Source organism: Pseudomonas putida (genome assembly GCF_001976065.1).
Lineage (GTDB): Bacteria > Pseudomonadota > Gammaproteobacteria > Pseudomonadales > Pseudomonadaceae > Aquipseudomonas > Aquipseudomonas serbica.
Genome location: NZ_MNAH01000004.1, coordinates 627,875 through 682,637, shown reverse-complemented (window position 1 = coordinate 682,637; position 54,763 = coordinate 627,875). Strand labels below are relative to the sequence as shown.

Sequence of the window (54,763 nt, the reverse complement as noted above, 5' to 3'; positions counted from 1 at the left end):
ACCTGCGCCTGCACCTGTCCGCTGGCGAAGGCGACCTGGATCCCCGTCGCCCGGGCCTGGACGCCCTGTTGGTGTTTGCCGAACCGCCTTGGCCCGCGGATATGCAAGTATTCGAATTGGCCAGCGAACGGATCGGCCCGGTCATGAGCCCACGGTTCGTCGGTTATGAGCGTCTGCAAACGGCTCCGGCCACCGCACTGCTCAATGAGTCGTTGCTACACACCACTTCGCGTCCGCAAGCCTGGCCCAGTTGGGCGCAGCAAAGCGGCCTCGACGCCAAGGCGTTGAAATACGGTCAGGGTTTCGAGCATTTGTATTACTTGCTGGAAGCCGCCGTGGCCGGGCTGGGCGTGGCGATTGCCCCCGAGCCGTTGGTGGCGGAGGACTTGAAGGCGGGTCGGCTGGTCGCCCCTTGGGGATTTTGCGAAACCCCCGCTCACCTGGCCCTGTGGTTACCCAAGCGCGCCGCGGATGGGCGCGCCAGGCAACTGGCGCAATGGCTCAAGAATGAGCTGCGCCAGACCGATCATTCCCCGCGTTTAAACAGCAGGTAGGCCGCCAGCAGACCCAGAGCACCGACGGCAACCCCGGCTGTCGTCCAGGGGTGCTCCTGCGCGTAGTCCCGAGTGGCAATACCGGTTTCACGGGTTTTCACCTTGACCTCTTCATAGGCATCGGTGAGCAGATGACGCGAATGCCTCAAGGCGTTCTCGGCATTGCCTTTAAGCACCTTGAGGGTTTTACGCGACTCGTCCGAGGCGTCGTCCTTCAGGCTTTCCAAGGATTTGAGCAGACTCTCGATCTCCGCTTCCATGCTTTGCAATGAGGCTTTACGTAACGAGCTGTTGGCCATGGTGGCTCTCCTGCATTGTTGATGAGTGGCGTGTGTTGGTTGGGACTTCAGGGACTCGAGAAAGTGCAGTAAATGTGAAGGTCCATGTCGCACCGACCGAAGGAAGTAAGACAGAAAATCACTGCTAGGCTGTAATTCACACCCTAAGGAGAACGCCATGACTGACCATCACACCTATAAGAAAGTCGAACTCGTCGGCTCATCCACCAGCAGTATCGAAGACGCGATCAACAACGCCCTGGCCGAAGCCAACAAGAGTCTCAAGTACATGGAATGGTTTGAAGTGACCGAAACCCGCGGCCATATCAAGGACGGCAAGGCTGCGCACTTCCAGGTGACGCTCAAGGTCGGCTTCCGGATTGCCAGTAGCTGAGGTTGGTCTAGTCTTCTGAACTTGCGCGCTGGCCGAGTGCCATAGGGAATGGCAATGCGCTAGATGCGTTTCCGGCCAATGGCTGGATGCCTTTTTTTGATCCGACCAGAGAATGCGACCGATGAAGAAGTTTATTTTGGCGGTAGGCTTGTTGAGCCTGGCGGGTACTGCCTTTGCTGATAACGGCAAAAATTGCGAGGAATTGAAAGCCGAGATCGCAGCAAAGCTCGATGCCAAGGGCGTTTCCGGTTATTCGCTGGAGATTGTCGATAAAGGCAATGCGTCTGGCGGAAAAATCGTCGGTACCTGCGAGAAGGGCAGCAAGGAAATAGTCTACAAACGTTAGCCCCAACCGATTGCAAACAAAAAGCCGATGCCATCGCATCGGCTTTTTGCGGTTAGCCTGATCAGCCCTTCATGACCTGCGCCAGCAGCTCATAGGAATGCAGACGATCCGCGTGTTCGTACAGGTCGCAGGTGAAAATCAGCTCGTCGGCCTGGGTTTGCTCGATCAGCACTTCCAGCCGGGCGCGGATTTTTTGCGGGCTGCCGATCATCGCCAGCCCGAGGAAATCACTGACGGCTTCTTTCTCATGAGGCAGCCACAACCCCTCCATGGTTTTCACTGGCGGACGTTGTACCAGGCTCTGGCCACGCATCAGGGCGAGAATGCGCTGGAAGACCGAGGTCGCCAGATAGTCCGCCTGTTCGTCCGTGTCGGCGGCTACCAGCGGCACGCCGAGCATCACGTAAGGCTTGTCCAGCACGGCCGACGGCTTGAAATGATTGCGGTAGACACGAATCGCCTCATGCATGAAGCGCGGAGCGAAGTGCGACGCGAAGGCGTAGGGCAAACCGCGTTCGCCTGCCAACTGCGCGCTGAACAGGCTTGAGCCCAGCAGCCAGATCGGGACATTGGTACCGGTGCCCGGCATCGCGATGATTCGCTGGTCCGGCGTGCGCGGGCCGAGATAACGCATCAGTTCGGCCACATCTTCGGGGAAATCATCGGCGCTGCCGGAGCGCTCGCGGCGCAGTGCACGGGCCGTCATCTGGTCGGAACCGGGCGCTCGGCCAAGCCCCAGGTCGATGCGCCCCGGATACAGGCTTTCAAGCGTGCCAAATTGTTCGGCGATCACCAGCGGCGCATGGTTGGGCAGCATGATCCCGCCGGAACCGACTCGAATGGTCGATGTACCGCCGGCCAGATAGCCGAGCAGCACGGAGGTCGCGGAACTGGCGATGCCATCCATGTTGTGGTGTTCGGCCACCCAAAAGCGGTTATAGCCGAATTTCTCGACGTGTTGCGCCAGGTCCAGCGAGTTGCGCAACGACTGGGCCGCGCTGCCGTTTTCCCGCACGGGCACCAGGTCGAGGGTCGAAAACTTGATATCGGACAGTCGTTTCATAAACCTGCTTCTCCAATTGAGGGCGCAGGTTTCTTGTTGCAAACGAAAACCTGCCGAATCCATAAGCGTGTTTCATGCAATGAGGGCATATACCCGAGTTTCAATAGCACGGTGAAATTTACTGACAAAATGGCGCAGCGATCAGATGCGCTGAACTTTGCTGCCCGGTCTATCCTCAGAACCCTAGCGAGCGAAACCACAACGGCGTGACGCTTCGCGCCGGATCTTGAGGAGACAGGCATGGCTATCACAAAGAAAGCATCGGCCCACTGGGAAGGTGATCTGAAAACCGGCATCGGCTCGATTTCCACCGAAACCGGTGTACTCAGGGAGGCGCCGTACGGCTTCAAGGCCCGCTTTGAAGGCGGCAAGGGCACCAACCCGGAAGAGCTGATCGGCGCAGCCCACGCGGGCTGTTTCTCGATGGCGTTTTCCATGATTCTCGGCGAGGCGGGCCTAAAGGCCGACAGCATCGATACCAACGCCGAAGTGACCCTGGATCAGGTAGAGGGTGGTTTTGCGATCACGGCGGTGAAGTTGATTCTCAAGGCAAAAATCCCCGGCGCCAGCCAGGCACAGTTTGATGAGCTGAGCAACAAGGCCAAAGAGGGCTGCCCGGTCTCCAAAGTGCTGAATGCGAAAATCAGCCTGGATGCGACTTTGGTCAATTGAATCCGGAGTAGAGCAATAAAAGATCGTCCGAAGTTGGCGATCTTTTTTTGCGTTATGGCCGATTTGCCCGGTAAAACTGCTGTCGAATAAATGACAGCAGCAAAAACGCATGACCTGTGCGCGCTGCCTCAAGGAGCTTCAACCATGAAACGTTTTGCCTTGGCGGTTATCTGTTGCGGCCTCGCCACTTCGGTCCTGGCGGCACCAAAGCCCTGTGAAGAACTCAAGGCCGAAATCGAAGCAAAGATCCAGGCCCGAGGGGTAACGTCCTACACTCTGGAAATCGTTACGAATGATGAAGTGCACGATCAGAACATGGTCGTCGGCTCGTGCGATGGCGGCACAAAGAAAATCATCTATCAGAAAAATGACCGCTGACCGGTCTTAAGGTACACAGTTGATCTGACTCTCTTCGGCGACGATCTCGCGTTTTGCGTTATATAGGCGTGCTTCAGGGGTGAACGCCATGGAGCGGGCTTGTAGCAAATAACGCTGACCGGCTTCGAAATGATCGTATTTGATGATCATGTAGCAAAGCCGCTCCGTGGAACCGTTTAACATGTCCGAGCCTCCACCTGGCACTTCAAAATCGAAGCGCACGGTCAGCTCGTGGCGACCAGGGGTGACTTGGAAAAAACGCCCGTCACGCAAGCGTTGGTTATCCAATCGCTCGGCCATCAGCAATTTATCGTTGGGGAATGGCGTAGAGAAGTCGACCCACGCCATGTGCGGATTGGCCGCCGGCATCGGCGTCGAACAGCCGGCGACTGCACTTGCAGTGAGAAACAGCATCAACCTGCGCATGATGAATATCCCAATGTCAGGATATTCAGAATAGCGTCGATCAGGTCCGTTGGCAGCCGGCCGGTGTTCCCTGGCCAATCACTTTTCGCTGTTGATCGTAAAGCTTGGCCCATGGCCGGAAGCCGATATTCCCCGCTTGCAGTTGATAGCGCTCGCCCGCGTTGAAATCGTTGAATTTCACGTTCATCTGGCAATCACGCCAAAGTGGTTGGGCATCGGGACCGATATTGGTGGGCTGCACCGGGAACTGGTAGCGCACAGTCAGCTCATGGCTGCCGGGCTGAACTTCGAAATAGCGCTTGTCGGCGGCCGCCTTATTGTCCACCTCCAGCGCCAGCAGGGCCGTGTCCTCCTGATGCGATTCCAGATCGATCCATGCTTGCGTCGGATCATGGTGAGGTAATCCGAATCCAGCACACCCGGCCAGCGTCAGCAGGCCTCCCGTCAGCATCAACTTGCGCATAGCGGAGCTCCAGTCAAGCGGGATAGTCTTGCGAGCAGACTCTCCAGGGATTTTTTATTTTGATCAGGCCGCGTCGAAGCCATCGGTTACTTGATCGCGTTTTGCGCATTTTGTTTCCGGGTATGTTGTTTTTGTTACTCAACGGTTGTTCCAGCATCAGCTACTACAGTCAGCTGGCCAGCGGTCAGCTGCAGTTGCTGCGGGCTCGGGAGCCTGTGGTCCGGGTGATTGCCGATCCACAGCGCGATGAGAAACTGCGTGCGCACCTGACCCAATCACAAAGGGCCCGGACCTTCGCCAGCGAGCAACTGCACCTGCCGGATAACCAGAGTTACCGTCTGTATGCTGACATTGGCCGTCCGTATGTAGTCTGGAACGTGTTTGTCACACCGGAATTTTCCCTGGAGCCACAAAACCATTGCTTCCCCATTGCGGGTTGCGTGGCCTATCGCGGCTATTACAGTCAGGGTGCGGCCCGCGGTGAAGCGGCGCTGCAACGCTTGCAAGGCATGGACGTGTCCATCGGTGGCGTAGAGGCCTATTCGACCTTGGGCTGGTTCAACGATCCGATCATGAATTCCATGATGGGCTGGGGCGATGAACGCCTGGCCACGCTGATCTTTCATGAGCTCGCTCATCAGCGCGTTTACGTGAAGGACGACACCGAGTTCAACGAGTCATTCGCCACCTTCGTCGAGCAGGAAGGCACCCGCCAATGGCGGGCGTTTCGCAGCCTGCCGCCGGACAGCACCTTGCTGTCGCAACAACGGGATCAGTTCATCCAGCTGGTCCTGGATACGCGCACCCGGCTGGAAGAACTGTACAGCCTGCCGCTGCCCCCTGAGCAAATGCGCCAGCGTAAAGCGGCGGAATTCGAGCGCCTGCGCGGCGAATACCGCCAGCTGCGTGATAGTCGATGGGCCGGGGACAAACGTTACGACGCGTGGATCAACGCGCCGATGAACAATGCCCGGTTACTGCCGTTTGGCCTGTACGACCAGTGGGTGCCGGCATTTGCGGCGCTGTTCAAGCAGGAGGGTGGGGATTGGCTGAGGTTTTATACGCAGGTCGAGAAGTTGGGGGCGTTGCCGGTTGATGAGCGCAAGGCGGCGCTGAAGAATTTGGCTGGATCATGAATCTTCGGCGGTGGTGAGGCCCTCTTCACGAGCAGGCTCGCTCCCACAGCGGATGTGAATTTCACACATCTACTGTGTGAGCGAGCTCGCGAAGGCGTTCTGATCAACGCTGCAAAAACGCCTGATGCATCTCATCCAGCGTTTCAAAGTGATAGGTCGGTGCTTCGGCACTCAACTCTTCCCGACTGCCAAACCCGTAACCCACAGCTGCCGCATCCAGGCCATTGCTGCGCGCGCCAATCAGGTCGTGCTTGCGGTCGCCGATCATCAGGGTATGGGCCGGATCCAGGCCCTCCTCAGCCACCAGGTGGGCGATCAGCTCTATTTTGTTGGTCCGGGTGCCGTCCAGCTCGCTGCCGTAAATCACTTTGAAATGCTTGGCGAAGTCGAAATGCCGGGCGATTTCCCGGGCGAAAACCCAGGGTTTGGAGGTTGCAATGTACAACTGTCGCCCTTGTCCGCCGAGCATTTCCAACAATGGTGTGACACCGTCGAATACGCGGTTTTCGTACAGTCCGGTGACCTTGAAGCGTTCTCGGTAGAAGTTCACCGCCGCCCAGGCCTTGGCCTCGTCGAAGTCATAGAACTGCATGAAGGCCTGCAACAAGGGCGGGCCGATGAAGTGCTCGAGTTTGGTCAGGTCGGGCTCATCGATCCCCAGCTTGCCCAGGGCAAACTGAATCGAACGGGTAATGCCTTCGCGCGGGTCGGTCAGGGTGCCATCAAGGTCGAACAGAACGGTTTGGTAATGCATGAATATTCCTGGGCAAGAGCGAGGTGATTCAGAGTCGGTCGTAGCCTTCGGCCAGATGCAGGTCCTTGAGCTTCACGTAGTTCGCCGCGCTGTAGGTGAAAAAGGCCCGCTCCTTATCGGTCAGCGGTCGGATCTGTTTCACCGGGCTGCCCACATACAGGAAACCGCTTTCCAGGCGCTTACCCGGAGGTACCAGGCTACCGGCACCAATAATGACGTCGTCGGCGACCACTGCACCGTCCATGACGATACTGCCCATGCCGATCAATACCCGGTTGCCCACGGTGCAGCCATGCAGCATGACTTTGTGGGCGATCGTAACGTCGTCGCCAATCAGCAACGGGAAACCGTCGGGGTTGAACGGCCCGGCATGGGTGATGTGCAGCACGCAGCCATCCTGCACGCTGGTGCGCGCACCGATGCGGATGCGGTGCATGTCACCGCGAATCACCGTCAACGGCCAGACCGAGCTGTCTTCGCCGATCTCGACATCGCCGATCACTACCGCCGAGCCATCGACAAAAGCGCCCTTGCCGAGCATTGGCGTGTGATTCTGATACTTGCGAAGGTTCACGATAGGGTTTCTCTCTGTTGCTGATAGCTGCGGTGAGCGTCGATTGTAATTAAGATGGCTGCATGTTTCTTCCCAGCCAAGGTGCCAACCGTGAGCGTGAACAACCCTCTTTTGCAGTCCTACGACCTGCCGCCGTTCTCCGCGATCCGTGCCGAGCACGTGCAACCGGCCATTGAACAGATCCTGGCTGACAACCGCGCCGCCATTATCGAGATCCTCAAGACCCAGGGCAAACAACCTACGTGGGCCGGCCTGGTTCTGGCAATGGACGAGCTAAATGACCGCCTGGGTGCAGCCTGGAGCCCGGTCAGCCATTTAAATGCCGTGTGCAACAGCGCCGAACTGCGCGAGGCCTATGAGGCTTGCCTGCCGGCCTTGAGCGCCTACTCCACCGAAATGGGCCAGAATCGTGAATTGTTCCAGGCCTATGAAGCCTTGGCCAACAGCCCGGAAGCCGCCGGTTTCGACGTAGCGCAGAAAACTATCCTGGAACATGCCCTGCGCGATTTCCGTCTGTCGGGTATCGACCTGCCGGAAGCCGAGCAGAAGCGTTACGCCCAGGTACAGAGCAAATTGTCGGAGCTGGGCAGTCGCTTCTCCAACCAGCTGCTGGATGCGACCCAAGCCTGGACCAAGCACATCACCGACGAGGCCGCGCTCGCCGGCTTGACCGACTCGGCCAAGGCGCAAATGGCCGCTGCCGCGCAAGCCAAGGACCTCGATGGCTGGCTGATCACCCTGGAATTCCCGAGCTACTACGCGGTGATGACCTACGCCCACGACCGTGCCCTGCGCGAAGAAGTCTACGCTGCCTACTGCACCCGCGCGTCGGACCAGGGCCCGAATGCCGGCCAGAACGACAACGGTCCGGTCATGGAGGAAATCCTCGATCTGCGTCAGGAACTGGCAAAACTGCTGGGCTTCGCCAGCTTCTCGCAGCTGAGCCTGGCCACCAAAATGGCTGAATCGAGCGATCAGGTGCTGAGTTTCCTGCGCGACCTTGCCAAGCGCAGCAAACCGTTCGCCGCCCAGGATCTGGAACAGCTCAAGGCTTACGCCGCCGAACAAGGCTGCCCGGATTTGCAAAGCTGGGACAGCGGTTTCTACGGCGAAAAACTTCGCGAGCAACGTTACAGCGTTGCCCAGGAAGCCCTGCGCGCGTACTTCCCGATCGACAAGGTGCTCAGTGGCCTGTTCGCCATCGTTCAGCGTCTGTATGGCATCGAGATCGCCGAACAGAAAGGCTTCGACACCTGGCACCCGGATGTACGCCTGTTCGAGATCAAGGAAAACGGCCAGCACATCGGCCGCTTCTTCTTCGACCTGTACGCCCGTGCCAATAAACGCGGCGGTGCCTGGATGGACGGTGCCCGTGATCGTCGTCGCACCGCCGAGGGCGTGCTGCAGAGCCCGGTGGCCAACCTGGTGTGCAACTTCACTCCGGCCGACAGCGGCAAGCCTGCGCTGCTGACCCACGATGAAGTCACTACCCTGTTCCACGAGTTCGGTCATGGCCTGCATCACCTGCTGACCCGCGTCGAACACGCCGGCGTGTCCGGCATCAACGGCGTGGCCTGGGACGCGGTCGAGTTGCCCAGCCAATTCATGGAAAACTGGTGCTGGGAGCCCGAGGGGCTGGCGCTGATCTCCGGTCACTATGAAACCGGCGAACCATTGCCACAGGACCTGCTGCAGAAGATGCTTGCGGCGAAAAACTTCCAGTCCGGCCTGATGATGGTCCGCCAACTGGAGTTCTCGCTGTTCGACTTCGAACTGCATGCCACCCACGGCGACGGTCGCAGCGTGTTGCAAGTGCTTGAAGGTGTACGCGACGAGGTATCGGTGATGCGCCCTCCGGCCTACAACCGTTTCCCTAACAGCTTCGCGCACATTTTCGCTGGCGGTTATGCAGCGGGTTACTACAGCTACAAATGGGCTGAAGTACTCTCGGCCGATGCCTTCTCCAGGTTCGAGGAAGAAGGCGTGCTCAATGCCGAGACTGGCCGTGCGTTCCGTGAAGCGATCCTGGCGCGCGGCGGTTCTCAGGAGCCGATGGTGCTGTTCGTCGACTTCCGTGGCCGTGAGCCTTCGATTGACGCACTCTTGCGCCACAGCGGCCTGAGTGAGGGCGCGGCAGCATGAGTGAGGGTCCTGTGATTACCAAACGACGCTTTATCGCCGGCGCGGTTTGCCCGGCCTGCAGCGAGCCGGACAAATTGATGATGTGGAGTGAAGACGATGTACCGCATCGCGAGTGCGTTGCCTGCGGTTATTCCGATACGCTCAACGAACAAGGTCTGTCCGTACCCAAGGAACTCGGCACCCGGGTCAACACTTCCGCACTCAAGCCTGCGGACACCAAGGTTCAGGCCGTGCAGTTTTTTCCGAATCCGAAACTGAAGAAAAAACCTGACGAGCAGCACTGAGCAGTAAGCGGCACCTCTCATGGCGCAACGCTGTGAGAGGTGTTACTGATCAAGTTTCAGTCAAGGCGCGGCAATGCTGACATAGGCCTTGGCCAGCGCCAGCAGCTTCACCATGTCTTCGGCGTCAATATCGCCGTCACCATCGATATCTTTATTGAAATTACGGATCTTGAATGATCGCCCTCCATCATTTGAAGATGCGATGAGGGTGGTGGAGTCCAGCAAAGCCGTGGTTTCCACGGAATTTCCAGCATCCCAACCCTCTTCTTTCAATGCGAACTGCATCGAAACAAGCACTTCATTGGGATTGACGACAGTAGGACCCAGTTTCTGCAAAAAAATACCGCGACGATTAAGAATCGACATAATTAAATCCTTTTAATTAATACTCAGGTCAATGCGTGGAGCGACCGCAACAATACCGGCCTGGGGAGCGAATCGACCAGACGCGAAATGTATCGTTCAGTGACTATGAGTACAGGTCGAAGAGCTGCCAAACGGCACTGGTCACTCGAACCTCTGCCGTGTACTGTATATAAATACAGTACTCGAGCTATCCCATGAACACGCCATTGCCCCCTCGCGGTCGCGGCACCGCGACCAATCCGCACAATCGCTTCGCCCCCCATCGCTCGGTGGCCGAGGACGACGGCTGGTTTCAGGAAGCGCCGATGACCCAAGGCACCGAGGTGTCCATCGAGACCGCGAAAACCATCATCACGCGCAATACCTCCCCCGACCTGCCCTTCGATCGGTCGATCAATCCTTATCGCGGCTGCGAGCACGGTTGCATCTATTGCTATGCGCGGCCCAGCCACGCCTACTGGGACATGTCGCCAGGCCTGGATTTCGAGACAAAGCTGATCGCCAAGACCAATGCGGCGGACATACTGGAGGAACAACTCTCCAGGCGTGGCTATCAATGTGCACCCATCAACCTGGGGTCCAATACCGATCCTTACCAGCCCATTGAGCGTGAATACAAGATCACCCGCCAAACCCTCGAAGTGCTGCTGCGCTACCGTCATCCGGTGACGATCGTGACCAAAGGTTCATTGATCCTGCGCGATCTGGACCTGCTGGCCGAACTGGCCCGACAAAGGCTGGTGGCAGTGATGATCAGCCTCACCACGCTGGACGACGAGCTCAAGCGTATTCTTGAACCCCGCGCTGCAGCCCCCAAGGCCCGGCTGCGGGCGATCAAGGTGTTGCGAGAAGCGGGGGTCCCGGTGGGCGTGCTTTGTTCTCCCATGATTCCGATGATCAACGACAGCGAAATCGAAAACCTGCTCACGCAAGCCCATGCTGCCGGGGCACAAAGCGCCGCCTACATGATGTTGCGCCTGCCCCTGGAAGTCGCGCCCCTGTTCGAGGAATGGCTGGCGGCCCACTACCCGCAACGTGCGGCGCATGTCCTTAGCCTTATTCGCCAGACCCGTGGCGGAGAGTTGTACGACAGTCGTTTCGGCGCGCGCATGCGCGGTGAAGGTCCATTTGCTGATTTGCTGGCACAACGTTTTGCCAAAGCCATCAAGCGCCTGGGGCTCAACCACCGGGAGGGATTCAACCTGGACTGCGACGCCTTTTGTCCGCCGGGTCGCCAAATGTCGTTAATTTGAGGACAATTGGCCTATGGTTGAGTACTGGGCAAAGCGCTAAAGCGCCAGGCCAGTCACGTTTTTTGTGACCTGGAACACAGGTTCTAGAGCGGTTTATTCAGTTTGAGTTAAGATTCGAAGGATACCTTGTTCATCGAGTGACTGACGGGTCGAGTTTCACGACCTGGATGTTTTTTAAACAGCCACTGGCTTCATACCGGACAAAACGGGATTATCCCTGACTCCGCCAAAGAGGATGAATCATGAGTGACAAGGATAAACAGCCGTTGGCTGCGTCGGCTTCTGCCCAACCCGAGGCGGAAACCGCCGATGCAGCGCTGCAGCATATCGTTGACGGCTTTTTGCATTTTCATCATGAGATCTTTCCGCAACAGGAAGAACTCTTCAAGAAACTCGCTACGGCCCAGCGCCCGCGAGCCATGTTCATCGCCTGCGCCGACTCGCGCATCGTTCCCGAACTGATCACCCACAGCGCCCCCGGCGATCTCTTCGTGACCCGCAACGTCGGTAACGTTGTGCCACCTTACGGGCAAATGAACGGCGGCGTTTCCACGGCCATCGAGTACGCCGTGCTGGCCCTGGGCGTGCATCACATCATCATTTGCGGGCACTCCGATTGCGGGGCGATGCGCGCGGTACTCAACCCGCAGAGCCTGGAAAAAATGCCTACGGTCAAAGCCTGGCTGCGGCATGCTGAAGTGGCCAAGACCATGGTCCAGGAAAACTGCAATTGCGCTGATGAAAACGAAAGCATGCACATCCTCACCGAGGAAAATGTGATCGCCCAATTGCAGCATTTGCGCACTCACCCCTCGGTGGCCTCGCGCATGGCCAATGGTCAGTTGTTTATCCACGGTTGGGTCTACAACATCGAAACCAGCGAAATAAAAGCCTACGACGCCGACAAGGGTTGTTTCCTGCCGCTTAATGGCAGCCTGCCTATTCCGGTCGCGACGCCCAAAGCGCGCTTCTAAATCCTCCTAAATACCCGTGTGGTTCAGTCGAGGCTGCCAATCAGGCAGCCTGGCTTCGCCATGCCTGAAGAAAACTTCGGGAGAATCATCATGCGTGCTGCGCAACTCAAAACTGTGCTGCCACGGGAGCTGTTGGCTTCGGTGGTCGTGTTTCTGGTCGCCCTGCCCCTGTGCATGGGCATCGCCATCGCTTCGGGACTGCCACCCGCCAAAGGCCTGATTACCGGGATCATCGGCGGACTGGTGGTCGGTTGGCTGGCCGGGTCGCCGCTGCAAGTCAGCGGACCGGCAGCAGGCCTGGCGGTGTTGGTGTTCGAACTGGTACGCCAACATGGCGTGGCCATGCTCGGGCCGATCTTGCTGTTGGCAGGTTTTCTACAACTGGTCGCCGGTCGGTTGAAACTGGGCTGCTGGTTTCGCGTGACCGCACCCGCCGTTGTCTACGGCATGCTCGCCGGGATCGGGGTATTGATCGTTTTGTCACAAATACACGTGATGCTGGACGCCACGCCCAAACCCTCGGGGCTGGATAACCTGGCAGCTTTCCCGGCCGCAGTGGCTCAGGCGTTGCCATCCTTTGGCTGGCAGGCCGGTTTGCTCGGGCTGGGAACGATCGCAGTTATGTGGCTGTGGGAAAAGCTGCGCCCTCATTCCCTGCGCTTCGTGCCCGGCGCGCTGCTCGGCGTAGGGATGGCCACCGTCATCAGCCTGGCCTTGGCGCTGCAAGTCAAACGAGTGGAAGTGCCGGCCAACCTGGCCGAGGCCATCGACTGGCTGAAACCTGCGGACTTGCTGAACCTGGCTGACCCCACGCTGCTGATCGCTGCCTTCGCGGTAGCCTTCATCGCCAGCGCCGAAACCTTGCTGTCCGCCGCCGCAGTCGACCGCATGCACAGCGGTCAACGATCGGACTTCGATCGCGAACTGTCTGCCCAAGGCGTCGGCAACATGCTTTGTGGATTGCTCGGTGCGCTGCCGATGACCGGGGTGATAGTCCGTAGCTCGGCCAACGTCCAGGCCGGTGCCACCACCCGCTACTCGACGATTTTCCACGGATTGTGGCTGTTGGCCTTCGTGATGTTGCTATCGAGCGTGCTGCAGAGCATTCCGGTAGCGAGCCTGGCCGGTGTGTTGGTCTACACGGGTTTCAAACTGGTCGATCTCAAGGCTTTTCGCGGTTTGGGTCGCTATGGGCGGATGCCGATGTTCACGTACGCCGCGACGGCTCTGGCGATCATTTTCACTGACCTGCTGACTGGTGTGCTGATCGGCTTTGGCCTGACCTTGGCCAAACTGGCGTGGAAAGCCTCGCGCTTGAAGATCAGCCTGATCGATCTGCCGCAGGATGGGGAAATGGAATTGCGTCTGGTGGGTGCGGCGACCTTTCTCAAGGTGCCGGCGTTGACGCAGGTACTGGGCAGCATTCCAGCGGGTGTGACGGTGCATGTGCCGCTAAATAACTTGAGCTACATCGATCACGCTTGCCTGGAGTTGCTGGAAGAATGGGGTCGGGCGAATGCGGCCAAAGGGTCAAGACTGCTGATTGAGGCACGGGGGTTGAAACGCAGGTTGGAGGGCCGGGTGTGGACCAACACCGGCGTAGGCTCCACCACCTAGACCTTGTAGGAGCCGGCTTGCTGGCGATCCAGGCGACGCGGTGTGTGAGGCAGACCGCGTCGTCTGGATCGCCAGCAAGCCGGCTCCTCCAGGGATGGAGTCAGGCGACGGTTTGATCCAGCTCCAGGCCCACGCCCAGGCGTCGGGACATGCAAGGCCAGCGCTTCCATGCAGCACCGGTATCCGGGCTGCTGAGTTTCTCACGGTAGGCTTCTACCGATTCCAGCGCAAAACTTTCGTCGTTGAGCATCTCGTCGATGGTGTGATGCACCGCTTCATCGAGCTGATTGGCAAATTCCTCACCGATCAATTGATGAGCAATCAGGTTGGCAACAGTCATGTCCAAGGGGATCAGTGGCTGGCCAAGATGCTTGATGTACAGGTCGTTGACCTCTTCGACAAACCGGTGCGCCAGATAGGCTTCGTCCAGCAAGCTGTCGAGCCCGACATGCCCGGCCATGATCGCTGGCGGCTGGAGGAAGTACTGTTCGGCAATCTTCAGTACCGGTTTGACCTGCGATTCGATACCCGCTTCCCTGGCGACTTCATTGGCTGCATCCAGCAGGTCCGGCACTTCTTCAATGTAGGCGGCGACAAAACGCGTCAGCACGCCATTGGCGTCCGCTTCCGGCAATTGGATCGCCGGGTGTAAATGAGGCAGCTTGGTTGCCAGCTGACGCGTCAGCAAGCCAGTCTCGGCTTCGTGTTGTTGGGCTTTTTGGATCTGCTCGCGCAATGCGGCGGTGTTCATGAAAACTCCAGGAAACAAGGCAATGAAATAGGGAAGACATAACTTAGCTGGCATACGAAAAATGCTAAGACGCATTTGTCATAATTATTTCATCCTTGAGACGGCATGGTTATATCCATTGGCCACCACTCGTCTGCATCCTTCTCCATTCGTGCCCTGCAACGCAAGTTAATGCTGTTTCAGTTCATTTACGCCAGCACATTGCGAGGTGGGAGTCGCTGTCTATACTCGGGTTGGAATGGAGTTAGCTGATGACGCCCGACTGCAACTGCAGCAAGGCCCGGCGATTCAAGTTCGTAGTCTGATGCAGCCGCTCCCTTGCCGCAGGTGAAAGCCGGCGGGATAACAAGAACGATAAGGGGAACCCGCAATGATGCGACATCCACATGTCTGGATGGGCCTCCTGTTGTGGTCGATTTTCAGTCAGGCACAAGCTGCCTGGACTGTGAATATGGCGCCTGGAGCGACTGAAATCAGTCACGCTGTGTTTGACCTGCACATGACCATTTTCTGGATCTGTGTAGTGATCGGCCTCATCGTCTTTGGCGCCATGTTCTGGTCGATGATCCTGCACCGGCGTTCTACCGGGCAGGTAGCGGCAAAATTTCATGAAAGCACCACCGTCGAGATCCTCTGGACGATCGTGCCCTTCCTGATTCTGGTGGCCATGGCGATTCCGGCGACCGCCACCCTGATCAAGATGTACGACGCCAGTGAGCCGGAAATCGATATCCAGGTCACCGGCTATCAGTGGAAATGGCACTACAAGTACCTGGGCCAGGACGTCGAGTTCTTCAGCAACCTGGCCACTCCCGCCGATCAGATCCACAACAAGGAAGCCAAGAGCGAGCACTACCTGCTTGAGGTCGACAAGCCCCTGGTGCTTCCAATCGGCGCCAAAGTGCGCTTCCTGGTGACTTCCGCCGACGTGATCCACTCCTGGTGGGTGCCGGCCTTCGCGGTCAAGCGCGATGCGATCCCGGGGTTCGTCAACGAAGCCTGGACCCGCATCGACAAGCCCGGCATTTACCGTGGCCAATGCGCCGAGCTGTGCGGCAAGGACCACGGCTTCATGCCGATCGTGGTTGAGGTCAAGGAAAAGGCCGACTACGAAAAATGGCTAGGCGAACGCAAGGCCGAAGCCGCGCAACTCAAGGAGCTGACCAGCAAGGAATGGACCCTCGACGAGCTCATAGAGCGCGGCGACAAGATTTATCACACCTCGTGCGTAGCCTGTCACCAGGCCGAAGGCCAAGGTTTGCCGCCGATGTTCCCGGCGCTCAAAGGCTCGAAAATCGCTACCGGACCGAAAGAAGGCCACCTGAGCATTGTCTTCCATGGCAAGCCTGGCACCGCCATGGCGGCGTTCGGCAAGCAACTGTCGGAAGTCGATATCGCAGCGGTCGTGACCTTTGAACGTAACGCCTGGGGCAACAACAAGGGCGACATGGTCACCCCCAAAGAAGTGCTGGAACTGAAACAGGCGGAAAGCAAATGACCCGGTCTATTGCTCATCCAAGGAACCGGTCGGGGCATCGCGCCCCGGCCTGCCCAGCCCATCTGTTTGCAGGAGACAGGCCATGAGCGCCGTTATCGATGACCACGGTCACGCCACCGACCATGCCCACGGCCCCGCCAAAGGCCTCATGCGTTGGGTGCTGACCACCAACCACAAGGACATCGGTACGCTGTACCTGTGGTTTGCGTTTTCCATGTTCCTGCTCGGCGGCTCGTTCGCGATGGTGATTCGCGCCGAACTGTTCCAGCCAGGGTTGCAGATCGTCCAGCCGGAATTCTTCAACCAGATGACCACCATGCACGGCCTGGTGATGGTCTTCGGTGCGGTGATGCCGGCCTTTGTCGGCCTTGCCAACTGGATGGTGCCGCTGATGATCGGCGCACCCGACATGGCGCTGCCGCGGATGAACAACTTCAGCTTCTGGCTATTGCCGGCCGCGTTCATCCTGTTGGTTTCGACCCTGTTCACCCCGGGAGGCGGACCCAACTTTGGCTGGACGTTCTACGCGCCCCTGTCGACGACCTACGCGCCGGAAAGCGTGACGTTCTTCATCTTCGCCATCCACTTGATGGGGATCAGTTCGATCATGGGTGCGATCAACGTGATTGCCACCATTCTCAATCTGCGCGCCCCCGGCATGACGCTGATGAAAATGCCATTGTTCGTCTGGACCTGGTTGATCACCGCGTTCCTGCTGATCGCGGTGATGCCGGTACTGGCCGGTTGCGTGACGATGATGCTGATGGACATCCACTTCGGCACCAGCTTCTTCAGTGCCGCCGGTGGCGGTGACCCAGTGCTGTTCCAGCATGTGTTCTGGTTCTTCGGCCACCCCGAGGTGTACATCATGATCCTGCCGGCCTTCGGGGCCGTCAGCTCGATCATCCCGACCTTCTCGCGCAAGCCGCTGTTCGGCTACACCTCGATGGTCTACGCCACGGCGAGCATCGCGTTCCTGTCGTTCATCGTCTGGGCGCACCACATGTTCGTGGTCGGCATTCCACTGGTGGGCGAGCTGTTCTTCATGTACGCCACGTTGCTCATCGCGGTGCCCACCGGGGTCAAGGTGTTCAACTGGGCCAGTACCATGTGGCAAGGCTCGCTGACCTTCGAGACGCCCATGCTGTTTGCCGTGGCGTTCGTGATCCTGTTCTCCATCGGCGGTTTTTCCGGATTGATGCTGGCCATCGCCCCGGCGGATTTCCAGTATCAGGACACCTACTTCGTGGTCGCGCACTTCCACTATGTACTGGTGCCCGGCGCCATCTTCGGGATCTTCGCCTCGGCTTACTACTGGATGCCGAAATGGACCGGCCACATGTACGACGAAACCCTCGGCAAGCTGCATTTCTGGCTGTCGTTCATCGGCATGAACATGGCGTTCTTCCCGATGCACTTCGTGGGGCTGGCGGGCATGCCGCGGCGGATCCCGGACTACAACCTGCAGTTCGCCGATTTCAATATGGTGTCGTCGATCGGTGCGTTCATGTTCGGCGCCACGCAGATTTTCTTCCTGTTCATTGTGATCAAGACCATTCGTGGCGGGGAGCCAGCACCGGCCAAACCGTGGGATGGGGCCGAGGGCCTGGAGTGGAGCATTCCGTCACCGGCGCCGTATCACACCTTCACCACGCCGCCGGAAGTGAAATGAACACGCCTCTTGTAGGAGCCGGCTTGCTGGCGAATGTCGCGACTTGGTGTGTCAGACACACCGCTTTCGCTGGCAAGCCAGCTCCTACAGGGATATGCGTAGAGGTTGGAAGCCATGGCTGATTCGATTTCGATGAAAAAGCTGGTCACGCGCCTGCTGCTGGTGGTGGTGGCGATGTTTGTCTTCGGCTTTGCCCTGGTGCCGATCTACGACGTGATGTGCCAGGCGTTCGGCATCAATGGCAAGACCGCAGGCCAATACGAGGGCTCGCAAACGGTCGACACTTCGCGGCAAGTACGCGTGCAGTTTCTGTCGACTAACTCCGCCGACATGTCCTGGGATTTCTATCCCAAGCAGGATGAATTGACAGCCAATCCCGGGGCTGTAAACGAGATGATCTTCATCGCGCACAACCCCACCGATCGCCCGATGAGCGCCCAGGCAGTGCCGAGCATCGCGCCCAGCGCGGCGGCGGCGTACTTCCACAAGACCGAATGTTTCTGCTTTACCCAGCAAGTGCTGCAGCCCGGTCAACAGATCGAGATGCCGGTACGTTTCATCGTTGACCGTGACATGCCCAAGGATGTGAAGCATTTGACGCTGTCCTACACGCTGTTCGATATCACCGCCCGACATCCACCGGTCGCAGTAAATACTGGCGGTTGAGCGTGCCCGATAAGGAGAACAATAAAATGGCAACTCATGAACACTATTACGTTCCCGCCCAGAGCAAATGGCCGATCATCGCCACGGTCGGGATGTTCGTCACCGTATTAGGCCTGGCCACCTGGTTCAATGACCTGAAGGCTGCGCGGCCGGAATCCCATGGCCCGTTGATCTTTTTCATTGGCAGCCTGCTGCTGGCCTATATGTTGTTCGGCTGGTTCGGCACGGTGATCAAGGAAAGCCGCGGCGGCTTGTACAGCGCGCAGATGGACCGCTCGTTCCGCTGGGGCATGAGCTGGTTCATCTTCTCGGAAGTAATGTTCTTCATCGCCTTCTTCGGCGCACTGTTTTACGTACGCCACGTTTCCGGCCCGGCACTGGGCGGTGAAGGCGCCAAAGGCATCGCCCATATGTTGTGGCCAAACTTCCAGTTCACCTGGCCGCTGCTCAACAACCCGGATTCCAAACTCTTTCCGCCGCCCAAGGAAGTCATCAGCCCCTGGGGCCTGCCGCTGCTCAATACCGTGTTGCTGGTGAGTTCCAGCGTGACCGTGACAATCGCCCACCATGCCTTGAAAAAGGGTCATCGCGGCGCGCTGAAAATCTGGTTGGCGATCACCGTGCTGTTGGGCTGTGCATTCCTCGGGTTTCAGGCCGAAGAGTACATGCACGCGTACCAAGAACTGGGCCTGACCCTGGGTTCAGGCATCTACGGCGCCACATTCTTCATGCTCACCGGGTTCCACGGCGCCCACGTGACGATCGGCACCATCATCCTGTTCGTGATGTTGATGCGGATCATGCGTGGACACTTCGACAATGAGCACCAGTTCGGCTTCGAGGCCGCTAGCTGGTACTGGCACTTCGTGGATGTGGTGTGGATCGGGTTGTTCGTTTTCGTCTATGTGCTCTAACCCCTACCAGGGGGCATGGGAAACCAGCTGACCGCTGAAAAAGCCCCAGGCAATCAAGCCGACGGTGATGGCGGCCAGCGCGACACGAACACTCAAGGCAATGACGAGGCGGTTCGAGCTGCTGTCGTCCTTGACCAGAAAGAACAGGCCGCTGAACAGGCTGACAACCGTGGCAATCAGCATCAGGACGATAGCTGCTTTGAGCATGGTGGGACTCCGGGGGACAAGCGATGCACTTGAGTATAGCTATCGCGACGACCGACTTTCTGGCGAAGCCATGAAGCGCTTTCGGCCGGGCATCATTCCGACATTGGTGGTTGCGCTACTGTTGCCGCTGCTGGTGTCGCTCGGGTTTTGGCAATTGAGCCGAGGCGCGGAGAAAAGCGCGCTGCTGCAAAGCTACTCCGAGCGCCGGGCCGCAGAACCGATGGCCAGCGCCGAGCTGCTACACACACCAGATCCGGCCTTCCGCCGGGTTCACCTGCACGGTCGGTTCGACGCCGGCCACAGCCTGTTGCTGGACAACCGCCAGCGCGATGGCAAGGTCGGCGTCGAATTGTTGCAACCCTTTCAGGATCAGGCCACCGGGCTGTGGCTGCTGGTCAATCGTGGCTGGCTGCCATGGCCGGACCGGCGTACCCCGCCGCAATTCGACACCCCCGCCCAGGCCCTGAGTCTCGACGCCTGGGTCTACGTTCCCCCCGGCGCCACCTTCCAGTTGCACGCCGACCCGAGCACTACGGTCTGGCCCCAACTGGTGACCGCGGTTGAGCCAGCCAGGCTCTGGACAGCCCTCGAGCGCGATGGCTTTGCTTACGAAATACGCGCCGAAACGGGTCCCTCTACCTATCAGGCCGATTGGCCGGTGGTGGCCATGGGGCCGGAAAAACACATCGCTTATGCCGTGCAGTGGTTCGCCATGTCGATCGCCCTGTTCGGTCTATACCTCTACCTCGGCTGGCACAACGCAAAGGAGAAACACCATGGGAGCGGCCATGAATCCACCCAGCATGTCTGAGGCCAAAACGCCGGCGAGTCGGCGCAAGGGTCGCCTGCAACTGCTGCTGATTCTGCTCGGGGTGATCGGTCCGATGATCCTCGCCACCGGCATGTACAAACTGCAATTCTGGGTGCCGGAAGGCCGCAGTTATCACGGTGAGCTGATCGGCAACGGCCAGACCCGCGCCGACCTGGGCGTGCAGGCTGACGAGCAACGCTGGCAGCTGCTGGTGACCGCGCCCAAGGCGTGTGCCGTGGACTGTCAGCAACTGGTGTATCTGGCGCGGCAGGTGCAGATCGGCCTGGGTCGCGATGCCGGGCGAGCCAGCCATGCCATTGCCGTGACACAACCGCTGAGCAGCGATTATGACGCCAAGCTGACCCGCGAATACCCGCAGTTGCAACGCTACCCGCTGGACCTCTCCACCTTCACCAAGACCCATGGCGACAAGACCGCACCGCAACTGTGGATCATCGACCCCCACGGCAACCTGGTATTGCGCTATGACCCGTCGGTGAAGGGCAAAGACTTGCTGAACGACCTGCGTCACCTGTTGAAACTGTCGAACATCGGATAAGGGCATCGTCATGGCCAAGCCTGGATTTCGCCTCGCGCTGTTTGCCACCTTGCTGGCACTGATTGTGGTGCTGCTCGGCGCCTACACCCGCCTGACCCACGCAGGCCTGGGCTGCCCGGACTGGCCCGGCTGCTACGGCTTTATCAGCGTTCCGAAAAGCGAGGCGCAACTGGCCCATGCCGAATTGCATTTTCCGGACACGCCTGTCGAAGCCCATAAAGGCTGGAACGAAATGATCCACCGCTACTTCGCCGGCACACTGGGGCTGCTGATCTCGGTGTTGGCCGGTCGGGCCTGGGTCCATCGCCGGCATCCAGGGCAACCGGTGAAGCTGCCGTTGTTCCTGCTGACAGTGGTGTTCGCCCAGGCGGCGTTCGGCATGTGGACGGTGACACTCAAGCTCTGGCCACAAGTGGTCACCGGGCATCTGCTGGGCGGCTTTGCGACCTTGAGCCTGCTGTTTCTGCTGACCTTGCGCCTGTCCGGCGTATTACCCGCACTCACGGTACCGCGACGCCTGCAGTACTGGGCGACTGCCGGATTGTTGCTGGTGATCGGGCAAATTGCCCTCGGCGGCTGGGTGAGTTCCAACTACGCCGCTGTGGCCTGTATCGACTTCCCGACCTGCCACGGTCAATGGCTGCCGCCCGCCGACTTCGCCAACGGTTTTCACCTGACCCAACATATCGGTCCGAACTATCTCGGCGGGCAGCTCGACAGCGATGCCCGCACCGCGATTCACCTGACCCATCGCATCGGCGCGCTGCTGGTGACCCTGGTGTTGCTCGGCCTTGCCTGGCAACTGAAGGTCGTCGGCATGACGCGCCTGGCAGGCTTGGTGCTGATCGCCCTTGCCGCGCAAATCACCCTGGGCATCAGCAACGTGCTGTTTCATCTGCCGCTGCCGGTGGCTGTCGCCCACAACGCGGGTGGCGCTGCGTTGCTGCTGACGCTGGTGCTGGTCAATTACCACGCCCGGACCAGCCTGGTTCGGGTCAAGCAGCCGACTCGCTGGCGCTTCAGCCCGCGTAAACATTCAGCCGGGCCCATAACAATAAAAGGAGAGATGCCATGGCGATTCTGATCGGCGCGCGTCACGGCCAGGCGATCTGGCGTGACTACCTGGAGCTGACCAAACCCAAGGTGGTGGTGCTGATGCTCATCACCTCGCTGGCGGGAATGTTCCTCGCGACCCGCGCCGGGGTGCCATGGACCGTGCTGGTGTTCGGCAATCTGGGGATCGCGCTATGCGCTGGCGGGGCCGCAGCCGTCAACCATGTGGTGGACCGGCGCATCGATGCAGTCATGGCGCGCACCCACAAGCGGCCGCTCGCCGAAGGCCGGGTATCACCGGCCGCCGCGCTGACGTTTGCCTTGATGCTGGCGTTGCTGGGCCAGGCCTTGTTGCTGGCCTTCACCAATCCACTGACCGCGTGGCTGACACTGGCCTCCCTGCTCGGCTACGCGGTGGTCTACACCGGTTTTCTCAAACGAGCCACGCCGCAGAACATCGTCATCGGTGGCCTGGCCGGGGCCGCGCCCCCCCTGCTCGGCTGGACCGCCGCCACTGGCCACGTCACCGCCGAACCGCTGCTGCTGGTACTGATCATCTTCGCCTGGACCCCACCGCACTTCTGGGCGCTGGCCATCCATCGCAAGGAGGAATATGCCAAGGCCGATATCCCGATGCTGCCGGTGACCCATGGCGAGCACTACACCAAGATTCACATCCTGCTCTATACCTTCGCGCTGCTGGCCGTCAGCCTGATGCCCTATGTGATTCACATGAGCGGCCTGCTTTACCTGGTCTGCGCCCTCGGTCTTGGCGCCAGGTTCCTGCAATGGGCCGTGGTGCTGTACCGTGGCACTCGGCCGCACGCGGCGATCAACACCTTCAAGTACTCTATTTACTACTTGTTCCTGTTGTTCATCGCCCTGCTCGTTGACCACTACTTATTGTTGAACCTATGACTCGAACCCAGAAAACCGTCTTCATCCTTGTCGCCCTGATCGCGCTGGTCCTGGGCCTGACCATCAACAAAGTGCTGTCCGGCAAAAGCCAGGGCGACCCGACGGCACTGATCGACGCCGGGATCATCCTGCTGCCGCAAAGCCGCAACCTGCCGAGCGTGACGATGACCGACCAGGACGGCAAGCCGGTGGCGATCAATGAACTCAAAGGCAAATGGTCGCTGCTGTTCTTCGGCTACACCTTCTGCCCGGACATCTGCCCGACCACCCTCGCCCAACTGCGCCAGATCAAGAGTGAACTGCCGCCCGAAGCGGTGGACAAGTTGCAGATCGTGCTGGTCAGCGTCGATCCCAACCGCGATACGCCGAAACAGCTCAAGCAGTACCTGGGTTACTTCGATCCACAGTTCGTCGGCCTGACGCCGACCTCTATCGAAGACCTGCAGAAAGTGGCCAACGCCGTGAGCATTCCATTCATTCCGGCCGATACCAGCAAGCCGAATTACACCGTCGACCACAGTGGCAACCTGGCGGTCATCGGGCCGGACGGGACGCAGCGCGGGTTTATCCGGGCGCCGTTGAACAATGTGAAGCTGGTGGCGCAGTTGCCGGTGATGCTCAAGCGTCAGTGAACACATCACAAAACCTGTAGGAGCCCGGCTTGCCGGCGAAGGGGCCCGCGAGATTGCCCTCGCCGGCAAGCCGGCTCCTACAGGGCTCCGTATTTCAGGCGAAAAAAAGGGGCGCATTCAATGCGCCCCTTTTTCGTTGCGTTCAGCCAATCAGAACGCCGGCACGACCGCGCCTTTGTACTTCTCGAGAATGAAGGCCTTCACTTCCGGGCTGTGCAGGGCAGCTACCAGCTTCTTCATCGCTTCGCTGTCCTTGTCGTCCGGGCGGGCAACCAGGATGTTCACGTAAGGCGAGTCGCTGCCTTCGATGAACAGCGCGTCCTTGGAAGGATCGAGCTTGGCTTCCAACGCATAGTTGGTGTTGATCAGCGCGAGGTCAACCTGGGTCAGTACACGCGGGATGGTCGCGGCTTCCAGCTCACGGAACTTCAGGTTCTGCGGGTTCTCGGTAATGTCCTTGACCGTCGACAGGATGTTGTTTGAATCCTGCAGCTTGATCATATCGGCCTTGGCCAACAGCAGCAGCGCACGGCCGCCGTTGGTGGCATCGTTGGGGATCACCACGGTGGCGGTGCTTGGCAGCTCTTTCAGGGACTTGTACTTGCTGGAGTAAACACCCAGTGGCTCAAGATGAACGCCGGCTACCGACACCAGGTGGGTGCCCTTGGCCTTGTTGAACTCATCCAGATACGGCTGGTGCTGGAAGAAGTTGGCGTCCAGGCGTTTTTCCGCGACCTGCACGTTCGGCTGGATGTAATCGGTGAAGACCTTGACCTTGAGGTCGACGCCTTGCTTGGCCAGTGCCGGTTTAACGAATTCAAGGATTTCCGCATGTGGAACCGGGGTCGCCGCGACAGTCAGGGTGTCGGCAGCGTGGGCGGAAAAGGCTGCAACGGCAGCGAACGCGACGAGTAGTTTTTTCATTCAGCTAACTCCATGTGGGTACCCGCTTGCGGCGCCCGTTTGGCGCCTGCCAGCGAATGACCGGCTCATTTGTCATTTACGAGAACTGTTTATTTCCGGGAAAAATGCACAACCAGCTTGTCGCCGACGGTTTGCAGGACCTGCACCAGCACCAGCAGCAGCACCACCGTGACCACCATCACGTCAGTCTGGAAGCGCTGGTAACCGAACCGGATCGCCAAGTCACCCAAGCCACCAGCACCGACCACACCGGCCATGGCCGTGTAGGAAACCAGTGTAATGGCTGTGACCGTAATTGCCGCGAAGATGCCGGGACGGGCTTCAGGCAGCAAGGCATTGGTGATGATCTGCCGCGTCGTCGCGCCCATGGCCTGGGTCGCTTCGATGATGCCGCGATCCACTTCACGCAACGCGGTTTCCACCAGGCGCGCAAAAAACGGCGTAGCGCCCACTACCAGCGGTGGGATTGCACCGGCGACGCCGAGGGAGGTACCCGTGATCAACACCGTGAACGGGATCATCACGATCAGCAGAATGATGAACGGCAGCGAACGCAGGATGTTCACCACCAGGGACAACATCGCATAGACGCCTTTGGCTTCCAGCAACTGACGGGGGCTGCAGAGGAACAACAGCACCCCCAGCGGCAGGCCCAGCAGCACGGTGAACAACAGCGAACCACCGAGCATCAGCAGGGTGTCGCCGGTGGCCAGCCAGATTTCAAACCAGTCGATATTGGCGAAGAAACTTGTCAGGGCTTCCATTAGCGCAGCACCTCCATGTGGACGTCGGCCGCGGTGAAGCGGGCGAAGGCCGCTTCCATGTCACCGCCGGTCACGGCCAGGGTCAGTTGCCCGTAAGGGATGTCCTTGATGCGGTCGATACGACCGGCCAGGATGCTGTAGTCCACACCGGTTTCCCGAGCGACGGTACCCAGAAGGGGCGCGTAGGTCGCTTCACCCTGGAAGGTCAGGCGCACAATGCGGCCAGGCACATGAGCGAAGTCGTCACGTTGTTCGCTTTCGTCGATTTGCTCGTCTTCTTGCACGAAGCGCTTGGTCGTCGGGTGTTTAGGATGCAGAAACACCTCGGCCACCGTGCCTTGCTCGACGATCACGCCAGCGTCCATGACTCCGACCTGGTCGCAGACCCGGCGAATCACGTCCATTTCATGGGTAATCAGCACGATGGTCAACTTCAGCTCACGGTTGATCTCGGCCAGCAATTGCAGGACCGACGCCGTGGTTTGCGGGTCGAGGGCGCTGGTGGCTTCATCGCACAGGAGAATTTTCGGCTTGGTTGCCAGGGCGCGGGCAATGCCGACGCGTTGCTTCTGGCCGCCGGACAACTGCGCCGGGTACTTGTTGGCGTGGTCGGACAAACCGACCCGGGCCAGCAACTCGGCGACACGCTGGTTGATCTCGGGGCGGGACATCTCACCCGCCAGCGTCAGTGGCAGGGCAACGTTGTCGGCCACGGTCTTGGATGCCAGCAAGTTGAAGTGCTGGAAAATCATCCCGACCTGCTGACGGAAACGGCGCAAGCCGTTGGCGTCGAGCGCCGTGACCTCTTCGCCATCAACGATGATCTTGCCGCCGCTGGAGTTTTCCAGGCGATTGATCAGACGTAGCAGGGTACTTTTTCCCGCACCGGAATGGCCGATCAGACCGAAGACCTGACCGTTCTCTATCGTCAGGCTGGTCGGATGCAGGGCGGGGATATCCTTACCGGCAACGCGGTAGGTTTTATGGACGTTTTGAAACTCGATCACGTAGCGAACCTTGTGGGGCGCGTTGGAAAAGGATCAGCGGTTAGCCGGGCGCGCATTTTAGCCTGTCCGTATAGCAGTTCTTAGCATTTATTTCGCATTCGACCAGTCATTTGGCAATAACGCGATCAAAGGTCAGATAAAAGGAACGCCGCAAAACACCATCAGTCACTAATAGGGCCACTCGAAAAAAAACCCGAGGAGACACGCCCGATGAGTACCAAGAAGCCTGCCGCCCCCAAGAGCGCACTGGCCGGGACCGATACCCTGGACCGCAGCAACACCAACACCAAACTCGATAGCCTGGAAAAATTCCGCTCCGACGCCACAGGCCAGGCCTTGCGTACCAATCAAGGCGTGAAGGTTGCAGACAATCAAAACACGCTGAAAGCCGGTGCCCGTGGGCCGTCGCTGCTGGAAGATTTCATCATGCGTGAAAAGATCACGCACTTTGACCATGAGCGTATCCCCGAGCGCATCGTGCATGCCCGCGGTACCGGCGCTCATGGCTTCTTCCAGTCCTACGAGAACCACTCCGTGCTGACCAAGGCCGGTTTTCTGCAGGATCCTGCGAAAAAAACCCCGGTATTCGTGCGTTTTTCCACAGTGCAGGGGCCCCGTGGGTCGGGCGATACCGTGCGGGACGTACGAGGCTTCGCCGTGAAGTTTTTCACCGATGAAGGCAACTTCGATCTGGTGGGCAACAACATGCCGGTGTTTTTCATCCAGGACGCCATCAAGTTTCCCGACTTTGTCCACGCGGTAAAACCCGAGCCTCACAACGAAATCCCTACGGGCGGCTCGGCCCACGATACGTTCTGGGACTTTGTTTCGCTGCAACCCGAATCAGCCCACATGGTGATCTGGGCGATGTCCGACCGGGCCATCCCGAAAAGCCTGCGCAGCATGCAAGGCTTCGGCGTGCATACCTTCCGCCTGATCAACGCCGAAGGAAAGTCGCGCTTCGTCAAATTTCACTGGCGCCCTGCCGCCGGGACCTGCTCGCTGGTGTGGGATGAAGCGCAGAAACTGGCAGGCAAGGACACCGACTATCATCGCCGCGATCTCTGGGAAGCCATCGAGATGGGCGACTACCCGGAATGGGAACTCGGCGTACAGGTCATCGAGGAAGAAAACGAACACGCTTTCGATTTCGACATCCTCGACCCCACCAAGCTGATTCCAGAAGAGCTCGTACCCATTACGCCGCTGGGGAAAATGACGCTCAACCGCAACCCGGACAACTTCTTCGCTGAAACCGAGCAGGTGGCTTTCTGCCCGGGGCATATCGTGCCCGGGATCGACTTCTCCAACGATCCGTTGCTGCAAGGTCGGCTGTTTTCCTACACCGACACGCAGATCAGCCGACTCGGTGGGCCGAACTTTCACGAAATCCCGATCAATCGTCCGGTAGCACCGTTCCACAACGGCCAGCGTGATGCGTTGCATCGCACCACCATCGACAAGGGGCGCGCGTCCTACGAACCGAACTCGATCGACGGCGGCTGGCCGAAAGAGACGCCCGCCGCCGCCCAGGACGGCGGGTTCGAAAGTTATCAGGAGCGCATCGACGCCAACAAGATCCGTCAGCGCAGCGAGTCATTTGGCGACCACTTTTCCCAGGCCCGGCTGTTTTTCCACAGCATGAGCAAGCACGAGCAGGAGCACATCATTTCCGCCTACAGCTTTGAGCTGGGCAAGGTCGAACGGGAGCATATCCGCGCGCGCGAGGTGAACGAGATTCTGGCCAACATCGATCTGGAGCTGGCCAAGCGCGTGGCGCAAAACCTTGGCCTGCCAGCACCCAAAGCCGGTACGGTCGACGTACCGAAGATATCTCTGGATCGTTCCCCAGCCCTGAGCCAGGCCAACTTGCTGCCGGGGGATATCAAGACCCGAAAAGTGGCGATTCTTGCGGCTAACGGCGTCGATGGCAATGCGATCGATGCGATGAAAAAGGCCCTGGAAGCTGAGGGTGCGCACGCCAAACTGCTTGGCCCCACCTCGGCGCCGGTCACGACCGCTGCCGGCAAGATGCTACCCGTGGATGCGTCGATGGAGGGCATGCCGTCCATTGCGTTCGATGCGGTGTTCGTTCCGGGGGGTGCTGCCTCGATCAAGGCGCTGAGCGGCGACGGCGTGGCGTTGCACTACCTGCTCGAAGCTTACAAACATTTGAAAGCGATCGCGCTGCATGGCGAGGCGAAGCAGCTGCTGGATGTGTTGAAGCTGGAAGTTGATGCGGGTTTGATCGTGGGAGCGAACGGCCAATTGGCCAAGCCGTTCTTTGCGGCAATCGGGCAGCATCGGGTTTGGGACAGGGAGCCTAAGGCCAAGGCGATTCCGGCCTGAAAAGCAAAAGATCGCAGCGCCTACAGGGCTGCGATCTTTTTCTCAAGACTTGCGCGGGCTCAAAACCATCTGCGCCGGAACGCTGCGAATAATCTGCCGCTCCAGATTCAGCTCAAACTGCGGATCGAGCTTCTTCACCCGCTTGGTTAGCAAATTGGCCAGCCATGGGTAATCGTCGGTACGCGGCGCCTGAATGCTCACATCACACTGAAAGTTCACCACATCGGCGGCGATGGCGTCCAGTTGACGACGTAGCTTGGCCATATCGTTGATATTCAACGCAACCGTGGTGCTTTCAGCGGTCAGGTCGATGACCTTGGCTTTTGGTTGGGCTTCGGCAGCCTTGAGGGCCGCTTCGGCTTTTTCCAGTTCAGCCTTGCGGGCCTCGGCGATGGCACCATTGACCCCACCGGTCAGTGCTGGCGCCTTGGGCATCAGCACGCGGGCACGGCTCAGCGCGGTGGCGGCGGCGTTCACATCACCTTTTTGCAGCACGATCTGGCTACGCAACAGATAGGCTTCGGCGAGCTGACGCTGGTATTGCTCAAGGGATTGGTCGTTGGGCGACTCGGCCTGCAACGCCGCCAATTGACCCTCGGCCGTGGCCAGTTCGCTGCTGGCCAGGCTTTGTTCCAGCTGCGCAATGGCCGTGGCCCGCGCATCCGGGGCCTCGGGGGCTGGTGGCGTGCTTTGGCAAGCGCCCAGCAGCAAAGAAAATGCGACAAGGAGCAGATAACGGGAGGCGAACGACTTCATTCCTGCGACTCTCTATTTGCGCAAAAAACGAGCAAGTCTACACCCCTCGACGGGGCAGAACAAAACTCAGCAGAAACAGCGCGGCCGCCGCCACTACAATCGACGGGCCCGCCGGGGTGTCCTTGAACCAGGAAAGCGATAATCCGCCACACACGGCGAGTATGCCAAGCAGGCTCGCACCCAGTGCCATCTGCTCCGGTGAGCGGGCGTGACGTTGTGCCGCAGCCGCCGGAATGATCAACAACGAGGTGATCAGCAACACACCGACGATTTTCATCGCCACCGCAATGACCACGGCGATCAACAGCATCAGTGCCAGGCGCAAACCCGCCACCGGCAGTCCTTCGACCCTCGCCAGCTCCTCGTGCACGGTGATTGCCAGCAATGGCCGCCACAACGTCACCAGCAATGCCAGCACCGCTGCGCTACCCCCGAGGATCCAGGCCAGATCGGTCGGACTGATCGCCAGTAAGTCGCCGAACAGATAGGCCATCAGGTCGATCCGCACTTCGTGCATGAAGCTTAGTACCACCAAGCCTAAAGAGAGGGTGCTGGGTGCGAGAATTCCCAAAAGCGTGTCGGAGGCCAGCGGCTGGCGCTGTTGCAAGGTCACCAGCAACACCGCCAACAGTAAACAGCCGACCGTGACCGCAACTGTCGGGCTGACATCCAGCAGAAAACCCAGCGCCACGCCGAGCAATGCCGCGTGGGACAGGGTGTCGCCGAAATAGGCCATGCGCCGCCAGACCACGAAGGAGCCCAGGGGGCCCGCTACAACCGCCAGGGCCAGACCTGCAAGCAGGGCGTAGAGCAGAAAATCAGCCATGCTTGCAGCTATCTCCGTGAACATGGTTATGGCCCGAGGTGGGCGCCTTGACCACCGAGCCGTGCAAATCGTGGGCGTGGTCGTGATGGTGGTGATAAATCGCCAGGCTTTGGGCGTTTTTTCCGAATAGCTCGACGAATGCCGGATCACCGCTGACCTGCTCGGGGTGGCCGGAGCAGCAGACATGGCGATTCAGGCAAACCACTTGGTCGGTAGTGCTCATCACCAGGTGCAGATCGTGGGAGACCATCAACACGCCGCAGCCGTGACGGTCTCGCAGGCGGGTGATCAGGCTATAGAGTTCGGCCTGACCCGCCACGTCGACCCCTTGTACCGGTTCGTCGAGCACCAGTAATTCCGGCTCGCGCAACAGGGCCCGGGCCAGCAGAACGCGTTGCATTTCTCCGCCGGAAACACTTTGCACGGGGCTATCGATCACCTGCTCGGCGCCGACTTCCTTGAGCGCGGCCAAGGCCATTGCACGGTCCACACCTGGCACCAGGCGCAAGAAACGCAGCACCGAGAGCGGCAGGGTCGGATCGACATGCAGCTTTTGCGGCATATAGCCCACCCGCAGTTTCGGTTTGCGCCAGACGCTGCCGCTGTCGGGTTTCAACAGGCCGAGCACGGCGCGCACCAGGGTGGTCTTGCCGGCGCCATTAGGGCCGATCAAGGTCACGATCTGCCCCGGCTCGACGCTCAACTCGATGTTATCCAGCACCGGTTGCCCGGCAAACGTGACGGCAACCTGCTCGAGACGGATCAGCGCGTTGCTCATCAAGCCCCCTGGCAGCCTGAACAGAGACCGATCACTTCAACGGTCTGACCTTCGACGACAAACCCGACGTCCTTGGCGCTGGCGATGATCGCGTCGCTGATGGACTTCTGTTCGAGTTCGATGGCAGCGTGGCATTCACGGCAGATCAGGAACTGCCCCTGGTGCGCGTGCGCCGGGTGATTACAGCCGATGAAGGCGTTGAGCGAGGAGATACGGTGCACCAGGCCGTTTTCCAGCAGGAAGTCCAGCGCGCGGTAGACCGTTGGCGGCGCAGCCCGGCGACCGTCCTGCTCACTGAGTACCGCGAGAATGTCGTACGCCCCCAGCGGTTTATGGCTTTGCCACACCAGTTCCAGCACCCGCCGACGCAACGCAGTCAGGCGCAAGCCCTGGCGTGCGCACAAGGCATCGGCCTCAGACAAAGCGCTGTGAACGCAATGAGAGTGGTCGTGGGGGCGACTTGCAATCGGTGTTTTAGGCATGAGCGGCGACGAATTTTGTGAGAGACGTTATTATATTACCCGTTCTCGCCTCCTCGAGTGGTTATCGTGTCCCGACTTTTTTCTATCTTTGTCGCATTTATCGCAAGTTTTCTACTGATCGGATCGGCGCAAGCCGAAGTCAGGGTCCTCACCAGCATCAAGCCGCTACAGCTGATCGCTACTGCCGTGCAGGACGGCGTGGCGATTCCGGAGGTCTTGCTGCCACCCGGCGCCTCGCCGCATAACTATGCCCTGCGCCCTTCCGACGTACGGAAGGTGCAATCGGTGGATCTGCTGTACTGGATCGGGCCGGACATGGAAGGTTTCATGCCGCGGGTGCTCAACGGTCGTACATTGCCAAGCGTTGCCGTGCAGGACCTGCCTGGCCTGAAATTGCGACATTTCGCCGAAGACAACCATTCCCACGCTGAAGAAGCCGACGAACATGACCACGATCATCGCCCAGGCACTCTGGATGCGCATTTGTGGCTATCGCCGGCGAACGCCAGGGTAATCGCGGCGAAAATGGCTGCGGATCTGGGCGCAGCCGATTCCGCCAACGCGGCGCACTACCAGCGTAACCTCAAGGCCTTTGATGAGCGCCTGGATGCGTTGGATGCTCGCTTGAAGAAACGTCTGGCGGGTGTTGAAGGCAAACCTTACTTCGTGTTCCACGAAGCCTTCGACTACTTCGAAGACGCCTACGGCCTCAAGCACGCCGGGGTGTTCAGCGTCGCGGCTGAAGTGCAACCCGGCGCCCAGCACGTCGCAGCGATGCGCGCGCGGTTGCAGGAAGTCGGCAAGACCTGCGTATTCAGCGAACCGCCGCTGCGTCCACGCCTGGCGGAAACCCTGGTGGCGGGCCTGCCGGTGAAACTGGCGGAGCTGGATGCGCTAGGCGGGTATACGCCGGCGACTGCCCAGGGGTATGAGCAGGTATTGGAAAAATTGGGCAATGATTTGGCGGGATGCCTGGAGTCGTTGTAATTCAAACATTGCGTCGCCCTATTCGCGAGCAGGCTCGCTCCCACAGGGGTCCTTGGTGAACACAAAATCTGTATTCACACCGGCCACCTGTGGGAGCGGGCTTGCCCGCGAAGCTTTTAGAGGGCGAAAGGCAACGGCGTGCTGACCTTCTGCCGCTGCGCCAACCGCAACTCGAACTCCATCGGATCGTGAATCAACACGTCCTGCCCGGCAAACGACTCTGCCGCGATCAAGCGTGACAACCAGAAGCGCACGCACGCCACCCGCAGCATGGTCGGCCACAGCTCGGCTTCGGTCGCGGTGAAAGGACGTAGCGCCGCATAAGCACCGAGCAACGCCCGAGCCCGTGCCCCGTCGATCAGGCCGTCATCGTCGGAGCACCAGTCGTTCAAGGCAATCGCCACGTCGTAGAGCATCGGCCCCGAACAGGCGTTATAGAAATCGATCAGCCCGGTCAGGTGCGTGCCCTCGAACATCGCGTTATCGCGGAACAGGTCAGCGTGGATGTTGGCGCGTGGCAACGCGAGGATTTTTTCTTTCTGCTCGGTGATTTCTTCCAGTGCCCGCTGCAACAGATCTTTCTGCTGGGGTTTCAGGTGCGAGAGAAACTGCGTGCCTTCTTCCAGCATCCAGTCCAGGCCACGATCGGTCTTGCGCTTGATCATATTGGCTTGGGTTGCCAGGTGCAGGTGAGCCAGCAACTCGCCCACCTGGGCGCAATGCTGCGCGTTGGCCTGCTTGATGTGCTTGCCAGCCAGGCGCGGTTGCAACAGCGCAGGCTTGCCGGCCAGTTCGCGCAGGGCCACGCCGTCGGTGGTACGCAGGGCGTAAGGCACTGGCAGGTCGGCCTGGTGCAGCACGTCGAGCAATTCGATGAAGAACGGCATCTCCTGCACCGGGCCACGCTCGATCAGGGTCAGGACAAATTCGCCCTGCTCCAGGCTGATAAAGAAATTGGTGTTTTCGCTACCGGCGGCAATCCCCTGGAAATCAAGCAGGCGGCCGAGGCCATAAGGGGCGAGAAAAGCTTCCAGCTCAGGCCGAGCCAGGGGGGTAAACACAGACATGGTTAAAACTGCCAGTACGAGGCGCTGCTCTTGAGCCAACGCCGGTTGAAATTAAGAAACTACTTCCATTCGAAGATCTTCCACGACGGTATCAGCATATCCGGCTGATCCGAGCGGATGAAGTTTGCATCGGTCCCGTCTGCGCGCACCAGAAAATACGGCGGCGCGCCCTTAGGCGTGACCTTGATCGCATACAGGAAGCCGTTTTGGCGGTATTCCTGGATGACTTTGTCACCTTCCGTGCGGATCGTAACTTCCGGCTCGGGCGTGGGCGCATCGTCCGCCGCCATGACGGCCAACGGTGTGATTGCAAACAAGCCAGCCAGCAACAGGCGATTTAGTGTGCGCATGATAACCTTGTCCCTTTGTCGTCAACGGTCCCGCTATTCTAGCGCCGGACCCGCCGAAAAGGTTGATCCTGCTCATGAGCCAAGCCCCCCTCGTCCTGGTGGACGGTTCTTCTTACCTGTACCGCGCCTTTCACGCGCTGCCACCACTGACCACGTCCAAAGGCCTGCCGACCGGCGCCGTAAAGGGCGTGTTGAACATGCTCAAGAGTCTGCGCAAGCAGTACCCGGACAGCCCCTTCGCCGTGGTGTTCGACGCCAAGGGTGGGACATTTCGCGATGACATGTACGCCGAATACAAGGCTAACCGTCCGAGCATGCCCGACGATATGCGCGTGCAGATCGAGCCCCTGCATCAAAGCGTGATCGCCCTGGGCTTCCCGCTGTTGTGCGTCGAAGGCGTCGAGGCCGATGACGTGATCGGCACGCTGGCCCGCAGCAGCGCGGCCGCCGATCGCCCAGTGATCATCTCCACCGGCGACAAGGACATGGCGCAACTGGTCGATGGCCACATTACCTTGGTCAATACCATGACCGGTAGCAGCATGGACGTAGAGGGCGTGAAGGAGAAATTCGGCGTCGCTCCCGAGCAGATCATCGACTATCTGGCACTCATGGGCGATTCGTCCGATAACATTCCGGGCGTTCCGGGCATAGGACCAAAGACCGCTTCCGGCCTGCTGGTGGGCGTAAATGGCGGCCTGACGGAACTCTACGCGCAGCTCGATATCGTCCCGACCCTGCCGATCCGCGGCGCCAAGACCCTGCCGGCCAAGCTCGAAGAGCACAAGGAGATGGCATTCCTCTCCTATCAACTGGCGACCATCAAGGTGGATGTACCGTTGGACATCGGTCTCGATGACCTGCGGATGGGTGAGCAAGATCCAGCCAAACTCTACGAGCTCTATACCTTGCTTGAGTTCAAGAGCTGGCTGAACGATCTTGATCGGGACGCCAAGCGCCTTGAACTGAGCGGCGCTGCCCCCGAGCCTGAGCCGGCAGTCGATCTGTTCAGTGCCGCCGAGGCCGAAGCGCCAGCAGTAACGACCCAAGCCCAATACGAAACCATTCTCGACCAGGCACGGTTCGATGCCTGGCTGGGAAAACTCAACGACGCCAAACTGTTCGCCTTCGACACTGAAACCACCGGCATCGATGCGCAACAGGCTCAATTGGTCGGCCTGTCTTTCGCGGTGCAAGCCAACGAAGCGGCCTACATCCCGCTGACACACTCCTACATCGGCGTGCCGCAGCAACTGGATCGCGATACCGTCTTGCGCGCTCTCAAGCCGATCCTGGAAGACCCGGACAAACTCAAGATCGGCCAGCATGCCAAGTTTGACATGAACATCCTGGCCAACTGCGCCATCGGAGGCGATCAGGCCAACGGCATCACCGTGCGTGGCATTGCCTTCGACACCATGCTCGAATCCTATGTGCTCAACTCCACGGCCACCCGCCATGACATGGATAGCCTGGCGTTGAAGTACCTGGATCACACCACCGTGAGTTTCCAGGACATCGCCGGAAAAGGCGTGAAGCAGCTGACGTTCGATCAGATTGCCCTTGAACAGGCCGGGCCTTACGCCGCCGAGGACGCCGATATCACCCTGCGCCTGCATCAGGCGCTGTTCGAGAAACTCAACGCCATTCCGAGCCTGGCCAGCGTTCTGACCGACATCGAAATGCCCCTGGTACCGGTGCTCGCACGTATCGAACGCCAGGGCGCGTTCGTGGATGCTGCCCTGCTGGGTGTGCAGAGCATCGAACTGGGGGAAAAGATGGTGGCGCTGGAGCGCGAAGCCTTCGAGATTGCCGGTGAGGAATTCAACCTGGGTTCGCCCAAGCAACTCGGCGTCATCCTCTACGAGAAACTCGGCCTGCCCGTACTGAAGAAGACCGCCAAGGGCCAGCCTTCCACCGCCGAAGAGGTGCTGGCCAAACTGGCCGAGGACGACTACCGACTGCCTAAAGTGCTCATGGAATACCGTTCCATGAGCAAGCTCAAAAGCACCTATACCGACCGTCTGCCGGAACAGATCAACCCGCGAACCGGACGAATCCACACCTCGTACCACCAGGCAGTTGCCTCCACCGGGCGCCTGTCCTCCAGCGATCCGAACCTGCAGAACATCCCGGTGCGCACGGCTGAAGGGCGGCGCATCCGCCAAGCCTTCGTCGCCCCGGCCGGATACAAGCTGCTGGCCGCCGACTATTCGCAGATCGAACTGCGGATCATGGCGCACCTGTCCCGGGATGAAGGCCTGATGAATGCCTTCCGCCACAACCTGGACGTGCACACCGCAACCGCCGCCGAAGTATTCAAGGTCGAACTCACTGACGTCACCTCCGACCAGCGCCGCAGCGCCAAGGCGATCAACTTCGGCCTGATCTACGGCATGGGTGCGCAAAAGCTCGGCAAGGACATCGGCGTCGATACCAAGACGGCCAAGGCCTATATCGATACCTACTTCGCCCGTTACCCCGGCGTTCGTGAGTACATGGACCGCACCCGCGCCCAGGCCGCAGATCAAGGCTACGTGGAAACGTTCTTCGGGCGGCGGCTGTACCTGCCGGAGATCAATTCCAACAAGCCGCAAGAGCGTGCCGCAGCCGAACGCACGGCGATCAACGCGCCGATGCAAGGCACGGCGGCCGACATCATCAAGAAAGCCATGGTCGCGGTGGATAACTGGCTGAGCGCTTCCGGCCTCGACGCCAAAGTCATCCTGCAAGTGCACGATGAACTGGTGCTTGAGGTGCGTGAGGATCTGGTGGAACAGGTCAGCGAAGAAATCCGCCTGCACATGAGCGGCGCGGCGAAACTGGATGTGCCGTTGCTGGTCGAGGTCGGGGTGGGCAACAACTGGGATGAAGCTCACTAAGCCGCGAATTCTGCTGCGGCATGATGCCGCGGCAGACCGCGCAAAGACTGTTTAGTCCGAAAGGTGCTTGGGATTATTCCAAAGCTCGCGAAATAAAATTGAACTAATTGCGCTTCCAGCCACTCAGATTTACTGAATGGCTGGTGAAGCCCTTCGATGCTCCTATGTTGTGTTAAGTGTTGGCAGATATCTGGACCCCGCCCTAGCGGTCTAGAACTTGAACCCCGGAACTTCCCCCTCCCCATAGAAGTCCGGGGTTTTTTTTGCCTGTAGAAAACCGCCTGCTGCGGTCATGCCGCGCTGGCTTGACCGCACCTCAGACGATTTTTTACACACTTATCCGGTAACTTCTTCGGCGCCCTTGTCCGCCAGTTCCATCCAGCCTGCCAATACAGTGTAGGCGTCTTCCAGGCCCATGCGTTTGGGCGCCGAAAACAATTGGATCGTCACGGCATCGCCCCAACCCTTGCGGATTTCCGACTGCACCTTGAGCAGCGTGTTCTTGGCCGCGCCGTAGGTCAGCTTGTCTGCCTTGGTCAGCAGGATGTGCATCGGCATGCCGGCGGCGACCGCCCAATCGAGCATCAGCAGGTCGAAGTCGGTCATCGGGTGACGGATGTCCATCATCAGGATCAAACCCTTCAAACTCTCGCGACCACCCAGGTAGGCCTCGAGGTGACGCTGCCAGTGTTGCTTGAGCGGGATCGGTACTTTTGCATAACCGTAGCCCGGCAGGTCGACCAGACGGCGTTCATCGTCTAGCTTGAAGAAGTTCAAGAGTTGCGTGCGCCCCGGCGTTTTCGAGGTGCGCGCCAGGCTGGCGTGCGTCAGGGTGTTCAGGGCGCTGGACTTGCCGGCGTTGGAACGACCGGCGAAGGCGACTTCAAAGCCCTCGTCATCCGGACATTGGTCGACTTTGGCGGCGCTGAGCATGAAGGTGGACTGTTGGCACAGACCGAGGATGGGATTCTTGAGTTGCATGGGATTTCCGATGTGGGCGGCGCCAGGAATGGGTGCGGCAAGCAGTGTCGCTTCCGTTTCAGTGACGCCAGTATATAATGCCGCAGATTTTGTGTGCGCTTTGTCCCGACGCAGGATGAAGTTCGCGAGAGCGACAGACCTTGATTGCGCATTAGAACGCAGATCGCTCTCAACCCTGAAAAGGTCGTTTTATGACGAAATGGCTGCTAGCTGCCGGAGTCTTGATACCGCTTTACAGCGCTCAGGCTACACAGGATCCGGAAGCAGTGTACAACCGTGTTTGTGGTGCCTGTCATTCCGGCCAACTACCCATGGCGCCCCGCAAGGGCGATCAGGAAGCTTGGACGCCGAGGTTGGCGAAAGGTATGGAGACGCTGGTGCAACACGTGACCCAGGGTTTCAAGGCGATGCCGCCGCGTGGTTTGTGCATGGACTGCAGTGCCGAGGATTACCAAGCCATCATCCAGTGGATGAGCGAGTAAACCCGGTCCATAACTTAACCCTTAGCCGTAGTTGGATTAGCTGATGAACAAATTGATCGTGAGTCTGCTGTTGACCGTGGGGATCTCCGGCATTGCCCATGCTGCAGGTGAGCCAGTCAAACCTGGTGACGCCGCCGCAGGCCAGGCAAAAGCCGCCGTATGTGGTGCCTGTCATGGCCCGGATGGCAACAGCATGGCGCCTAACTTTCCAAAACTGGCCGGCCAGGGTGAACGCTACCTGACCAAGCAATTGCACGACATCAAGTCGGGCAAGCGCACCGTTCTGGAAATGACTGGCCTGCTGACCAACCTGAGCGACCAGGATCTGGCGGACATCGCCGCCTACTTCGCCAGCCAAAAGGGCAGTGTCGGCGCCGCCGACCCGAAAGTCGTGGCTCGCGGTGAAGCACTGTTCCGCGGTGGCGACCTGGCCAAGGGCCTGCCAGCCTGCACCGGTTGCCACTCGCCAAACGGCGCGGGTAACGCAGCAGCAGGCTTCCCGCACCTGGGCGGCCAACATGCTCAATACATCGGCAAGCAACTGACCGATTTCCGCAAGGAAGAAGGCGGCCGTACCAATGACGGCGATACCAAACCGATGCAAAGCATTGCCAAGAAGCTGAGCGACGAAGACATTGCCGCAGTGTCCAGCTACATCCAGGGCCTGCACTAAGACCGGCAAATCGGGCGTTGATCGGGGTCTGCATCTCCTGCAACGTTAACGCTCCATTAATCCGTCACAGCAAGTATGAAAAGGGTGGCCTTGGCCGCCCTTTTTTGTGGCCGCTGCCGTTACACTACAGAACTCGGGCCCGCCATGACCTGTCTTAATCCAGGTCCCGCGAGGCGATAAAATTTGTCCAGGAGTAAAGCATGCGTAATCTGATCATCAGCGCCGTTTTTGCCGCTGCCAGCCTGTTCGGCATGACTGCCCAAGCCGCTGAAGCCCCCGCTGCACCTTATGTCGAGCTGAGCAATCCGGTGCCGGTCGCCGTGCCTGGCAAGATCGAAGTGGTGGAGCTGTTCTGGTACGGTTGCCCGCACTGCTACGCCTTTGAACCGGTGATCAACCCATGGGTTGAAAAGCTGCCATCCGACGTTAATTTCGTGCGTATTCCTGCCATGTTTGGTGGCCCGTGGGACGCTCACGGTCAGATGTTCCTGACCCTTGAAGCCATGGGCGTCGAGCACAAGGTCCACGCTGCAGTGTTCGAAGCCATCCAGAAAGAACACAAGAAACTGACCGACAAGAACGACATGGCCGACTTCCTCGCCACCCAGGGCGTCGACAAGGACAAGTTCCTGGCTACCTTTGACTCTTTCGCCATCAAGGGCCAGATCAACAAAGCCAAAGAACTTGCGAAGAAATATGAAATCACCGGCGTACCCACCATGATCGTCAACGGCAAATATCGTTTTGACGTGGGCTCCGCCGGCGGTGCCGAACAAGCCCTGCAATTGGCCGATAAACTGGTCGACCAAGAGCGAGCGGCTAACAAGGCTGCCGCCAACTAAGCGAGGCGCCTGCCATGCGCCGCTGGGGAACCGAACGTGTCGTTGGCCTGCATGATCCGCGGGTCAACGAGCATCATCTGGAGTCGACGGGCCTGCCCGCAGACAGCCGTCTGCGCTTGCTCAGCTTCAATATCCAGGTCGGCATCAGCACCGAGCGGTATCGGCATTACCTGACCCGGGGCTGGCAACACCTGTTGCCGCACACCGGGCGTGCCGACAATCTGCAAAAGATCGGCAATCTGCTGGGCGATTTCGATCTGGTCGCCCTGCAGGAAGCCGATGGCGGCAGCCTGCGCTCAGGCTACGTCAATCAAGTCGAACACCTGGCCCAGCTCGGCGCCTTCCCTTACTGGTACCAACAACTCAATCGCAACCTCGGTCGCCTGGGCCAGCACAGCAACGGCGTGCTCAGCCGCCTGCGGCCGTGGGCAATCGAGGACCATCCGTTGCCAGGACCGAAAGGTCGCGGGGCGATACTGGTACGTTTCGGTGAAGGCCCGGAAGCGCTGGTGGTGGTCATGATGCACCTGGCACTCGGTGCTCGTGCCCGCAGCCTGCAACTGGCGTACATCCGCGAGCTGATCGGTGGCTACAAGCACCAGGTATTGATGGGTGACATGAACACCCATGCCAGTGACCTGTTGCAAAACTCCCCATTGCGCGACCTAGGCCTGCTGGCCCCGCAACTGGATGCGACATTCCCCAGCTGGCGCCCGCAGCGCTGCCTGGACCATATTCTGCTGAGCCCGAGCCTGACCCTGGAAAAGGTCGAGGTGCTGGCACAACCCATTTCCGATCACCTGCCGGTCGCGGTAGAAATTCGTCTGCCGGGTTCGCTCACGGCCGATGCATTGCCCGCGTTGAGTCCTGCCCCCCCGCGGATCCCATGAATGAGCGACGAAGCACAGCGCTGGAAAGAGAAGTACCTGCAAAGCATCGAACAACAGGAAAAGCTCGAACGTCGCTGGGACGCCCGGCTCGACCTGCTGCGCCGGGGCCTGGTACGCAGCACGCTGGCAGCAGAGGGCACCGATCGAGTCGTTGACCAATGCATGAAGGAGATGCGCGACGTCGTGCGCACCGACGACATGGACGCCGGTCTCGCCGCCCTGCTGCCACGCCTGGAAAAAGCCGTACTCGACTCCGAACAGCGTCGGGAAACCCGGATCAACCAGACCAGCGCCGCCCTCACCGCCCTGGTCACGCAGTTGCAGACGTTGCCGCTGCCCCGGGAAGTGAGTCGCCCCCTCAAGCACTTCGCCAAACAACTGGACAGCCGCGTCAGCCAAGCGCGTGAGATCCCGTTGCTGCTCGGCGAACTGAGCGGGCTGCAGGGCAAGGCCCTGAGCCAGCTGGAGAGCCCGGCGGAACCCGAGCGCCCAGGACTGCTGCAGCGGCTGTTCGGGCAACGTGAAGTCGACGAAGCCTCCCCTGCAGAACAAGCACTTTTCGCGCACACGGGCGAAACCGTTTTGGCGCCTGTGGTCGCGAGCCCGTCAGTCATCGCTGACAGCGCGCCGCACGCAACCCCGCAGATACCGGCTGCAACCCAACCAGTTGCTGTTACGCCAATCCTTGAGCCGCCACAACTGACCGTCCAGCCTGTCGTCACACCCATGGCCCAGGCTGAACAGGCACTCAATCCCGACGAATTGAACCCGGCGCTGTTGCTCGACACCCTGCCGCTGCCCTCGCCCATGGCCAAGGCCCTGGCAGCCGTCGATCCACAGCAGCCCGAGCAGGACATACTCTACGCCCTGCCCGACTCGCCCGAACCGTCATACAGCTCGGTGGCCAAACACATCGAAGAGACCTTGTTAGGCCTGCTCGATGACCTGACGCTGCCCGAGCGTCATCGCCCGCAAGCCGAATCCATGCGGGAACGACTGAAAAACGGTTTGAACTGGTACGAATTGCTGCCGATCCTCGACGATCTGGCGACTTTGATGCTGGCAATCTCTGACAGTGGCCAACACGAATTCGAAGCCTATCTGCAGCGGCTCAACGAACGCCTGGAATCGTTCCAGAGCAACCTGCAGGCCGCCAGCGCCGGTCATGCCGACAGCCGAACTGCCGCCCATGCGATGGACACGCAGATTCGTGAACAGGTCGACGGCTTGCAGAGCAGCGTGCAGGAAGCAGCCGACCTGGATGACCTCAAGCACATCCTGGAAAATCATCTGGAAGGCTTGCTCGGCACCATGGACCAGCACCGTCAGCAGCGCGATGAGCGTGAACAGGAGGTGGCAGCCCGCCTGCAGAGCCTGGCCGAACGGGTTGCCCACATGGAACAGGAAGCCCAGGGCTTTCGCGAGCATCTCGAAGAGCAGCGCCAGAAAGCCTTGATCGACCCGCTGACCGGCCTGCCCAACCGCGCGGCCTGGAGCGAACGCCTGGAACATGAAATCGGCCAGTGGCAGCAGCACGGCAATACGCTGATGCTGGCCATGCTCGATCTCGATCACTTCAAGCGCATCAATGACAATTACGGGCACCTGGCGGGTGACAAAGTACTCAAAATCATTGCCAGCGTGCTGCGCAAACGCCTGCGCGGAACGGATTTCATTGCGCGCTTTGGCGGCGAAGAGTTTGTCCTGCTGATGCCGTCCACGGCCCCGGCGAGCGGCCTGAAACTCCTGGAAACCCTGCGTGCCTCGATCGAAGCCTGCCCTTTTCACTTCAGGGGTGAACCGGTCACCGTCACCCTCTCCATGGGTCTGGCTGCGTTCAAACCTGGCGAGCACAGCGATCTGGTGCTGAAAAGAGCCGATCAGGCGCTCTACCGCGCCAAAAATGCTGGGCGCAACCGGGTTGAGATGGGCTGAGGGCTGGTCGCTCCATTTTGTTCAAATCGTTGCGATGGGCCAACACGCACAAGCCAGTACGTTACACTGTTGCATTACTGTCTTTAGCGTGTTGGCTTCCCCATGAAATATCTTGCTCTCATCGTGTCGCTGATCCTCTTGGCCGGCTGCGCCAGCGGTCCCCGCTACGACACCAGCCATGCTTCCGCCAATCACGACAGTCGCATTCAATTCGTCGTGCTGCACTACACCTCGGCTTCGCTGGAGCGCTCGCTTCAACTGCTCACCCATGGTGAAGTCAGCAGTCATTACCTGATCGGCGACAACAAGAGCGCGACCATCTACAAGCTGATGGATGAAAACCTGCGTTCCTGGCACGCCGGGGAAAGCCAATGGCAAGGCCGCACCTGGATGAACTCAAGCTCTATCGGCATCGAAATCGTCAATCCGGGCTTCAAGGACACCCCGACCGGGCGCCTGTGGTACCCCTACACCGAAGCGCAGGTCCAATCCCTGATCGTCCTGCTCAAGGACATCAGCCAGCGCTACGCAATCAACCCTCGTAACATTGTCGGCCATAGCGACATCGCCCCCTTGCGCAAACTCGATCCCGGCCCCCTGTTTCCCTGGAAGCGCCTGGCTGAGCAAGGGATCGGAATATGGCCGAACGAGCAAGCCGTAGCCCGCCAGCAAACCCGGTTTGAAACGCAGCTGCCGAGCATCAGCTGGTACCAGACGCAACTGGCACGCTTCGGTTATGACACGCCGCAAACCGGCGAACTGGACGTCGCAACCCGCCATGTACTGGCGGCTTTCCAGATGCATTTCCGACCGGCGCGCTATGACGGCACGCCGGACGCACAAACGGCTGCGATGCTTCAGGTTTTAAATCAGACAAAATAATGACGATCGCCCGACGGTCAGCACGTTTCTCAAACAGCAGCTATAACTCATTGGTAATTCTTCGGATATTCCATAATGACTGCTGCTCGAGAGACACTCGGAAGTTGGTTCTATCGCCCTTGGTTCCTGGCGATGCTGGCTGCTGTCTTGAGCGCTGCATTGATGATGGCCGGCAGCTACCTCGTGGCCATCCACCAGGTTGAGCAAAACGAAAGCTGGGAAATGAACGCCCAGGGCGAACGTTTTCTCGCCCGGCTGGAGCAATTGTTCGGGCAGTTGCGCGAAAGCCTCGATGACCTGGAAGCCCAACCACTGCGTAGCTGCGACGACGACATGATCGCGACTCTGCAGCAGGTCAGCTTCAATTATCGCTTCGTCTATGAAGCCGCCTACATGGACGACTCGCGAATCTGCTCCAACCGCCCGCGCCAGGGAGGCTTGTCCCTGATACGCCCCCCGGACATCAAGGGCCCCACCTACAGTTACTGGTTGAACACCACCACCGAGCCCGATGAAAACCGTGCCGCGCTGATGCTCGGTCGCGGCAACTTTCGGGTGGCGACCTCCCGCGGCCATTTGACCGACATGGTCGACCTGTCGCCGGGTAGCAGCCTGCTTGTAGTACTCGACCATGGCACCCGCGCAATTCCGGTACTGGGTGTCGCACAAGCCTGGCCCCCGACTGGAGATTGGCCCCCGAAAACCCGCGATGCACTGCAAGTCACCCAGACCAGCCTGATCTATCGCATGCCCACCGATAACCCGGTATACCAGTTGGTGCTGATCAGCCCGCGCAGTGGCACCCATATACCGCCCGTGTGGTGGTGGCTGCTGCCCGCCTGTGTGTTGTTGGCAGTGTGCGTAGGTTTCCTGGTGTTTCTGCTGGTGCGTCAGCGCCAGTCACTGGATGCCGAACTGACCGGCGCCATCCGTCGAGGTGAGTTGCAAGTGCTGTATCAACCGATCTTCGACCTCGACAGCCGCAACTGTGTCGGGGCTGAAGCCTTACTGCGCTGGCGCCGGCCGGATGGCACCCTGACCAGTCCCGACCTGTTCATCCCGATGGCCGAGAACACCGGGCAGATCCGCCAGATGACCGACTTTGTCCTGCAACGCCTGCTCGAGCAGCTGGGGCAACTGCTGCGGGCCAATCCGCAACTTTACATCTCGGTCAACCTGGCCGCCTGCGACGTCATGGTCCCGCGGATCGGCCAAGTGATGGCTCGGCTGTTGACCCTGCACCGGGTCGCGGCCAAGCAGATCGCCTTCGAAGTCACTGAACGCGGATTGATCGACGTGGTGGTGGCCCGGGAAAACCTGCAAGCCTTGCGGGATGTCGGGCATCAGGTACTGATCGATGACTTCGGCACTGGTTATTGCAGCCTCGCCTACCTGCAAACCCTGCCGGTGGATTGCCTGAAGATCGACAAGGCGTTCATCGATGCCCTGGGCCATGACGCGGCGAGCAGCGGCGTCGCCCCGCATATCATCCACATGGCCCAGTCACTGCATTTGAAGGTGATTGCCGAGGGTATCGAGCATGAAGCCCAGGCGGCACTCCTGAGCAGTGAGGGGGTGAAGTTCGGCCAGGGCTGGCTGTTCGCTCATGCACTGAGTGCGGTGCAGTTTATCGAGCTGATTACCCGCGGTCGCCGGATCGCCGGTCGACGCCTGGATGACGAGGCGTAAAAGCGCCTACACAGCCAACGTCATATAGAACTGAGTTCCCTGCCCCGGCCGCGAGTACACGCCCATCCGGCCACCGTGCAGTTGCACGATTTCCTTGCACAACGCCAGACCGAGCCCGGCCCCGCCTTTCTTGCGGCCGACCTGGACAAAGGGCTCGAAGATCCGCCCCTGCTGCCCATAGGCAATGCCTTCACCGTTATCTTCGACGCTGATGATGACCCGGTCCCCATGCCGCCTGGCTTGCAAGCGAATCAGCCCGCCGGCGGCCGTGTGGCGCAGTGCATTATCGATCAGGTTGTCGAGCACCCGGTCCAGTTGCGGCTGATCGGCTTGCAAGTGTGGCAAGGGGCCCTGGACTTCGACCAACAGCTCGACGCCCTTCTCTTGCGCGCCGTCGGTAAAGCGAATCCGCGCTTGCTCCAGCAAATCATCGATGGAACACGGCGTAAGGGTGAGCTTCTGCAAGCCGTTCTGGTAGCGAGAGAAATTCAGCAAGTCGTTGATCAGTTGCATCAGCCGCTGCATTTCTTCATTGACGGTATCCAGCAGGTCGGCTTCACGGGATTCCTGCGGAAAATGCGCGCGCTCGCGGAACAGGCCGAAGGCCATGTGCATGCCGGTCACGGGGGTGCGCAGTTCGTGGGAGGCACGCAAGACGAACTCGCTGCGCACCCGCTCGAAAGCACGCTGTTCAGTCACATCGTGCAGCACCATCACCGCGCCGAGAATCTGCCCTTGGGTATGAATGACCGGCGTGAGGCTATATGTCAGCAACCGCGTTTCACCATCAACCTCGATATTCAGGTCATCCGGCACCCGCTCCAGTGTGCCGCCACGCAGAACCAGCTGCAGTTGTTCATCGAGTTCGGGGTGCTCCAGCGCCTCCCCCAGGCCTCGCCCGAGTCGATCGGTGTCCCAACCCAACTGACGCTGAGCAACCGGGTTGAGGTGCTCCAGGTGCCCCTGGCGGTCGATCATCAGCAATCCGTCGTCGATGCCATCGAGCACCGCCTGCAAACGCTGCTGTCCCGCCAGCAACTCATCTACGTTGGTGGCCTGATGCTGGCGTAGCGCTTCAGCCATGATCCCGAAGCGCCGGGTCAGCTGATTCAGTTCCACGGCCGACGACACCGGCAGCGTGACGTCGAAATTACCCTGGCCGATATGGTCCGCTGCCTGCGCCAGCGCCTCGATAGGCTCGCCGAAGCGCCGAGCGATGGCGTGCGCGGTCACGAAGCCGATGATCAGTACCGCCAGCCCGACCAGGCCAAGCAGCCCGGCGATCAGCAGCGCACGCTCACGGGCCTCGCGTTCGATGGTGCTGATGCCTTCCAACGCCCGCTTGTGGTCGGTGATCAGACCATTGCGCAGTAAATTGAATTTTTCGGTCAGCTCATCGTTGCCGCTGAGCACGCGCGTTGGGTCAGCGGAATCCTCATACGCACGAATGAAGCTCAGATAGTCGGCCCTGGCCTTTTTGAAACCGTGTCCGAGGCTTTCGTCCGACGGCTCCAGCGCAATGCCCTCCTCCAACAATTCAAGGTAATGCTGTCTGGATGCTTCGAAGGCGGCGCGATCGTTCTTTTCGCTGAGCATGATGATCAACTGGTCGCCCAGCGTCTGACGCAACTTGAGTCCCAGATCCAGGGTGACAAAGTTATTGCGCACCAGCGCTTCCTGGCTCCCGGCCATCTGCAGCACACTGACCAGCCCGAGCAGCAGACCAAGCAGTGCGACGGTGATCAGCGCGGAAATGCTGAGGAAAAGACGAGTCTGCAACTTCATCGGCAGTTTCATCGCCGCAGACTCACAGGTTGTACTGCTTGCGCTTGCGATACAGTGTCGATGCGTCGATGCCCAAAGTCTTGGCGGCTTGATCCAGGGTACCTGCGGTGGCGAGGACGGCACCGATATGGGCTTTTTCCAGCTCATCAAGACTCAATGGGGCACCAATACGCGGGGCGTTATTGATGGGTGCTTCGGACATGCCCAGGTGGGTAATCTCGACCCTTTCCTGCGGGCAAATGATACTTGCCCGTTCAACCACGTTACGCAGTTCGCGAATGTTACCTGGCCAGCGGTAACCGAGCAGCGCTTCACGGGCCTCGTCGCTGAAGCCCCGAGCCGGACGGGCGTATTCCTTGACGAACCGGGCCAAAAAACGGTCGGCGAGGGTGAGAATGTCTTCACGGCGTTCACGCAGCGGCGGCAGGTGCAACGTGATCACGTTGAGGCGATACAGCAGGTCCTCGCGGAAACGGCCGTCGCGGACCATGTCTTCGAGGTTCTGGTTGGTGGCCGCGAGAATGCGCACATCGGCCCGACGTGTGACGGGATCACCTACCCGCTCGTACTCTTTGTCTTGAATGAAACGCAGCAATTTTGGTTGCAGAACCAAGGGAAAATCGCCGATTTCGTCGAGAAACAATGTACCGCCATCTGCTTGATTGACGCGACCCAACGTACTTTCACTGGCACCGGTAAAAGCTCCGCGGCTATGGCCAAACAGTTCGCTTTCCATAAGCTCGGCAGTGAGCGACGGGCAGTTGATAGTGATGCAGGACTTCTTCGCGCGCTTGCTCCAGCCGTGAATTGCCTGCGACAGCTCGCCCTTCCCCGTTCCGGACTCCCCGAGGATCAGGATGTTGGCATCGGTACCGGCCACCTGGCGAGCCGTCTCGAGCACGACTTTCATCGCCGGGCTGTGGGAGTCCAGTCCGTCCTTGGGTTTACGTATCTCACCTTCCAGCGCCTCCAGACGCGCCGATAACTGCCGTACTTCCAGCTGCTTGGCCGTGGCTAGGCGTAACTGATCGGGGCTGCATGGCTTGACCAGATAATCGGCGGCACCCGCCTGGATCGCATCCACGGCAGTGTCCACGGCCGAATGCGCAGTGACGATCACTACGCGCATCCACGGCGCCTGGATGCGCATCTGCGCCAGAACGTCCAGGCCGTTGTCCTCTCCCAGGCGCAAATCCAGAAAGCACAGGTCGAAGACTTGGCGCTGCAGCAAGGCTTCCGCCTGCGCGGCGCTGTTAGCGGTCGCCACGCTGTAGCCTTCATCTTCAAGGCAATAGCGGAAGGTTCGCAGGATGGCAGACTCATCGTCCACCAAAAGAATGCGGCCTTGGTGCTCAGTGGCGGATTCCATTTTCCTACGCTCCTTAATGAATGATCTTGGTTAGTCACGGAAAAATCGGGCAAGTTGCATGGTTTATTCTGATCCATTCCTGCCCTGTCAGGGTAGCTATCTCCTGTCCCCTCGCTTCAGATCCGTGTTTGCGCGTTTTTCATAGCAAACCCGCATCAGAGATGCCTTGCGTCCATTTCTGACAGCTGCGCCCTCTTCTCAATTCAAAAATATTGCGAAGTCTTTGCGTCCAGTCGTGCATTACGCACGACCGCACGAGGGCCCATCGTGCAGGATGCGTCAGGTCACCTTTGCGGCATATCTATAAGTAATTGTTTTTTAACGATTTTTTAAAGGAAAAAAGCTGGCATGCAGGCTGCAATAACCTGATTAACGCAGGGCAACAACAAACGCCCTCAACCCGATATCCCCAGCGTGGGAGGAGCTTCAGGATGAATCGTCAACGTGCCGCCCAATTGCATCTCTCGCCACTGCATGTTCAGCAAGGCCTGTTTGCGGTACTTGCACTGTTGATCACCCTGTTCGCCGGTCAACAGTTTCTTCTTTGGGAACAGAGCCAGCAGCCAGAAGCCCCGAGCGTATCGTTTGAACATCCGACCCAAACCCACTTCAGCGCGGCAGGCAGCGGTTTGGCAGATAACGCCCCGATGAGAATGATGGACGTCGATCAGGCACAACCGGCCGATGAGATGCCCCGTCAGGAACGTTGGGTGTTCTAAGCACATTCGACTTGGTGCGCTCGTCGCGCCGGGAATGCAGCACCTTTAAATAGAAACGTAAGGAGAATCACCATGTTGAGCTGGGCAATCACATTCTTGATCATTGCCATTGTCGCCGCAGTCCTGGGCTTCGGTGGTATCGCGGGCACCGCCACGGGTATCGCCAAGATTCTCTTTGTCGTGTTCCTGGTGATGTTCATCGCTTCCTTCTTCTTTGGCCGCCGCGGCCGAGGGTGAACATGAGCGTTTCGTTAAAGACACTGGCAGCCGCCCTGCTTCTGGGCGGTAGTGCCATGGCAACCGCTGCCAATGATGGGCAGGCACGGGTCAACGAGCTCTTGAACGCTGACCCGCAGTATCGCGAAACCTGGCAAGGCGTTGTGAAAAAGGAAGAACGCTTGCCGGAATGGGTGATGAACCTGTCTGGCGATGCCGAACAAATGAACGCCGTTGAAGAGGATGGCGACAAGTATCTGGTGGGACCGCTGTGTCATTCCCAGGCCAGTTGCACCACCGAACGCTTGATCGTCGCCGTCAGTTTCGACAAAAAGGAAGCCTACGCCATGCTGCTCGAAGTACCGGCAGGTTTACCGGCCGACAAGTCACCGACGAGGCACGCCAACTACCGCTTCCTCGGAAAACCGGACCAGGGTATGCAGAACTTGTTAATGGAACAGCTGAAAAAAGATCCAAAGTGGTACTGATTTCCAGACGCGAAAGAAGCACACCGCTTCTTTGCCGCTGCGCCACCTGAGGAAGGCAGGCGCATGACCAAGGGGTCGGGACGTTCTGCCTGTTTCAGGGGCGGAGTGACCTACGGGTACAGGGAGTGCCTGCGCGAGGGCCGGGTCAGGGTGAACCAGCCACGCAAGTTCGCCGGCCACAGGCGGCTCGACGGACTTGCGTAGAGCTTTACTGCTGAGTGCGTTTGATTGGAACAGGCCGTTGGTTTCGTTAGCGGCGCTTCAATTGTGACCGTACATCGAGAAAAATCGCCTTTCTTTTCCCCCCGGATCTCGGCGCGCATCAGAGGTTTTTCCTTCTTTTCAGTCCCCCTCCCCCCTGATCAAAAAACACCCAACCTGCTCTGTGATGGCCGGTTCACGGCACTTATGCCTGCCAATATGTCGCATTCGAACCGGTTGGGACGCGCGTTTCACACAAAAAACCTCATGCCGATTCGGCATAGGGTAGGCGTTTACGGCATTAGACGCCGCATCCTTGCATCGGAATAGTTGCGCCTTTTTTCGCCTGCCAGAGAGCCACTAACAAGCGCTCCGGGGCTCCTTATACGGGGGCAAGTGCTCTGTCGTTTTCGCCACAAGCGGAGCCGGTCGTGCATCTGCCCGAGTCAAACTGAAGTAAGGGTAAAGATATGAAGAAGGCAAAGCTTAGCCTCGCCTGGCAGATCCTCATCGGTCTGGTATTGGGGATTGCAATCGGTGCGCTGCTCAACCATTTCAGTGCCGAAAAAGCCTGGTGGATCAGCAACGTCCTGCAACCAGCGGGCGATATCTTTATCCGTCTGATCAAGATGATCGTGATCCCGATCGTCATCTCTTCCCTGATCGTCGGCATTGCTGGCGTGGGTGATGCCAAGAAACTGGGGCGCATCGGCTTCAAGACCATCGTCTACTTCGAGATCGTCACCACCATCGCCATCGTGGTCGGTCTGCTGCTGGCCAACCTGTTCCATCCAGGTGCCGGCATCGACATGAGCACCCTGGGTACTGTGGACATTTCCAAGTACCAGGCCACCGCGGCCGAGGTTCAGCATGAACACGCGTTCATCGAAACCATCCTCAACCTGATCCCGTCGAACATCTTCGCGGCCATGGTTCGCGGCGAAATGCTACCGATCATCTTCTTCTCCGTGCTGTTCGGTCTCGGCCTGTCGAGCCTGCAGGCGGACCTGCGCGAGCCGCTGGTGAAGATGTTCCAGGGCGTTTCGGAAAGCATGTTCAAGGTCACCCACATGATCATGAACTACGCGCCAATCGGCGTGTTCGCCCTGATCGCGGTGACTGTCGCCAACTTCGGCTTCGCGTCGCTGATTCCGCTGGCCAAACTGGTGATCCTGGTTTATTTCGCCATCGCCTTCTTCGCCTTCGTGGTGCTGGGCCTGATTGCTCGCCTGTTCGGCTTCTCGGTGATCAAGCTGATGCGCATCTTCAAGGATGAGCTGGTACTGGCCTACTCCACCGCCAGTTCCGAAACCGTGCTGCCGCGTGTGATCGAGAAGATGGAAGCTTATGGCGCGCCAAAAGCCATTTGCAGCTTCGTGGTGCCAACCGGTTACTCGTTCAACCTGGACGGCTCGACTCTGTACCAGAGCATTGCAGCCATCTTCATTGCCCAGCTGTACGGCATCGACCTGTCGATCAGCCAGCAATTGCTGCTGGTACTGACCCTGATGGTCACCTCCAAAGGCATCGCCGGCGTACCGGGCGTGTCCTTCGTGGTGCTGCTGGCGACCCTGGGCAGCGTCGGTATCCCGCTCGAAGGCCTGGCTTTCATCGCCGGTGTCGACCGGGTGATGGACATGGCGCGTACCGCTCTGAACGTCATCGGCAACGCCCTGGCCGTGCTGGTCATCGCTCGCTGGGAAGGCATGTACGACGATGCCAAGGGCCAGCGCTACTGGAACTCCCTGCCGCACTGGCGCAGCAAGGAAAAGCTGCCGGCTGGCGAAACCTCCAGCAACTGACACACAACCTGCAGGAGCTGGCTTGCCAGCGAAGAGGCCTTCAAGCCTTGCATCGCCAATGAGGATGCCTTCGCCGGCAAGCCGGTTCCTACAGATGTTTAGCGCATAGACAAACCCCGGAGAAATCCGGGGTTTGTCGTTTCTGGTCACCCCGCTATCATTCGCGCATCTTTTGGGGGATTTGACTGATGCTTAATGGCCTGTGGCTTGGCTTCTTCATCGTGGCGGCCGTGTCGGCGCTGGCGCAATGGCTGATCGGCGGCAACGCCGGGATCTTCGCGGCGATGGTGGAAAGCATCTTCGCCATGGCCAAGTTGTCGGTGGAGGTCATGGTCCTGCTGTTCGGCACGCTCACCCTGTGGCTGGGCTTTCTACGGATCGCCGAGAAAGCCGGGATCGTCGAATGGCTGGCCAAGGCCCTTGGCCCCTTGTTTTTGCGCCTGATGCCGGAAGTCCCGGCCGGCCACCCCGCCATCGGCCTCATTACCCTGAACTTCGCCGCCAACGGCCTGGGCCTGGACAATGCCGCCACGCCCATCGGCCTCAAGGCCATGAAGGCCCTGCAGGAGCTCAACCCCAGCGCAACGATCGCCAGTAACGCGCAGATCCTGTTCCTGGTGCTCAATGCCTCTTCACTGACCCTGCTGCCGGTGACGATCTTCATGTACCGCGCCCAGCAAGGCGCGCCCGACCCGACACTGGTGTTCCTGCCCATCCTGCTCGCTACCAGTTGCTCGACCATTGTCGGCTTCCTGTCCGTGGCCTTCATGCAGCGCCTGCGCGTCTGGGACCCGGTCGTGCTGGCATATCTGATTCCCGGCGCCCTTGCCCTCGGTGGTTTCATGGCACTGCTGGGGACGATGTCCGCCGCTGCGCTGGCGGGATTGTCTTCAATCCTCGGTAATTTGACGTTATTTGGACTGATCATGGTGTTTTTGCTGATCGGGGCGCTACGCAAGGTAAAGGTCTACGAGGCGTTCATCGAAGGCGCCAAGGAGGGCTTCGATGTAGCGAAGAACCTGCTGCCGTACCTGGTGGCGATGCTCTGCGCCGTGGGCGTGCTGCGTGCGTCCGGCGCCCTGGATTTCGGCCTGGACGGCATTCGGCACCTGGTGGAGTGGGCTGGTTGGGACACGCGCTTCGTCGATGCGCTGCCGACCGCGATGGTCAAGCCGTTTTCCGGCAGTGCCGCCCGCGCCATGCTGATTGAAACCATGAAAACCTCTGGTGTGGACAGCTTCCCGGCGCTGGTGGCGGCTACGGTTCAAGGCAGTACCGAAACCACGTTTTATGTGCTGGCGGTGTACTTCGGCGCGGTGGGTATCCAGCGCGCGCGGCATGCGGTGGGGTGTGCGTTGTTGGCTGAGTTGGCCGGCGTGCTGGGGGCGATCGGGGTTTGCTACTGGTTCTTCGGATAACCACAACCCCCTGTGGGAGCGGGCTTGCTCGCGAAGGCGTAGTGTCAGGCCACCTGTATTTTGCATGACACACTGCCTTCGCGAGCAAGCCCACTCCCACATTTGGATTTGTATGGCACTTCAAGGTCTCGCGGGCGGCGCTAATTTTTGTCCTTGCTCAACCGCCCAATTCACCACCTGCGCCGTCAGCTGATCACTGGCCTGGCCGAACCCGGCCACCACCGCCGGCACCTGCACATCGCTCAACGGCTGACGCACTTCAAAGCGTTTGCTGGCGAGGATTCGCTGGTCATAACCGCGCACCAATAAGGCGTCCAGGCGCACGACCACGCTGGTGCTGCTGCCCTGATATTCCGTCTGGAATGCCTGCAAACTGCCGCCCATTTCCATATCCGCCTGGAAGTTGCTGTCATCGGTACTCAGCAATGTCACCCGACCATCGCGCTGGAAACCATCGAGCAGGCGATTGCGCAGCAATACCGGCGCCGGGTCGCTCCAGCGCGAGCCCTTGTAGCTGCTGATCACGTCGCCTTGGGGGATGACGGCAATGTTCGGGCTGTTCAACGCTTCGCTGGCCTGGGGTTTGTTCAGGCGCAACGACCAGCGCTGGGGCGTGACGTGACTGGCCGAAGCGCTGCTTTGCACCGATGGCAATCGATAGAGATCGAAGGGTTCCGACTTGGGCAGGATCGAGCACGAACTGATCAAGGTGAAGCTGGCGAGGAGGGCGAGGCAGGTTAGCTTCATGGGGTGAATTCCTTGCTCTTGTCACTGCCCAGCAGGTAGCCGCTGGGGTTGGATTCCAGGCGCTGAGAAATGGCCCGCAACGAGGTGAGGGTTTCCCGCAGTTCACGCACCGCCGGCGCCAGGCCATTGAGACCTTGCATGCCGTTGTTGAGTGATTCCTGATTGGTGCTCAGCAGCTGGTTGATCGTCGCGGTGCTCTGTTCCAGCGACTTCATGGCCTGTCCGGCGCTGCCGAACATCTGCTTGCCCTGGTCATTGAGCAAGCCGTTGGCGTTACGCATCAACGCCGACGTCTGTTCCATCATGGTGCTGGCCTGCTTGCCGACCGAGGACAGTTGCTGCATGGCCTGGCGAATATCGCCGCGCTGGTCGGCAATGACCCCGGTGGTTTGCTCAAGATGCTCCAGGGTCTTGCTGATGCGCTCGATGTTTTCCGTGGAAAACATCAGGTTGGCGTTGTGCATCAGCGTATTCACCCCGGCCATCAGGTCGTTGCTGTCATTGAGCAGGCGGGCGATGGGCGAGGGTGACGCGACGATAGTCGGCAGTTTGCCATCCTTGCCTTTGAGCGACGGGCTCTGTGGCGTACCGCCACTGAGCTGGATGATCGAGGTGCCGGTGACGCCGGTCAGCGCCAGTTTGGCCTGGGTGTCTTCCTTGATCGGGGTATCGCCGCCCAGGCGGATCCGCGCCAGCACCCGGCGCGGGTCTTTCGGGTCCAGGCGCAGGGACACCACGTCACCGACCTTGATCCCGCTGTACTGCACCGAACTGCCCTTGGACAGGCCGCTGACCGCCTCGTTGAACACGACCTCGTAATCCTTGAACTCAGTGTCGACGCTGGATTTGGCCAACCACAGGCCGAAGAGCAGGGCGCCGGTCACCACGATCACGGTGAACAGGCCGATCAATACATGATGGGCTCGGGTTTCCATGTCAGACCTCGTTGAGCTGTTGAGCGGCACTCAGCGCCGCGCGGCCGCGAGGGCCATGGAAGTATTCGTGTATCCACGCGTCGTCAGTTTCCGAGACCACATCAATGGCATCGGCCACCAGCACTTTCTTCTGCGCCAGCACTGCCACCCGGTCGGTGATGGTGTAGAGCGTGTCGAGGTCG

The 54,763-nt window shown here is 59.5% G+C and carries 59 protein-coding genes (2 of these 59 cut by a window edge); 35 read left to right on the top strand and 24 right to left on the bottom strand.

Going from position 1 to position 54,763, the window contains the following annotated elements; all coding sequences use genetic code 11:
- Positions 1 to 554: the 3' portion of a LysR family transcriptional regulator gene (locus BKX96_RS18410; RefSeq protein WP_077185135.1), read on the top strand. It extends 364 nt beyond the left edge of the window; the window shows 554 of its 918 coding nt (coding positions 365–918); its start codon lies beyond the left edge, outside the window; the stop codon is at positions 552 to 554.
- On the opposite strand, the gene BKX96_RS18405 is transcribed toward BKX96_RS18410, so the two are convergent.
- Positions 527 to 853, bottom strand: coding sequence for an ElaB/YgaM/YqjD family protein (locus BKX96_RS18405; RefSeq protein WP_077185133.1), 327 nt, complete (start codon positions 851 to 853; stop codon positions 527 to 529). The two genes, BKX96_RS18410 and BKX96_RS18405, sit on opposite strands and share 28 nt — an antisense overlap.
- Before the next feature lie 157 nt (positions 854 to 1,010).
- On the opposite strand from BKX96_RS18405, the gene BKX96_RS18400 reads away from it, so the two are divergent.
- Both BKX96_RS18400 and BKX96_RS18395 read left to right on the top strand, forming a co-directional pair.
- Positions 1,011 to 1,226: a dodecin gene (locus BKX96_RS18400; protein ID WP_007940746.1), complete on the top strand. Its 216-nt coding sequence runs from the start codon at positions 1,011 to 1,013 to the stop codon at positions 1,224 to 1,226.
- 121 nt (positions 1,227 to 1,347) lie between these two features.
- Positions 1,348 to 1,572, top strand: coding sequence for a DUF1161 domain-containing protein (locus BKX96_RS18395; RefSeq protein WP_046818701.1), 225 nt, complete (start codon positions 1,348 to 1,350; stop codon positions 1,570 to 1,572).
- A 61-nt stretch (positions 1,573 to 1,633) separates the two neighbouring features.
- On the opposite strand, the gene BKX96_RS18390 is transcribed toward BKX96_RS18395, so the two are convergent.
- Positions 1,634 to 2,635, bottom strand: a complete 1,002-nt coding sequence (locus BKX96_RS18390) for an LLM class flavin-dependent oxidoreductase (RefSeq protein ID WP_046818700.1) — start codon at positions 2,633 to 2,635, stop codon at positions 1,634 to 1,636.
- Positions 2,636 to 2,875: 240 nt separating this feature from the next.
- Here BKX96_RS18390 and BKX96_RS18385 point away from each other — a divergent pair, with 240 nt between their 5' ends.
- Together BKX96_RS18385 and BKX96_RS18380 are read left to right on the top strand one after the other, a co-directional pair.
- Entirely contained in the window at positions 2,876 to 3,307 is a 432-nt protein-coding gene (locus BKX96_RS18385; RefSeq protein ID WP_046818699.1) for an OsmC family protein, read from the top strand.
- 144 nt (positions 3,308 to 3,451) lie between these two features.
- Complete coding sequence (locus BKX96_RS18380; RefSeq protein WP_046818698.1) at positions 3,452 to 3,685, top strand: DUF1161 domain-containing protein; 234 nt, start codon at positions 3,452 to 3,454, stop codon at positions 3,683 to 3,685.
- Positions 3,686 to 3,691: 6 nt separating this feature from the next.
- Here the strand turns inward: BKX96_RS18380 and BKX96_RS18375 are convergent, their stop codons facing one another.
- Together BKX96_RS18375 and BKX96_RS18370 are read right to left on the bottom strand one after the other, a co-directional pair.
- On the bottom strand, positions 3,692 to 4,111 hold the full coding sequence (locus BKX96_RS18375; protein ID WP_046818697.1) for a PA0061/PA0062 family lipoprotein: 420 nt from the start codon (positions 4,109 to 4,111) through the stop codon (positions 3,692 to 3,694).
- 40 nt (positions 4,112 to 4,151) lie between these two features.
- Complete coding sequence (locus BKX96_RS18370; RefSeq protein ID WP_046818696.1) at positions 4,152 to 4,574, bottom strand: PA0061/PA0062 family lipoprotein; 423 nt, start codon at positions 4,572 to 4,574, stop codon at positions 4,152 to 4,154.
- Positions 4,575 to 4,633: 59 nt separating this feature from the next.
- Here BKX96_RS18370 and BKX96_RS18365 point away from each other — a divergent pair, with 59 nt between their 5' ends.
- Entirely contained in the window at positions 4,634 to 5,710 is a 1,077-nt protein-coding gene (locus BKX96_RS18365) for an aminopeptidase (protein ID WP_077185131.1), read from the top strand.
- Between the two features lie 103 nt (positions 5,711 to 5,813).
- Here BKX96_RS18365 and BKX96_RS18360 read toward each other — a convergent pair whose 3' ends face one another.
- A complete protein-coding gene (locus BKX96_RS18360) occupies positions 5,814 to 6,464 on the bottom strand; it encodes an HAD family hydrolase (protein WP_077185129.1) in 651 nt (216 codons plus the stop codon).
- 28 nt (positions 6,465 to 6,492) lie between these two features.
- The gene (locus tag BKX96_RS18355) at positions 6,493 to 7,038 is read right to left on the bottom strand and encodes a gamma carbonic anhydrase family protein (RefSeq protein ID WP_046818693.1); all 546 of its coding nucleotides are present in this window, start codon (positions 7,036 to 7,038) and stop codon (positions 6,493 to 6,495) included.
- Positions 7,039 to 7,128: 90 nt separating this feature from the next.
- On the opposite strand from BKX96_RS18355, the gene prlC reads away from it, so the two are divergent.
- A complete protein-coding gene (gene prlC, locus BKX96_RS18350; RefSeq protein ID WP_046818692.1) occupies positions 7,129 to 9,180 on the top strand; it encodes an oligopeptidase A in 2,052 nt (683 codons plus the stop codon).
- Positions 9,177 to 9,464 (top strand): YheV family putative zinc ribbon protein, encoded by a 288-nt coding sequence (locus BKX96_RS18345; RefSeq protein WP_046818691.1) that lies wholly within the window; start codon positions 9,177 to 9,179, stop codon positions 9,462 to 9,464. Before prlC ends, BKX96_RS18345 begins: the two co-directional genes overlap by 4 nt.
- A gap of 60 nt (positions 9,465 to 9,524) precedes the next feature.
- On the opposite strand, the gene BKX96_RS18340 is transcribed toward BKX96_RS18345, so the two are convergent.
- Positions 9,525 to 9,830, bottom strand: a complete 306-nt coding sequence (locus tag BKX96_RS18340; RefSeq protein WP_077185127.1) for a hypothetical protein — start codon at positions 9,828 to 9,830, stop codon at positions 9,525 to 9,527.
- Between the two features lie 194 nt (positions 9,831 to 10,024).
- Here BKX96_RS18340 and BKX96_RS18335 point away from each other — a divergent pair, with 194 nt between their 5' ends.
- From BKX96_RS18335 to BKX96_RS18325, 3 genes are all read left to right on the top strand, one after another.
- The gene (locus tag BKX96_RS18335) at positions 10,025 to 11,083 is read left to right on the top strand and encodes a PA0069 family radical SAM protein (RefSeq protein ID WP_046818689.1); all 1,059 of its coding nucleotides are present in this window, start codon (positions 10,025 to 10,027) and stop codon (positions 11,081 to 11,083) included.
- A 242-nt stretch (positions 11,084 to 11,325) separates the two neighbouring features.
- On the top strand, positions 11,326 to 12,057 hold the full coding sequence (locus BKX96_RS18330; RefSeq protein ID WP_046818688.1) for a carbonic anhydrase: 732 nt from the start codon (positions 11,326 to 11,328) through the stop codon (positions 12,055 to 12,057).
- 90 nt (positions 12,058 to 12,147) lie between these two features.
- Complete coding sequence (locus tag BKX96_RS18325) at positions 12,148 to 13,674, top strand: SulP family inorganic anion transporter (RefSeq protein ID WP_046818687.1); 1,527 nt, start codon at positions 12,148 to 12,150, stop codon at positions 13,672 to 13,674.
- A gap of 100 nt (positions 13,675 to 13,774) precedes the next feature.
- Here BKX96_RS18325 and BKX96_RS18320 read toward each other — a convergent pair whose 3' ends face one another.
- Entirely contained in the window at positions 13,775 to 14,425 is a 651-nt protein-coding gene (locus BKX96_RS18320) for a hypothetical protein (protein WP_046818686.1), read from the bottom strand.
- Positions 14,426 to 14,795: 370 nt separating this feature from the next.
- On the opposite strand from BKX96_RS18320, the gene coxB reads away from it, so the two are divergent.
- The 4 genes from coxB to BKX96_RS18300 all read left to right on the top strand — a co-directional run bounded on the left by coxB (position 14,796) and on the right by BKX96_RS18300 (position 19,175).
- The gene (coxB, locus tag BKX96_RS18315; protein ID WP_077185125.1) at positions 14,796 to 15,923 is read left to right on the top strand and encodes a cytochrome c oxidase subunit II; all 1,128 of its coding nucleotides are present in this window, start codon (positions 14,796 to 14,798) and stop codon (positions 15,921 to 15,923) included.
- Positions 15,924 to 16,005: 82 nt separating this feature from the next.
- On the top strand, positions 16,006 to 17,595 hold the full coding sequence (gene ctaD, locus BKX96_RS18310; protein WP_046818684.1) for a cytochrome c oxidase subunit I: 1,590 nt from the start codon (positions 16,006 to 16,008) through the stop codon (positions 17,593 to 17,595).
- A gap of 114 nt (positions 17,596 to 17,709) precedes the next feature.
- Positions 17,710 to 18,261, top strand: coding sequence for a cytochrome c oxidase assembly protein (locus BKX96_RS18305; protein WP_046818683.1), 552 nt, complete (start codon positions 17,710 to 17,712; stop codon positions 18,259 to 18,261).
- 26 nt (positions 18,262 to 18,287) lie between these two features.
- Complete coding sequence (locus BKX96_RS18300; protein ID WP_046818682.1) at positions 18,288 to 19,175, top strand: cytochrome c oxidase subunit 3; 888 nt, start codon at positions 18,288 to 18,290, stop codon at positions 19,173 to 19,175.
- A 3-nt stretch (positions 19,176 to 19,178) separates the two neighbouring features.
- Here the strand turns inward: BKX96_RS18300 and BKX96_RS18295 are convergent, their stop codons facing one another.
- The gene (locus BKX96_RS18295; RefSeq protein ID WP_008064738.1) at positions 19,179 to 19,382 is read right to left on the bottom strand and encodes a twin transmembrane helix small protein; all 204 of its coding nucleotides are present in this window, start codon (positions 19,380 to 19,382) and stop codon (positions 19,179 to 19,181) included.
- Positions 19,383 to 19,452: 70 nt separating this feature from the next.
- Here BKX96_RS18295 and BKX96_RS18290 point away from each other — a divergent pair, with 70 nt between their 5' ends.
- Genes BKX96_RS18290 through BKX96_RS18270 form a run of 5 tightly spaced genes read left to right on the top strand, consistent with a single transcriptional unit; the run spans position 19,453 to position 23,355 of the window.
- Positions 19,453 to 20,193 (top strand): SURF1 family protein, encoded by a 741-nt coding sequence (locus BKX96_RS18290; RefSeq protein WP_046818681.1) that lies wholly within the window; start codon positions 19,453 to 19,455, stop codon positions 20,191 to 20,193.
- Entirely contained in the window at positions 20,159 to 20,752 is a 594-nt protein-coding gene (locus BKX96_RS18285) for a PA_0111/PP_0108 family redox-active disulfide protein (protein ID WP_046818680.1), read from the top strand. Before BKX96_RS18290 ends, BKX96_RS18285 begins: the two co-directional genes overlap by 35 nt.
- A 10-nt stretch (positions 20,753 to 20,762) precedes the next feature.
- The gene (locus BKX96_RS18280) at positions 20,763 to 21,836 is read left to right on the top strand and encodes a COX15/CtaA family protein (RefSeq protein ID WP_046818679.1); all 1,074 of its coding nucleotides are present in this window, start codon (positions 20,763 to 20,765) and stop codon (positions 21,834 to 21,836) included.
- Complete coding sequence (cyoE, locus tag BKX96_RS18275; RefSeq protein WP_077185123.1) at positions 21,824 to 22,723, top strand: heme o synthase; 900 nt, start codon at positions 21,824 to 21,826, stop codon at positions 22,721 to 22,723. The genes BKX96_RS18280 and cyoE overlap by 13 nt, the downstream gene beginning before the upstream one ends.
- Positions 22,720 to 23,355 (top strand): SCO family protein, encoded by a 636-nt coding sequence (locus BKX96_RS18270; protein WP_077185121.1) that lies wholly within the window; start codon positions 22,720 to 22,722, stop codon positions 23,353 to 23,355. Before cyoE ends, BKX96_RS18270 begins: the two co-directional genes overlap by 4 nt.
- A gap of 150 nt (positions 23,356 to 23,505) precedes the next feature.
- Here BKX96_RS18270 and BKX96_RS18265 read toward each other — a convergent pair whose 3' ends face one another.
- The 3 genes from BKX96_RS18265 to BKX96_RS18255 all read right to left on the bottom strand — a co-directional run bounded on the left by BKX96_RS18265 (position 23,506) and on the right by BKX96_RS18255 (position 26,050).
- Positions 23,506 to 24,279, bottom strand: a complete 774-nt coding sequence (locus tag BKX96_RS18265) for a MetQ/NlpA family ABC transporter substrate-binding protein (protein WP_046818676.1) — start codon at positions 24,277 to 24,279, stop codon at positions 23,506 to 23,508.
- Between the two features lie 89 nt (positions 24,280 to 24,368).
- Complete coding sequence (locus tag BKX96_RS18260) at positions 24,369 to 25,043, bottom strand: methionine ABC transporter permease (RefSeq protein ID WP_008002212.1); 675 nt, start codon at positions 25,041 to 25,043, stop codon at positions 24,369 to 24,371.
- Complete coding sequence (locus tag BKX96_RS18255) at positions 25,043 to 26,050, bottom strand: methionine ABC transporter ATP-binding protein (RefSeq protein ID WP_046818675.1); 1,008 nt, start codon at positions 26,048 to 26,050, stop codon at positions 25,043 to 25,045. The genes BKX96_RS18260 and BKX96_RS18255 overlap by 1 nt, the downstream gene beginning before the upstream one ends.
- 171 nt (positions 26,051 to 26,221) lie before the next feature.
- On the opposite strand from BKX96_RS18255, the gene katE reads away from it, so the two are divergent.
- Complete coding sequence (gene katE, locus BKX96_RS18250) at positions 26,222 to 28,399, top strand: catalase HPII (protein ID WP_166620476.1); 2,178 nt, start codon at positions 26,222 to 26,224, stop codon at positions 28,397 to 28,399.
- Between the two features lie 42 nt (positions 28,400 to 28,441).
- Here katE and BKX96_RS18245 read toward each other — a convergent pair whose 3' ends face one another.
- Genes BKX96_RS18245 through zur form a run of 4 tightly spaced genes read right to left on the bottom strand, consistent with a single transcriptional unit; the run spans position 28,442 to position 31,241 of the window.
- Positions 28,442 to 29,155, bottom strand: coding sequence for a PA5502 family lipoprotein (locus BKX96_RS18245; RefSeq protein ID WP_046818673.1), 714 nt, complete (start codon positions 29,153 to 29,155; stop codon positions 28,442 to 28,444).
- Between the two features lie 37 nt (positions 29,156 to 29,192).
- Positions 29,193 to 29,981, bottom strand: coding sequence for a zinc ABC transporter permease subunit ZnuB (znuB, locus tag BKX96_RS18240; protein ID WP_046818672.1), 789 nt, complete (start codon positions 29,979 to 29,981; stop codon positions 29,193 to 29,195).
- Positions 29,974 to 30,759: a zinc ABC transporter ATP-binding protein ZnuC gene (gene znuC, locus BKX96_RS18235; RefSeq protein ID WP_046818671.1), complete on the bottom strand. Its 786-nt coding sequence runs from the start codon at positions 30,757 to 30,759 to the stop codon at positions 29,974 to 29,976. Before znuC ends, znuB begins: the two co-directional genes overlap by 8 nt.
- Positions 30,759 to 31,241, bottom strand: a complete 483-nt coding sequence (zur, locus tag BKX96_RS18230; protein WP_046818670.1) for a zinc uptake transcriptional repressor Zur — start codon at positions 31,239 to 31,241, stop codon at positions 30,759 to 30,761. Before zur ends, znuC begins: the two co-directional genes overlap by 1 nt.
- Before the next feature lie 66 nt (positions 31,242 to 31,307).
- On the opposite strand from zur, the gene BKX96_RS18225 reads away from it, so the two are divergent.
- On the top strand, positions 31,308 to 32,228 hold the full coding sequence (locus tag BKX96_RS18225; protein ID WP_077185119.1) for a zinc ABC transporter substrate-binding protein: 921 nt from the start codon (positions 31,308 to 31,310) through the stop codon (positions 32,226 to 32,228).
- 116 nt (positions 32,229 to 32,344) lie between these two features.
- Here BKX96_RS18225 and BKX96_RS18220 read toward each other — a convergent pair whose 3' ends face one another.
- Together BKX96_RS18220 and BKX96_RS18215 are read right to left on the bottom strand one after the other, a co-directional pair.
- Entirely contained in the window at positions 32,345 to 33,295 is a 951-nt protein-coding gene (locus BKX96_RS18220) for a homoserine kinase (RefSeq protein ID WP_046818668.1), read from the bottom strand.
- Between the two features lie 59 nt (positions 33,296 to 33,354).
- Positions 33,355 to 33,645 carry a DUF2782 domain-containing protein gene (locus BKX96_RS18215; protein WP_046818667.1) on the bottom strand — a complete coding sequence of 97 codons (291 nt, stop codon included), beginning with the start codon at positions 33,643 to 33,645 and terminating at the stop codon, positions 33,355 to 33,357.
- A 74-nt stretch (positions 33,646 to 33,719) separates the two neighbouring features.
- On the opposite strand from BKX96_RS18215, the gene polA reads away from it, so the two are divergent.
- Positions 33,720 to 36,527, top strand: coding sequence for a DNA polymerase I (gene polA, locus BKX96_RS18210; protein ID WP_077185117.1), 2,808 nt, complete (start codon positions 33,720 to 33,722; stop codon positions 36,525 to 36,527).
- 336 nt (positions 36,528 to 36,863) lie between these two features.
- Here the strand turns inward: polA and yihA are convergent, their stop codons facing one another.
- Positions 36,864 to 37,508 (bottom strand): ribosome biogenesis GTP-binding protein YihA/YsxC, encoded by a 645-nt coding sequence (gene yihA / locus BKX96_RS18205; protein ID WP_046818665.1) that lies wholly within the window; start codon positions 37,506 to 37,508, stop codon positions 36,864 to 36,866.
- 191 nt (positions 37,509 to 37,699) lie between these two features.
- Between yihA and BKX96_RS18200 the strand changes: the two genes are divergently transcribed.
- The 7 genes from BKX96_RS18200 (at position 37,700) to BKX96_RS18170 (ending at position 44,901) form a co-directional block, all read left to right on the top strand.
- The gene (locus BKX96_RS18200; protein ID WP_046818664.1) at positions 37,700 to 37,990 is read left to right on the top strand and encodes a c-type cytochrome; all 291 of its coding nucleotides are present in this window, start codon (positions 37,700 to 37,702) and stop codon (positions 37,988 to 37,990) included.
- A 43-nt stretch (positions 37,991 to 38,033) separates the two neighbouring features.
- Complete coding sequence (locus BKX96_RS18195; protein WP_046818663.1) at positions 38,034 to 38,663, top strand: c-type cytochrome; 630 nt, start codon at positions 38,034 to 38,036, stop codon at positions 38,661 to 38,663.
- 200 nt (positions 38,664 to 38,863) lie between these two features.
- On the top strand, positions 38,864 to 39,505 hold the full coding sequence (locus tag BKX96_RS18190; protein WP_046818662.1) for a thiol:disulfide interchange protein DsbA/DsbL: 642 nt from the start codon (positions 38,864 to 38,866) through the stop codon (positions 39,503 to 39,505).
- Between the two features lie 14 nt (positions 39,506 to 39,519).
- Positions 39,520 to 40,395: an endonuclease/exonuclease/phosphatase family protein gene (locus BKX96_RS18185; protein ID WP_046818661.1), complete on the top strand. Its 876-nt coding sequence runs from the start codon at positions 39,520 to 39,522 to the stop codon at positions 40,393 to 40,395.
- Positions 40,396 to 42,330: a GGDEF domain-containing protein gene (locus tag BKX96_RS18180; protein ID WP_077185114.1), complete on the top strand. Its 1,935-nt coding sequence runs from the start codon at positions 40,396 to 40,398 to the stop codon at positions 42,328 to 42,330.
- Positions 42,331 to 42,432: 102 nt separating this feature from the next.
- A complete protein-coding gene (locus BKX96_RS18175; RefSeq protein ID WP_077185111.1) occupies positions 42,433 to 43,212 on the top strand; it encodes an N-acetylmuramoyl-L-alanine amidase in 780 nt (259 codons plus the stop codon).
- 75 nt (positions 43,213 to 43,287) lie between these two features.
- Positions 43,288 to 44,901 carry an EAL domain-containing protein gene (locus BKX96_RS18170; RefSeq protein ID WP_046818658.1) on the top strand — a complete coding sequence of 538 codons (1,614 nt, stop codon included), beginning with the start codon at positions 43,288 to 43,290 and terminating at the stop codon, positions 44,899 to 44,901.
- Between the two features lie 6 nt (positions 44,902 to 44,907).
- Here BKX96_RS18170 and BKX96_RS18165 read toward each other — a convergent pair whose 3' ends face one another.
- Positions 44,908 to 46,698 carry a KinB sensor domain-containing domain gene (locus BKX96_RS18165; protein ID WP_077185108.1) on the bottom strand — a complete coding sequence of 597 codons (1,791 nt, stop codon included), beginning with the start codon at positions 46,696 to 46,698 and terminating at the stop codon, positions 44,908 to 44,910.
- A gap of 10 nt (positions 46,699 to 46,708) precedes the next feature.
- Complete coding sequence (gene algB / locus BKX96_RS18160; RefSeq protein ID WP_046818656.1) at positions 46,709 to 48,055, bottom strand: sigma-54-dependent response regulator transcription factor AlgB; 1,347 nt, start codon at positions 48,053 to 48,055, stop codon at positions 46,709 to 46,711.
- 431 nt (positions 48,056 to 48,486) lie between these two features.
- Between algB and BKX96_RS18155 the strand changes: the two genes are divergently transcribed.
- The 5 genes from BKX96_RS18155 (at position 48,487) to BKX96_RS18135 (ending at position 52,899) form a co-directional block, all read left to right on the top strand.
- A complete protein-coding gene (locus BKX96_RS18155) occupies positions 48,487 to 48,774 on the top strand; it encodes a hypothetical protein (protein ID WP_046818655.1) in 288 nt (95 codons plus the stop codon).
- A 72-nt stretch (positions 48,775 to 48,846) separates the two neighbouring features.
- Complete coding sequence (locus tag BKX96_RS18150) at positions 48,847 to 49,011, top strand: DUF1328 domain-containing protein (protein ID WP_003170804.1); 165 nt, start codon at positions 48,847 to 48,849, stop codon at positions 49,009 to 49,011.
- A gap of 2 nt (positions 49,012 to 49,013) precedes the next feature.
- Positions 49,014 to 49,478 (top strand): inhibitor of vertebrate lysozyme family protein, encoded by a 465-nt coding sequence (locus tag BKX96_RS18145; RefSeq protein ID WP_077185105.1) that lies wholly within the window; start codon positions 49,014 to 49,016, stop codon positions 49,476 to 49,478.
- A 671-nt stretch (positions 49,479 to 50,149) separates the two neighbouring features.
- A complete protein-coding gene (gene gltP, locus BKX96_RS18140) occupies positions 50,150 to 51,481 on the top strand; it encodes a glutamate/aspartate:proton symporter GltP (RefSeq protein ID WP_046818653.1) in 1,332 nt (443 codons plus the stop codon).
- A gap of 188 nt (positions 51,482 to 51,669) precedes the next feature.
- Entirely contained in the window at positions 51,670 to 52,899 is a 1,230-nt protein-coding gene (locus tag BKX96_RS18135; protein ID WP_077185102.1) for a spore maturation protein, read from the top strand.
- A gap of 120 nt (positions 52,900 to 53,019) precedes the next feature.
- Here BKX96_RS18135 and BKX96_RS18130 read toward each other — a convergent pair whose 3' ends face one another.
- The 3 genes in view from BKX96_RS18130 to BKX96_RS18120 are tightly spaced (at most 1 nt apart) and all read right to left on the bottom strand, a layout consistent with a single transcriptional unit that may run on beyond the window.
- Positions 53,020 to 53,646, bottom strand: coding sequence for an ABC-type transport auxiliary lipoprotein family protein (locus BKX96_RS18130; RefSeq protein WP_077185099.1), 627 nt, complete (start codon positions 53,644 to 53,646; stop codon positions 53,020 to 53,022).
- Positions 53,643 to 54,581 (bottom strand): MlaD family protein, encoded by a 939-nt coding sequence (locus tag BKX96_RS18125; RefSeq protein ID WP_046818650.1) that lies wholly within the window; start codon positions 54,579 to 54,581, stop codon positions 53,643 to 53,645. The genes BKX96_RS18130 and BKX96_RS18125 overlap by 4 nt, the downstream gene beginning before the upstream one ends.
- 1 nt (position 54,582) lies before the next feature.
- Positions 54,583 to 54,763, bottom strand: the 3' portion of a protein-coding gene (locus BKX96_RS18120) for an ABC transporter ATP-binding protein (protein WP_046818649.1). The gene runs 623 nt beyond the window's last position; the window shows 181 of its 804 coding nt (coding positions 624–804); its start codon lies beyond the right edge, outside the window; it ends in the stop codon at positions 54,583 to 54,585.

Excerpts from the sequence above, each read along its gene's own strand:
- BKX96_RS18285 (WP_046818680.1), top strand. The coding sequence starts at position 20,159 with ATGGGAGCGGCCATGAATCCACCCAGCATGTCTGAGGCCAAAACGCCG.
- BKX96_RS18200 (WP_046818664.1), top strand. The coding sequence starts at position 37,700 with ATGACGAAATGGCTGCTAGCTGCCGGAGTCTTGATACCGCTTTACAGC.
- polA (WP_077185117.1), top strand. The coding sequence starts at position 33,720 with ATGAGCCAAGCCCCCCTCGTCCTGGTGGACGGTTCTTCTTACCTGTAC.
- znuB (WP_046818672.1), bottom strand. The coding sequence starts at position 29,981 with ATGGCTGATTTTCTGCTCTACGCCCTGCTTGCAGGTCTGGCCCTGGCG.
- BKX96_RS18280 (WP_046818679.1), top strand. The coding sequence starts at position 20,763 with ATGGCCAAGCCTGGATTTCGCCTCGCGCTGTTTGCCACCTTGCTGGCA.
- BKX96_RS18195 (WP_046818663.1), top strand. The coding sequence starts at position 38,034 with ATGAACAAATTGATCGTGAGTCTGCTGTTGACCGTGGGGATCTCCGGC.
- BKX96_RS18345 (WP_046818691.1), top strand. The coding sequence starts at position 9,177 with ATGAGTGAGGGTCCTGTGATTACCAAACGACGCTTTATCGCCGGCGCG.
- BKX96_RS18325 (WP_046818687.1), top strand. The coding sequence starts at position 12,148 with ATGCGTGCTGCGCAACTCAAAACTGTGCTGCCACGGGAGCTGTTGGCT.
- BKX96_RS18330 (WP_046818688.1), top strand. The coding sequence starts at position 11,326 with ATGAGTGACAAGGATAAACAGCCGTTGGCTGCGTCGGCTTCTGCCCAA.
- BKX96_RS18400 (WP_007940746.1), top strand. The coding sequence starts at position 1,011 with ATGACTGACCATCACACCTATAAGAAAGTCGAACTCGTCGGCTCATCC.
- zur (WP_046818670.1), bottom strand. The coding sequence starts at position 31,241 with ATGCCTAAAACACCGATTGCAAGTCGCCCCCACGACCACTCTCATTGC.
- BKX96_RS18165 (WP_077185108.1), bottom strand. The coding sequence starts at position 46,698 with ATGAAACTGCCGATGAAGTTGCAGACTCGTCTTTTCCTCAGCATTTCC.
- ctaD (WP_046818684.1), top strand. The coding sequence starts at position 16,006 with ATGAGCGCCGTTATCGATGACCACGGTCACGCCACCGACCATGCCCAC.
- BKX96_RS18190 (WP_046818662.1), top strand. The coding sequence starts at position 38,864 with ATGCGTAATCTGATCATCAGCGCCGTTTTTGCCGCTGCCAGCCTGTTC.
- BKX96_RS18390 (WP_046818700.1), bottom strand. The coding sequence starts at position 2,635 with ATGAAACGACTGTCCGATATCAAGTTTTCGACCCTCGACCTGGTGCCC.
- gltP (WP_046818653.1), top strand. The coding sequence starts at position 50,150 with ATGAAGAAGGCAAAGCTTAGCCTCGCCTGGCAGATCCTCATCGGTCTG.
- BKX96_RS18180 (WP_077185114.1), top strand. The coding sequence starts at position 40,396 with ATGAGCGACGAAGCACAGCGCTGGAAAGAGAAGTACCTGCAAAGCATC.
- BKX96_RS18340 (WP_077185127.1), bottom strand. The coding sequence starts at position 9,830 with ATGTCGATTCTTAATCGTCGCGGTATTTTTTTGCAGAAACTGGGTCCT.
- BKX96_RS18360 (WP_077185129.1), bottom strand. The coding sequence starts at position 6,464 with ATGCATTACCAAACCGTTCTGTTCGACCTTGATGGCACCCTGACCGAC.
- BKX96_RS18260 (WP_008002212.1), bottom strand. The coding sequence starts at position 25,043 with ATGGAAGCCCTGACAAGTTTCTTCGCCAATATCGACTGGTTTGAAATC.
- BKX96_RS18155 (WP_046818655.1), top strand. The coding sequence starts at position 48,487 with ATGAATCGTCAACGTGCCGCCCAATTGCATCTCTCGCCACTGCATGTT.
- BKX96_RS18150 (WP_003170804.1), top strand. The coding sequence starts at position 48,847 with ATGTTGAGCTGGGCAATCACATTCTTGATCATTGCCATTGTCGCCGCA.
- BKX96_RS18135 (WP_077185102.1), top strand. The coding sequence starts at position 51,670 with ATGCTTAATGGCCTGTGGCTTGGCTTCTTCATCGTGGCGGCCGTGTCG.
- BKX96_RS18300 (WP_046818682.1), top strand. The coding sequence starts at position 18,288 with ATGGCAACTCATGAACACTATTACGTTCCCGCCCAGAGCAAATGGCCG.
- BKX96_RS18170 (WP_046818658.1), top strand. The coding sequence starts at position 43,288 with ATGACTGCTGCTCGAGAGACACTCGGAAGTTGGTTCTATCGCCCTTGG.
- BKX96_RS18245 (WP_046818673.1), bottom strand. The coding sequence starts at position 29,155 with ATGAAGTCGTTCGCCTCCCGTTATCTGCTCCTTGTCGCATTTTCTTTG.
- cyoE (WP_077185123.1), top strand. The coding sequence starts at position 21,824 with ATGGCGATTCTGATCGGCGCGCGTCACGGCCAGGCGATCTGGCGTGAC.
- BKX96_RS18295 (WP_008064738.1), bottom strand. The coding sequence starts at position 19,382 with ATGCTCAAAGCAGCTATCGTCCTGATGCTGATTGCCACGGTTGTCAGC.
- BKX96_RS18370 (WP_046818696.1), bottom strand. The coding sequence starts at position 4,574 with ATGCGCAAGTTGATGCTGACGGGAGGCCTGCTGACGCTGGCCGGGTGT.
- BKX96_RS18145 (WP_077185105.1), top strand. The coding sequence starts at position 49,014 with ATGAGCGTTTCGTTAAAGACACTGGCAGCCGCCCTGCTTCTGGGCGGT.
- BKX96_RS18265 (WP_046818676.1), bottom strand. The coding sequence starts at position 24,279 with ATGAAAAAACTACTCGTCGCGTTCGCTGCCGTTGCAGCCTTTTCCGCC.
- BKX96_RS18290 (WP_046818681.1), top strand. The coding sequence starts at position 19,453 with ATGAAGCGCTTTCGGCCGGGCATCATTCCGACATTGGTGGTTGCGCTA.
- coxB (WP_077185125.1), top strand. The coding sequence starts at position 14,796 with ATGATGCGACATCCACATGTCTGGATGGGCCTCCTGTTGTGGTCGATT.
- BKX96_RS18220 (WP_046818668.1), bottom strand. The coding sequence starts at position 33,295 with ATGTCTGTGTTTACCCCCCTGGCTCGGCCTGAGCTGGAAGCTTTTCTC.
- BKX96_RS18305 (WP_046818683.1), top strand. The coding sequence starts at position 17,710 with ATGGCTGATTCGATTTCGATGAAAAAGCTGGTCACGCGCCTGCTGCTG.
- BKX96_RS18335 (WP_046818689.1), top strand. The coding sequence starts at position 10,025 with ATGAACACGCCATTGCCCCCTCGCGGTCGCGGCACCGCGACCAATCCG.
- BKX96_RS18320 (WP_046818686.1), bottom strand. The coding sequence starts at position 14,425 with ATGAACACCGCCGCATTGCGCGAGCAGATCCAAAAAGCCCAACAACAC.
- znuC (WP_046818671.1), bottom strand. The coding sequence starts at position 30,759 with ATGAGCAACGCGCTGATCCGTCTCGAGCAGGTTGCCGTCACGTTTGCC.
- BKX96_RS18375 (WP_046818697.1), bottom strand. The coding sequence starts at position 4,111 with ATGCGCAGGTTGATGCTGTTTCTCACTGCAAGTGCAGTCGCCGGCTGT.
- BKX96_RS18385 (WP_046818699.1), top strand. The coding sequence starts at position 2,876 with ATGGCTATCACAAAGAAAGCATCGGCCCACTGGGAAGGTGATCTGAAA.
- BKX96_RS18380 (WP_046818698.1), top strand. The coding sequence starts at position 3,452 with ATGAAACGTTTTGCCTTGGCGGTTATCTGTTGCGGCCTCGCCACTTCG.
- BKX96_RS18130 (WP_077185099.1), bottom strand. The coding sequence starts at position 53,646 with ATGAAGCTAACCTGCCTCGCCCTCCTCGCCAGCTTCACCTTGATCAGT.
- BKX96_RS18270 (WP_077185121.1), top strand. The coding sequence starts at position 22,720 with ATGACTCGAACCCAGAAAACCGTCTTCATCCTTGTCGCCCTGATCGCG.
- BKX96_RS18395 (WP_046818701.1), top strand. The coding sequence starts at position 1,348 with ATGAAGAAGTTTATTTTGGCGGTAGGCTTGTTGAGCCTGGCGGGTACT.
- BKX96_RS18215 (WP_046818667.1), bottom strand. The coding sequence starts at position 33,645 with ATGCGCACACTAAATCGCCTGTTGCTGGCTGGCTTGTTTGCAATCACA.
- BKX96_RS18125 (WP_046818650.1), bottom strand. The coding sequence starts at position 54,581 with ATGGAAACCCGAGCCCATCATGTATTGATCGGCCTGTTCACCGTGATC.
- yihA (WP_046818665.1), bottom strand. The coding sequence starts at position 37,508 with ATGCAACTCAAGAATCCCATCCTCGGTCTGTGCCAACAGTCCACCTTC.
- BKX96_RS18185 (WP_046818661.1), top strand. The coding sequence starts at position 39,520 with ATGCGCCGCTGGGGAACCGAACGTGTCGTTGGCCTGCATGATCCGCGG.
- BKX96_RS18405 (WP_077185133.1), bottom strand. The coding sequence starts at position 853 with ATGGCCAACAGCTCGTTACGTAAAGCCTCATTGCAAAGCATGGAAGCG.
- algB (WP_046818656.1), bottom strand. The coding sequence starts at position 48,055 with ATGGAATCCGCCACTGAGCACCAAGGCCGCATTCTTTTGGTGGACGAT.
- BKX96_RS18175 (WP_077185111.1), top strand. The coding sequence starts at position 42,433 with ATGAAATATCTTGCTCTCATCGTGTCGCTGATCCTCTTGGCCGGCTGC.